Here is a 57671-nt window from a genome sequence, read left to right as displayed (position 1 = left end):
TGTGACGGGGTAGGGGGATCGGAGGGGGCTGAGGCCGCGGGTCGCTCCCGTTGCCGGCGGCGCCCTTGGTGCGCGGACTTGCGCTCCCCCGAAGCACCTCCGGTGGCTTGGCGTTGAGGATTGGCGATAAGGCTGCTGGCGCGGGGCTTGACTGCAACTGCGGCTGGCGGGTCTGCATTTCGGCCGACCCGTCCGCCCGCCTCTTGGCGTGTGTGAAGTGATGGACGGCGCTGGGCCTGTCCGAATTTCCGTGTGTAAGGCACATTGAGCCTTCACTGAATTCGTGAAGCGCATCGAGATCTTACGGGTCTATCTCGTGAATCGATCTTCGTAGAGGATCGCGAACTGGTTCATCGCCGATTTCCAGTTGTGGGCCGCCCGCCCCCAGTCTTCGGTGATGTTTCGCAGCGCCAGCCAGATGAGCTTGGTGGCGGCATCGTCACTGGGGAAGTGGCCCCGGGTCTTGATGATCTTGCGCAGTCGCGCATTGATGCTCTCGATGGCGTTGGTCGTGTAGATCACCCGCCTGACCTCCGGCGGGAACGCGAAAAACGGGATGACTTTGTCCCAGGCCCGCCGCCAGGCGCTGACGACGGTGGGGAACTTGCGCCCCCAGTCGCCAGCTTCAAACTCGTCCAGCGCGGCCTGGGCCGCCTCGGCACTCACGGCCTGGTAAATCGGCTTGATCGCTGTGGCCAGCGCCTTGCGATCCTTCCAGCTGGCAAAGTCCAGACTGTTGCGGATCAAGTGGACGATGCAGGTCTGCAAGGTCGTGGCCGGGCACACCGCGCCCAGCGCCTCAGGCATGCCCTTGAGCCCGTCGGTGACCGCAATCAGGATGTCGTTGACCCCGCGCGTCTTCAGGTCGTTGAAGACCTTCATCCAGAACTTGGCGCCCTCGGTGTTCTCGATCCAGATGCCCAGGATGTCGCGCGTGCCGTCCGGCAGCACCCCCAGCGCCAAGTACACAGCCTTGGAGCGCACGACCGCGTCCTCCCGGATCTTCACGCGCAGCGCGTCGAAGAACACCACCGGGTACATCGATTCCAGCGGCCGGGTCTGCCAGGCCGTGACCTCGCTGATCACCTCGTCCGTGACCCGGCTGATGAGGTCCGGGGAGACATCCACCGAGTACATCTCGGCGAGATAGCCCTGAATCTCGCGCACCGTCATTCCGCGCGCGTACATCGCAATGATCTTGTCGTCGAACCCGGTGAAGCGGCGCTCGTGCTTGCCAATGATCTGCGGCTCAAAGCTGCCTTCCCGGTCGCGCGGCACGTCGATGCGCAGCGCGCCGACATCCGTCACGACCGTCTTGGACCCCTTGCCGTTGCGGTGATTGTCATTGGATTGACTGGAGGTACGGTGCTGGGTGCATTGCTCCACTCGGCGTCCAAATCAGACGGAGATAAGAGTGATGCTGATGGTGGAAAGGGTAGCCAGGGTGAAGGGAAGTCAGGGCCGAAAATTGAAGAAGGAAAGCAGGGGAAACATGTGCCGGGGCACAATAATTTCCAGCCAGGGAAAAGTGAGCTTACGCACCCAGACCCTCAGGGCCTTGTAGATAAGGGGGCAGGGACGGGGCGGCAAGTTGGCGCAACGCCTGTCGGGCAACCTGGGTCTAAAGAAGTCGTTGACTTCGGCGAGGTGATCGGTAATCACGTAGATGGCGCGACCGGTGTCAAGAGTCCGACCACCAATGGGACGATTCATCAAAGCGGTAAAGGAGTTCACATTGTTCCCGCACGGCCAAATAAATCAAATGAATGAAATAAGTTTGCGAGTCAGTGTTCTACTCTCGGTTCAGCGAGCCCTTTTGGGGGCTATTTCTCCGAGAGTTCGAGCTGTGCTGTGCAGTTGGGAGGCTGCAGCTATCAAGGTTCGTGCTGTTTTCGATGGGCCTGTGGCTGACTCAGACGTAGAGTCAATGAGCATTGTTGAGACGGAGCTTGTTTCTGATTTTCCAGATTTTGATGTTGGTGTACTGTGCGTGCGCATTGATGGGGGTGGCTCTATTTGTTTGGAACTTGGTGAGGTTTTTGTGTTTCGACGAAAGGAGGATTAAATATTTGGATGGAATTCGTGAAATTCGGGGTCAGGTCTTGAATCTGAACCCCTGATACCCGTCCTCATCTTGTTCAAGGCGAACAAGTACCTTTGACTTCACGGCGTTAGGGTTGGCTTCCATCTGTCTTCTCTCGAGGATGTGGCTTTGGAGGTGCGTCAAGAATTCTGTGTTTGAGCCGCCTCTACTAGGCTACGAGGCCATCCATGCGGAACAGATAACCACGTAACGCGCCGGAGAGCACTGCCCCGACGCAGTCGATTCGCACCAGCGCTCAGGGGCTGCGAAATCCATCGACAGGTCGGTGGGTGATCTGGTCCAGCGAGTCCTTCCCACCTCACCCACCCGTAACTCTCCGGTCCCAATCGTTTCTTTCGTAACATATTGATCGTTAAATCAAGTCGGGAGACTTGATCGCGAGCAGCCGCATCTTCGCCGATCAGCGCTCATCGACCGCCCTCTGCCGCGTTTTCGGTCCTGCATCCAGGAAGTCGATGACAGCCCAGCCCCCCGTGTCCCTCCTTTGACCCATTGAAACCCTTTCGATTTGGTTCAGACCGAAAGTTGTCTGCAATCGATTGAACGGATAGAACCCGTCCCGCGCAATGCAGTGCATGGATTGAGCTCAATACCGCGCCCAGCGATTCCGGCTCAATTCATTGTTCTGTCATTTCCTTGGGAGTCATAAAACAAAAGCCATCATGAAGAACAAAGCCAGGACGTCAGGGTTGGGTCGTGCGGCGAGAGACAGTGCAGTGGTGCTCACCACCGCGCTGCTGCTCGGCGCCTGTGGCGGCGGTAAGACCTCCGCGGGTGATGGGACGACGCTCCCACCCGTCGCGGTCACCCCGCCTGACAGCGGCGCCTCGGCGCAGACGCCAGGTCGGCTGGATGCCGATGTGCCCGATGTGGTGCCGCTCTTCGCCAGCAACACGCCGGTGACCGAGCAGATCCAGTACACCGAAGCCGACGGCACCTTGGTGACGCTCATCGGCTTCCGCCCCACCGCCCGCCATGCGCGTGAAGGCGGGGAAGAGTGGACCGATCCGGTCGATCGCGGCCCCGGCAACTACCTGGCGTTTCCCCCGTTCTATTTCCAGAACCGCACCTTCGGTCTGGTCATTCGCGATGAAGTGCCCGCAGGCCGTCAACGCATCACCGCGTATCTGAAGCCGAACAATGGCACCCTGATCGACAACAGCTTCAATGCATTCCGTCGATTGGACCCTGGCGTCATTGAATACGGCTGGAAGCTCGGCGTGGGGTTCGACCATCCAAAGGATGGGACACGGCGTTGCAATCCGTCGGAGAAGATCGAAGAGCTGTGCATTGCCACGCAGATCATCACCGACTACTGGCGATTCGATGACGACCGGCAGTACCAAGGCATCACCACGCGGCTCGATAACAAGCTGCGCATCGGCGACAAGGTCGAAATGACCGCGGGCGTGTTCCTGGACCACCTGCCCGGTACCGCCATCGCCCTGATCGACGGCGGTCAGTCGCGGGACTATTCGCTCGAGCAGATGTATGTGGTGGGGAAGGGCGTCGTGCCCTGGTATGGCATCGCGCCCAAGCTCGACACCACACCGCTGCCCGACGACGCCTTGCTCGGCGGCCTGGCCAGCGTGTCCTACAACTACTCGGAGGAGCCGCATCGGCTGTTCCAGCAGTCGGTGGGCAACATCGGTATCGCCAACATGCAGCGCTTCGTGGAGGGCCGTCGCCTGTTCCACACCTCCTTCCAGGACGGGCGTCATTCGGAGAACGCCGACGTCAATCCGACGTTCACGGCCCATGCCGGCCAGCAAGGCCCGCGCTACAACGAAGTGCGCTGCTTCGCTTGCCATCAGATGAATGGGCGCAGTCCGGCGGCCGAGATCGGCGCGCGCCTGAATCGCTTTGCCGTGCTGACCGCAGCCGCCAGCACCTCGGCCGGCATCACGCCGGATGCGACCTATGGGCTGAATGTGCAGCAGATCGCGTCGTCGGCGGACGAGCCCGATCGTGCGGTGAGCATCAGCGGTTACGAGACCACCGTCCGGACTTTGCCGGATGGCGAAAAGATCGAACTGCGCAAGCCGGTCTATGCCTTCAAGGGCCCCACGCCGGCTCAATACTCGGTGCGGCAGGCCATGCAGGTGATGGGCGTCGGGCTGCTGGAAGCGATCGACGAAAACACCATCCTGGCGTTCGCGGATCCGGATGATCGGGATGCCGACGGCGTGCGCGGCGTGCCGAACTGGGCGGTGGATCCCGAAACGGGCAAGCGCCATCTGGGCCGCTTTGGCTGGAAGGCGGGCAAGGCGTCGGTGCGCCATCAGGCGGCCGAGGCCTTCCTGCTCGACATGGCGGTGACCACGCCCGCGTTTCGCAACTTGAGCTGCCAACGCGGCGCGACTGATTGCAAGACGGCGACGGCAACGCCTGCGGTGTCGGCCGCCGAGCTCGATCGCATTGCCAGCTACCTGCGACTGCTGGGCGTGCCCGCGCAGCGCAAGTACGCCAGCGGCTATACCGACGGCACGGTGACGCCGCCGGAGCATCGCATCACCGAGACCGATCGGACAGCGATTCAGCGCGGCAGCGAGCTGTTTGCGCAGGCGCGCTGCACCGCCTGCCATCGTGCGGAACTCAAGACCGGTGGCAGCCATCCGTTCCAGGAATTGCGCCACCAAACGATCCGCCCGTTCACCGACCTGCTGCTGCACGACATGGGCGCCGAGATGGCCGATGGCCTCACCGAAGGCCAGGCGAGTCCGAGCCAATGGCGAACCCAGCCGCTGTGGGGCTTGGGATCGCTCAAGTATGTGCAGAAGGGCACCGGCTTCGCGGATGCCTCGACCGTGCGCTATCTGCATGACGGCCGCGCCCGCAGCCTGGCAGAGGCCGTCGCCTGGCACGGCGGCGAGGCGGCGAAGAGCCGCAGCTTGTTCGAGTCGATGTCCAAGGCCGATCGCGACGCCGTGTTCACCTTCCTCGAGTCGCTTTGACGCCATCGCGGCGCCGTCCCTCCGAGACGGCGCCGTGCGGACCCCGTTCAGAGAAGGCGAGTCCTCATCCCCCGCACTGCTGCGGGGTGGGGCTGCGCTGATGTGGTGAGCCGCTGATCGGCTCGCCGGGGAATCTCCGAGCCGCGTCTCGGACCGTTCGGCGCAGTGGCGCCGTGATCGCTCAACCTCATCAGGACCACCATGGCCCATATCGTTGTTGCCGCCACGCCGTTTCAAGGCCACGTCGGCCCCTTGCTGGCCATTTCCGCCGATCTGGTGCGGCGAGGCCATCAGGTCGTGTTTTCAACCGGAGAGCGCTTTGTCCAGCAGGTGTCGGCCACCGGCGTACGCTATGACCGATTGCCCGCCGCCTGCGATTTCGATGACCGTCACATGGAGGCGGTCTTCCCGGAGAGCGCCCTGGTGCGCATCGGGCCGGAGATGCACAAGTTCTTCTGGCACCGGGTGTTCGTGGATGCCGTGCCGGCGCAGTACCGGCATCTGCTCGCGCTGGTCCGCGATCACGGCGCGGATCTGATCATTCATGACACCGTTTTCCTCGGCGCCTTGCCCTTCGCGATGGACACAGCGGCGGGTGGCCCCAAGACCGTCGGCATCGGCGTGCTACCGCCTACGCTGCTGAGCGACGACACGCCGCCATTCGGCCCCGGCATTCCGTACACGCCCGGCGAAGCGGGGCGGGCGCGTCATCGCGCCTTGAATGACGAAACGCTGGAAATCTATGCCGACCTGCAGGCCCATGCGGCGGCGGTCTTCGAATCCATCGGTTTCACGCTGCCGGATTTCGTCTTCACCTCAGCCGTCACCGTGCCGGACCACTACCTGCAGCTGACGATTCCCGGCTTCGAATATCCGCGGCCGACGGCGCCAGCGTCGTTCCGCATGGTCGGCGCATTGCGGCAGTTGGAGTCGCCCATGCCTCACCGGCCGGACTGGTGGGATGAGCTCTCGCAGCGTCCCGTGGTGGTGGTGACGCAGGGCACCCTGGCCAATGAGCATCTGACCGATCTGATCCTGCCCACGGTGCTGGCGCTGGCCGATCTGGACGTCACCGTGATCGCCGTCACCGCGCGCGCCGACGGGCCCGACGAGCTGCGGGAGCTGCTCGGCAATCAGGTGCCGGCCAATGCCCGGTTGGAAGGCTATGTGCCGTTCAACGAGCTGTTGCCGCATGCCGCGGTGATGGTCACCAACGGCGGCTATGGCGGCGTCAATACGGCCTTGCGCAATGGCATTCCGCTGGTCGTGGCCGGAGACTCGGAGGACAAGCCCGAGGTGGCCGCGCGCGTTCAATGGACCGGCACCGGCATTGACCTGCGCACCGGCACGCCCGATGCGCCCGCCGTGCGCGAGGCCGTGGTGGCCGTGCTGGCGGATTCGCGCTACCGCGAGCGGGCCCGGCAACTCAGCGAAGAATATGGCCGCTACGACCCGTTCGACGCGCTGGCCACGCTGGTCGATGAGATCGCCGAAGCGAGGCGGTCGTGACGGGCGCCGGCACGCGCGTCCTCGGGCCGGCGCTCGACAGGGCGGGGCATGCCCTCTCACAACCCAGTGCGCCAGCGCCGGTGCCGTCTCGTCCGCAGTTTGATAGACCGTCTCACACGCCGTCTCACGCGTCGTCTGAGGCGCCGTCTGATGAGCTGTCTGATGAGCTGTCTGATACGCCGTCTCGCGCGCAGTTCGCCGCACAGGCCTCCTTGACTGCCGCTGCGGCCGGCGATTGGCTGACCGCGCTCAATGAACGGCTCGATCGGCTCCGGGCGGCAGAGCCGTTCAAGCTGGGCTATCCCGGCTGGTCGGCGGCCTTTCCGCCCGAGCTGATGGCGTTCTTCTCGCATGAGCTCAACAACTACGGCGATCCGGAGGAGGATCCCGTCTTCGATTGGCACACCAAGGACCTGGAGCGAGAGCTGGTCGATGCATTCGCCACGCTCTTCGCCGCCACGCCGTCGCAGCGTTGGGGCTATGTGACCTCCGGCGGCAGCGAGGGCATCATGGTCGGCTTGTGGTGCGCGCGCACCCGGCTGCCGCGAGCGCGGGTCTACCACTCGACCGCCGCGCATTCCTGCGTCGCCCGGACCGCCCGCCTGCTAGGGTTGCAGCCCGTCGCCATCGCCACCGATGCGCGGGGCGAAATGGATGACTTCGCGCTGGAGCGGCAGTTGCGGGCCGATGGCGCGTCGGCCGCGATCGTCGTGGCCACCATCGGCACCACGCTCACCGAAGCGGTGGACGATGTGCCGAAGATTCGCCGCGCGCTGCAGCGGGCGGGCGTCGATGCCGCCTATCTGCATGCCGACGCCGCCTTCGCCGGCATTCCGCTGGCGCTGAATGCGGGCGGCGAGGTGCCCTTCGGCTTGAATCATTGCGGCGTGGACAGCCTCTCATTCAGCGGACACAAGTTTCTCGGGGTGCCGTTCCCGTGCGGTCTGGTGATGGCGCGCGATCCACAGGCCACCGTGGGGGTCGCGCACGAGGCGAGACCCCTGACGGACGACGCCACCCACGCTCCCCACGCCGCCCACGTCACCCACCCGCACGCTTCGGCCGAGGACGAACCCGTGCGCATGTGCGGCGCGCCCGACCTGGTCAGCAGTTCCCGCAGCGGTCATGCCGCATTGGCGCTGTGGTTCCAGTGGCGTCGATTCGGCATGGGTGGGCTGCGCGACCTGGCGCAGCGGTGCCGCCAACTGGCTGAGCGGGCCGAGCAGCAATTGAATCGCGCCGGCTGGGAGGCCTGGCGCAGTCATCCGGACGCCTTGACCGTGGTGTTCCGGACGCCGCCGGCCGAGGTGCTTCGTCGATGGCCGATGCCGGCCGTGGGTGGCCTGAGCCACATCGTGTGCACGCCCGGGGTGACCGCCGAGCGCGTGAATCAGTTTGTCGCGGCCTTGTCTGCCGCTGTCCAACGAAAGGATGAGCGCTGTGAACAGCCCTGAAACCTGCAGTGTGGTGATTCCGACCTACAACCGAGCCCGTCTGCTCAAGCACACGCTCGATTCCCTGGTCGCCCAGCGGCTGGACCGGTCGCGCTTCGAGGTGCTGGTGGTCGACGATGGCTCCAGCGACGACACCGCCGCGGTGGTCGACGCTTTCCGTGATCGCCTGACCGTGTCCTACTTCTTCCAGGAGGACCTGGGCTTTCGGGTGGCCAAGGCGCGCAACCTCGGCATTGCCCATGCCACCGGCGACATCTGCGTCTTCGTCGATTCCAGCGTGCTGCTGCATCCGGACTGCCTGAGCGCGCACTTGGCCACGCATGCCAGCTCGTCGACACCGGCTGCGGTGGTCGGCTATGTCTACGGCTTCACCTTGGACGACAGCTCGTCCGACGAGATCGTCGCCGCCGTCGATTTCAACGATCTGGGTGGCAGCGTCGACAGGCTGCATCAGGCCGGTCTACTGGATTTCCGCGAGGCCTTCTACGACAAGTACGGGGACCACTTCGGCGACCTGCCGGCCCCCTGGGTGATCTACTGGACCTGCAACGTGTCCGCCCGCACTGAACAGATCCGGGCCGTCGGCGGCTTCGATGAACAGCTGCAGTCCTGGGGCGGCGAGGACATCGATCTGGGCTACCGCCTGCATCAGGACGGCGCGCGCTTCCTGCTCAGCCGGCAGGCCAGCACCATCCACTATCCGCATCCGAAGAGCCAGGGCGGCAACATGAAGTCGTCCTACCTCAACTACCGCACGATCGCAGAGAAATACGACACGCCGATCACCCAGCTGCTGCTGCCGCTGCCCACGATCAATCCGTTCAATATGAACGACGTGATCCGGCTGCTGCAACTGCCTTCGTGCGCTGAGTTCAAGGCCAGTCAGGCGGGGGGCGTGTTCGGTACGCCGTGATCCGGTGATCGGCGCGGCGCGGTCGGTGCAACGCACTCCGCGTGAGCCGAGCGCATGGCCGCGCGGGCAAGAGGCTCAGCTCGCGTTGCCGTGCCAGCGTCGCAACACGCGCTGGAAGAACAGGCTGTTGGGCAGTTGCAGGCTGGTGCCGTGCTGGGTATCACCGGTCTCTTGCAGCGTGGTGTAGACCAGGTTGATCTCCGCCACACGGCCCTTGATGCCGGGCTTGTCGCCGCTCTCCAGCAGCTCCACCACATCACCGACCCGGAAGGCCCGGGTGGTGAAGATCAGCAGCGCGCAGAACAGGTTGGACAGCACGCTCCAGGCCGCGAAGAAGGCGACCGCACCCACGGTGGCAAAGCCGGTGAAGGCGGTCCACAGCACGGCGCCGGAGACGCCCAGCCGCTCCAGCGCCCAAAGCAGGGCACCGCCGTACACGACAAATCCGATCACCCGCAGCGACAGGTCCACCATCCGCATCGGCAGCGCGTAGGTGCGGCTGAGTTTGCGCAGCGCCTTGCGGGCCAGGCGCATGCTGAGCCAGGCGCCCAGGATGATCAGCACCACTTGCGCGGTCGGGATCAGGATGTCGAGCCATTCGGCGGCCCAGTCGGGCAGGTAATCGTGGAATGACTGGATGACTTTTTTCATGGTGCGAGGTGGAGGCACGCGATCGTCGCGCCCTGGGATCGCCGCCACTTTACCAACGCTCTGGTGACTGGCCTGGGAGGGGGCGGCGAGTGTGCGGTGAGTGGCCTCGGGCGGCGACCTCTGACGCCATGCAGTCGAGGCTCGAGGGTGCGGTAACCTGCGCCGCGTGCCCATGTCCCACGACGGAGTTCCCTTGATCCACGAGACCCTGGTCCAGACACTGTCCCGATTGGAGGCGGATCTCCATCGCCCCGAGCTGCGTGGCGATGCGGTGCGACTGAATGCGCTGCTGCATCCAGACTTCGAGGAAGTCGGCCGGTCCGGTCGCCATTGGTCGCGTGCGGACATCCTGGCGATGATGCTGAGCGAGACCGTGCCCGTGGAGGTGGTCGCAGACGGCTACGCGGCGGTGGTGCTGCAGCCCGGCGCTGCGTTGCTGACTTATCGAGCGGCGCATCGCCTGGCCGACGGCAGCCTGGCGCGCCACACGCTGCGCGCCTCGGTCTGGTTGCAGACGCAAGGCCGATGGCAGATGCGCTATCACCAGGGCACGGCCGCGGCCAACCCTTGGTGAACCGGACACAGGCTGTTTCCTAAACAGCACTAAACACGCGATGAAAATGGCGCAACTGGGTTGACCCCATCCGGGGCCACTTGAAGAATCGCCCCACCCATGAGCACCGTCACCATTCGCGACATTGCCAAGGCCTCGGGCCTGTCCATCGGCACCGTGTCCCGCGGCCTGCGCAACCAGACCGGCCTGTCCGACGACACGCGCCAGATCGTGCGCGAGCTGGCCCTGCGCATGGGTTATGACTTCGGCCAACTGCGCACCCACAAGATCCGCCGGATCGGCTTCCTGCTGCACAGCCAGCACAACACCTTGCCGTCGAGCCCGTTCTTCTCGTCGGTGCTGCATGGCGCCGAGCAGATGTGCCGTCGCGACGGCCTGACGCTGTCGTTCATCGTCGCCGGACCGGCCGAACCCGTGGTGGACCAGCGTCGCGTCCATCAACTGGACGCCTTTCTCTGCGCTGGCTATTTCGAGCCCGAGATCCTCGATGCCCTGCGGCAGACCGGCAAGCCCATGGTGCTGGTGGACATGCACCGCCGGGGCATCACCTCGGTGAACCCGGACCATCAACGCGGCAGCTTCCTGGCCACCAGCCATCTGCTGCGTAGCGGACGCCGACGCATCGCATTGATCTCCGGCTCGCCGGCGCATTACAGCCTGGAACAGCGGGCGCGGGGCTACCGCCGTGCCCTGTTCGAAGCCCAGATCCAGGCCGATCCCGACCTGGAAGTCATCGCGCCCCAATTGGGCGACGGCGACGCCGGCGTGGCCGCCGCCATGCGCAGCCTGCTCGGCATGAAGAAGCGGCCCGATGCGGTGGTCTGCTTCAACGACAGCGCCGCCCTGGTCGCCATGCAGCTCTGCCTGAGCGAGGGCTTCCGGATCCCGCAGGACATCGCCGTCATCGGCTTCGACGATATCACCGGCGCCTCGGTCGCCCATCCACCGCTGAGCACCGTGCGGGTGGACAAGGAAGCGCTGGGCGCCCGCGGCGTGGAGCTGTTGCTCCATCCGCCCGGCCAGGAACCGCAGGAGCTGATCATGCCGGTCGATCTGATCGTGCGCGACAGCACCAGCAGCAACGATTGAGATCCGCGATCTCACCCACCGCCTTCCGGCACCCTTGCACCACCGTCGACTCATGCCCCATCTGCCCGACTTCCGCTCCCCGGCCGTGCTGCTGGCCCACGCCAAGCACACGATGGATTTCTACCATCCGCGCAGCATCGACCCCAGCGGTGGCTTCTTCCATTTCTTCAAGGACGATGGCACGGTCTATGACGCGCAGCAGCGGCATCTGGTCAGCAGCACGCGATTCGTCTTCACCTATGCGATGGCCTTCCGCCGCTTCGGTGATCCGGCCTATCAGGCGGGCGTGCGCCACGGGGTGCGCTTTCTGCGCGAGGCCCATTTCGACCGCACCCACGGCGGCTATGCCTGGCTGCTGCGCTGGCGCAACGGCCAGGCCGAGGTGATCGACGGCACCCGCCACGCCTACGGCCTGGCCTTCGTGCTACTGGCCTATGCCCATGCGGTGATGGCCGGCGTGGAGGAGGCACGGCCCTGGATGGCCGAGACCTTTGCGCTGATGGAGCAGCGCTTCTGGAGCGAATCCGCCGGCCTGTATGCCGATGAGGCCAGCGCCGACTGGCAGGTGCTCTCGCCGTATCGCGGCCAGAACGCCAACATGCATGCCTGCGAGGCGCTGCTGGCAGCCTTCCAGGCCTCCGGCGAGACACACTACCTGGAACGGGCGGCGCTGCTGGCCCGGCACATCACCGTGCGGCAGGCCCAGCGCTGCGACGGGCTGATCTGGGAACACTACGACGCGCACTGGCAGCCGGACTGGCTGTTCAACCGCCACGACCCGGCCAACCTCTTCCGACCCTGGGGCTACCAGCCCGGCCACTTCACCGAATGGTCCAAGCTGCTGCTGCAGCTCGAAGCGCAAAGCCATCACCTGGATCAGGATCTGAGCTGGACCCTGCCGACCGCGGCGCAGCTCTTCCGCGTGGCGGTGCGGCGTGGCTGGGATGCCGAGCATGGCGGCCTGTGCTATTCGCTGGCGCCCGACCTGACCGTCTGCGACGCGGACAAGTACTTCTGGGTGCAGGCCGAAAGCGCCGTCGCGGCCGCGCTGCTGGCCCGCCGTACCGGAGACAAGCTCTACTGGGATTGGTACGAGCGCCTGTGGGCCTACAGCTGGACCCATTTCGTCGATCACGAGCACGGCGCCTGGTACCGCATCCTCGACCATCAGAACCGCAAGCTCAGTGACGAGAAGAGCCCGGCCGGCAAGGTCGACTATCACACCATGGGCGCGGCCTACGACATCGTCGACGTGCTGAAGGACGTCCCCGCCGCCTGACGGGCGACCCATCCGCCTCGCGCGCGGACCTTGAAACGGCGCCATGCCCCCGGCGCCATCAGCCTGGCCTGGGACCTTGCCGTCCCGGGCGGGCGAGGGGGCACGCAAGCGCATCACTACAGCCACCTCAGGTGGCATGACCCACGGAGACAAACCATGAACACGACAATCCGAAGCCGCCGCCACCTGCTGGGCTGTGCGGTGATCACGATGCTGCTGGGCAGCGCCGGTGCGGCCCAGGCCGGTGATCTGGAAGTGCTGCACTGGTGGACCAGCGGCGGCGAGGCCAAGGCCATCTCGGGCCTGAAGGACACGCTGCAGGCCAAGGGCCATCGCTGGAAGGACTTCGCCGTGGCCGGCGGAGCGGGCGATGCGGCGATGACGGTGCTCAAGACGCGGGCCATGTCCGGCAATGCACCCACGGCCGCGCAGATCAAGGGACCGCTGCTGCAGGACTGGGCCCGCGAAGGCATGCTCTCCAACATCGACGACGTGGCCAAGGCCGAGCGCTGGGATGAGCAGCTGCAACCGGTCATCAGCAACATCGTCAAGTATCAGGGGCACTACATTGCCGCGCCGGTGAATGTGCACCGCGTGAACTGGCTCTGGATCAATCCGGAAGTGATGCGCAAGGCCGGCGTGAAGACGCCGACCACCTGGGATGAATTCTTTGCCGCCGCCGAGACGCTGAAGAAGGCGGGCGTGATTCCGCTGGCGCATGGTGGTCAATCCTGGCAGGACTTCACCACCTTCGAGACGGTGGTGTTGGGCACCGGCGGCCCCGACTTCTACCGCAAGGCGCTGGTGCAACTGGATCCGGCCAGTCTGAAGAGCCCGACGATGGAAAAGTCCCTGCAGACCTTCCGCCGGCTCAAGGCCTACACCGACCGCAACGCAGGCGGCCGCGACTGGAACCTGGCCACCGCCATGGTCATGAAGGGCGAGGCGGCCATGCAACTCATGGGCGACTGGGCCAAGGGTGAGTTCCTGAACGCCGGCAAGGTCGCGGGCAAGGACTTCCTGTGCGTGCCGGCGCCCGGCACCAGCAAGGGCTACACCTTCAACGTCGACTCCTTCGCGATGTTCAAGGTCAAGGGCGAGGCCAACCAGCAGGCCCAGCGCGACCTGGCCACCGCCATCATGTCGCCGGCGGTGCAGGAGTCGTTCAACCTGGAAAAGGGCTCGATCCCGGTGCGCAAGGGCGTGAACCTGTCGCGCTATGACGATTGCGCCAAGGCCTCCGCCACCGACTTCGCCGAAGCCGGCAAGTCCAACACGCTGCTGCCGTCAATTGCCCATGGCATGGCGGTCTCGGCGGCGGTGGAAGGCGCGATGAAGGACGTGGTCAGCCAGTACTGGAACAGCGACCAGATCACGCCTGCCCAGGCGATGGATCGACTGGTCGCGGCGGCCAAGGCGCAGTAAGAGGCTGGCGGCGGAAAGGGGGCGCGGGCGCAGGACCGACCCCCTTTTCAGTCACCCGTCCGGTCGCTTTTACGGTCGCGTTTGCGGTCGCTGTTGCGGTCGCTGTTGCGGTCGCCCTCGCGGCCATCTGTTCCGCAGCGTCGATGCCAGTTTGCGGGTGTTCAGTCTCACGAGCTTGTCATCAACGCCCGCGACACTCCCAAGCAAGGCGGTCATTCGGCCATGGCTTGATCCATCAGCCCATTGATCGCCTGATCCATCGACGCATCGATCCATCGATCGGTGCCATGTCGATAAGAGGTGTGGCCTCCTAAGGTCCACCGTGGTGTGTGCGTCCGCGCCACACCGGGCGCGCAGAATGCCCCAGAAAAAGGGCACACGGCGGTGCAGGCGGCCCGCCAGGGGCCGACCGTTCATCGGGCCATCGCCCGATGCCGCGCATCAACCCGCATCAATGCGGGCATTGCAGCCATCCGTGCGATAGGCATGCGCATCTCCACCATTTTCAGGGTTAGCCCGGATGTCAGGACTGACAGGGTGACCTGCGGTTCTCTCGGCCTACATTCGCGCCAATCCTCGGGTAGATGACCCACCGCCAGCCCGGCCCTCCGCGCCGACGACGGGTATCCGTGGATATAAAAAGGCGGCGTCTGCCTTAGCCGCACACATCTACAGCCCGCCCCCACCCGGACGGCAAGTAGGGTGGCCGGTCTTGTCTCCACACGAGCGGGGCCTGGTCAATTCTTCGGGAGATCACCGATCTATCACGAATGAAAGAGACCTCATGAAAATGGCATCCATCCAGACCGTCCTGCGCGCCACCCTCGTTGCCGCCGCAGCCACCGCCGCCTGCCAAGTCATGGCCGCGGAACGCATCGTCCTCGACGACACCGCACCGGTGAACACCCTGCAGCGCGCGGCCAGCGCCGTGCAGGGCGGTGCCGCCTCCGCCTTGGGACTCGCCGTCAGCGACCTCCAGGCCGTGCGCAGCCAGACCTATCCGAATGGCAAGGTCGTCACCCGTCACCAGCAGTTCTACCAGGGCGTCCCGATCTGGGGCGAGGCGGTCGTCGAGCACCTCGACACCACCGCCGCTTCGGCGCGCTACTCCGGCTCGCTGGTGGCCAACATCCAGCAGGATCTGTCCACCGCGCAGCCGGGCCTGAGCTCGCAAAGCGTCCTGACCATCGCCAAAAGCGCGGTCAATGCGGCGTTGACCGAGAACGAACAGGTCAAGCTCTACATCAAGCTCAATGAGCGCAATCAGGCCCAGCTGTTCTATCTGGTGTCCTTCGTTCGGCACGACAGCCGCACCCCGAGTCGCCCGCACTTCATGATCGACGCCAACACCGGCGCCGTGCTGCAGCGCTGGGAAGGACTGGCGCATCGTGACGCCACCGGCCCTGGCGGCAACACCAAGACCGGTCGTTATGAATACGGCACCAACTATCCGGCCCTGCAGGTCAACGATTCCTGCCAGATGAACTCCGGCAATGTGATCACGGTCAACCTCAATGGCGGCACCAGTGGATCAACGCCGTTTGCCTTCACTTGCCCGCGCAATGAGTTCAAGCAGATCAACGGCGCCTACTCGCCGCTCAACGATGCCCATTTCTTCGGCAACGTGATCTTCAACATGTACCGGGACTGGTTCAATGTGCGCCCGCTCACCGGCACGCTCTACATGAAGGTGCACTACAGCACCAACTATGAGAATGCTTTCTGGGATGGCACGGCGATGAGCTTCGGCGATGGTGCCAGCCGCTTCTATCCGCTGGTGTCGCTGGACGTGTCGGCGCACGAGGTGAGCCACGGCTTCACCGAGCAGAACTCCGGCCTGGTCTATTCCGGCCAGTCGGGCGGCATGAACGAAGCGTTCTCGGACATGGCCGGTGAAGCGGCTGAGTACTATGCGCGCGGCACCAACGACTGGCTGGTGGGCAGCGAGATCTTCAAGTCCACCGGGGCCTTGCGCTACTTCGCCGATCCGACGCGTGACGGGCGCTCGATCGGCAATGCCGCCAACTACACCAGCGGCATGGATGTCCACTACTCGAGCGGCGTCTTCAACAAGGCGTTCTATCTGCTGGCCACCTCGACCGGCTGGAACACCCGCAAGGCCTTCGAGGTGATGGTGGATGCCAACCGGCTGTACTGGACCCCCAGCAGCACCTTCGCGCAGGGTGCCTGCGGCGTCGAGCGGGCCGCCACCGACCGGGGCTATGCCGTGGCCGATGTGACCCGCGCCTTTGCCAGCGTGGGCGTGAGCTGCAGCACCACGCCGCCCCCGACCGGCACCGCCCTCACCAGCGGTGTGCCGGTGACCGGCATTGCGCTGACCCGGGGCGCGACCAAGCTCTACACCATTGCGGTGCCGTCGGGTCGCACCCAGTTGAGCGTGCGCTTGTCAGGTGGCACGGGTGACGGCGACATCTATGTCCGCCGCGGCTCTGCGCCGACCACCACGTCCTACGACCGCAAGTCCGATGGCAGCACCAATGCCGAGACCATCACCATCTCGGCACCGACCGCAGGCACCTACTACATCCTGCTGAATGCCTACGCCACCGTGAGCGGCGCTTCGCTGGTCGGCACCTACTGATCCCCGTCTGACCGCCACCCCGGCGCGCCGCTTGATCGCGGCGCGCCGGGCTTCGCCTATTTCCGGAGACCACTCTCATGCGTCAATTCTTTGCCTTGACCACGTTGTGCCTGAGCCTGAGCGCGCTCACACCCGCCGCCTTTGCCGGCGAGAAGGTCTGGATCAGCCTGGGCGATGCCGCCTATGCCAAGTTGCTCAAGCACCGTCCCGCCGTCCGCTCGGTGGCCAGCGTCCTGTCCGCCCCGAGCGAGGACCAAAGCCTGTCCACCGCAGTGGCCCCCGAGGGCATCCATCTGGTGCAGGTGGATGAAGAGGTGCTGGCTTCGCTCAGCCATTCCATCCATGAGGAATTGCGCCGCTGCGGCGGCTACATGTACCACTCGACCGAAGCCGCCGGCCGCGCCTCGCTGACCCGCCACAGCCTGCCGGCCTCGGCCCGGTCGGTGGCGGCCGCGGCGGTGGCGGTGACGCGTCCGAGCTATGTGATCGACCAGCAGGCGGTGGTCACACCCATCCTGTCGCAGATGCAGGCCAGCAACATCGGCCAGACCATCGTCGATCTGTCGGGCTACACCAACCGCTACTACACCAGCAGCAGCGGCGTGAATGCATCGAACTGGCTGCGCCAGCGCTGGCTCACCCTGGCGGGCGGACGCAGCGACATCACCGTCGAGCAGTTCACCCATGCGGGATGGGCGCAGAAGTCGGTGATCGCCACCATCAAGGGCACCGACAACGGCAGCGAAGTGATCGTGCTGGGGGCCCACCTGGATTCGATCAACCAGTCCGGCGGCTCGGCCGAAACCATGCGCGCGCCGGGTGCGGACGATGATGCCTCCGGCGTGGCCAGCCTGACCGAAGTGCTGCGGGCGCTGGTGTCGGCCAACTACAAGCCACGGCGCACCATCAAGCTGATGGCGTATGCGGCCGAGGAGGTCGGCCTGCGCGGCTCGCAGGAGATCGCGGCCAGCTATGCCGCGGCCAACACCAATGTGGTGGGCGTGATGCAGCTGGACATGACCAACTACAAGGGCGCGGCCAACGACATCTACATCTTCACCGACTACACCGACAGCCTGCAGAACCAGTTCCTGACCAGCCTGATCCAGACCTACCTGCCCACGTTGAAGATTGGCTCCGATCGCTGCGGCTACGGCTGCTCCGACCATGCCTCCTGGAATGCACAAGGCTATTACGCCAGCCTGCCGTTCGAGGCGAGCTTCAGTGCGGACAACCCCTACATCCACACGGCCAACGACACCTACGCCAACATGGGCAGCCAGGCGGATCATTCGCTCAAGTTCGCCCGTCTGGCGGCCGCCTATGCGGTGGAGCTGGGCAGTGACGGACCGGGCACCGCGCCCGCGGACCGCACCGAAAACTTCAGCGGCAGCCTGACGCGCAATCAGACGCGCAGCTTCGGTCCGTTCAAGGTTGCTGCGGGCGGCAGCCTCACGGCGAGCACCACCGGCACCGGCGACATCGACCTCTATGCCCGCAGGAGCGCGGTGCCCACGACGACCACCTACACCTGCAAGTCGGACGGTTCGAGCTCGACCGAGGCCTGCACCGTCAGCATGACCACGGCGGGCGACGTGTATGTGCTGCTGTCCGGTTATGCGGCCGGCAACTATCAGCTGAAGGTCGTCTACAAGCCGCAGTGACCTGTGACAAGCGGCCGATGACCAGCGACGAGTGACGATGGGCACGCGCCGCCGTGGCGGCGTGCCCGTCGCCCTTGTCGCCTTTGGCCCTTGACGCCCAGCGCGAAGCCGACCTCGCACCGCGGTGCGGGGTCGGCTCGTTGTTGTTCGTGGCTGGGTGTGGTTTGGCTTTGGCTTGGTCTTGGTCTTCGTCTTGGTCTTGGCCGTGACGCTGCATGGCGTGGATCCGCGCGTGAGAACATCCGCCGGTTCGACTCACCGGTCCGTTCTCGCATGCCCATCAGCCGCCGTGTTTCTCCCCCGCCCCAGAGCCAGCTCGCGGCCAGCGTGGCCAGCGCGCATCTGGCCGATGCCTTCGCGATCACCCTGGCCGATCACGCACCCTCCGATGCGATGACGCTGGCCCGCGCCGCCTTGTCCGATCCGCCGCGCTGGTTTCGAGTGCTGCTGGGCCTCCGCGACGCACTGGTCCGACCCTTCGGGCTGAAGACCACTGCCGCCATGCGCGATCACCTCGCGCGCAGCGGTGTCGCGCATGTGGACATCTTTCGGGTGTTGTCGAGCACGCCGGACGAAGTGGTGTTCGGCGAGCAGGACCGGCACCTGGACTTCAAGCTCTCCATCCTGGTGCGGCCGATCGACGGCGGCGGCCGGGAGGCGGTCGCCACGACCGTGGTGCACTGCCACAACGCGCTGGGCAAGGTCTACCTCGGCCTGATCCTGCCGGGGCATGTGGTGGTGGTGCGGTCCCACCTGGCCGCAGCGGCCAAGCGGTATGGGGTGACGGCCTGACGGGGCGCGGTCTTCGTGGTCTTCATGGGTGTCGTGATCGTCCAGGCGCCTTGAGCGCGTCGACGGCGTCCGGCGTTTCAGGCTTCTCTGACGTCTGTGGCGTCTGTGGCGTCTCTGGCGTCTGTGCGGTTCCAGGCGCCTCGGACGTCTCAGGCGTTCCGCATCTCGTCCAGCTGCTGCATCGCTTCATGCAGCAGGTCGTCCACCTGCGCGAGCAGCCGATGCCGTTCGGTGTGGAGGTCGGCGTCGTGCCCCGCCGCCAGCGCGTCACCTGCACGGGGGAGCTTGAGCAGCAGGTGGAACGGCAGCGTGATCGGCAGGCCGGCCATGGCGCCTCGCGGTCCATGGGACAGGCCTTCGCGCGGGGTGGCCGGACGGTCTGTCAGGTCGATCATGACGCCGACGGCCCGCTGTGCCCGGCCTTGCGCGTCGCGCTCGACGATGCGGCCCCGGGAGTGAACGAGGCGATAGCCCGACCCGTTGCTGCGCAGCCGGAACCGGGCCTCGTAATGCGGATGCCGGTCGTTCGCATGGGCCCGCATGGCCTCCACCATGGCGGTGAGGTCATCCGGATGCACCCGGCATTGCCAGAAATGGGTGCTGTCGGCACTGTCCGGTTCGGGGAAGCCGAATCGCAGCTTCCACTGCGGCGAGTAGTGAACCGTCTCGAGCTCATGCCGGAGATCCCAGATCCCGAGCTGGCCCGCTTCGATGGCCGCGTGCAGGCGCAGGTCAACCGGGTGTCGCTGCGTGGGGAGTGTCTCGCTCGTCATGGGGGCAGGGGAGGCTGGAATTCCTTCACGTTGATGATCGCCTTGATCACCCGTGGGCTGTCCATGTGCTTGCAGTTCCGATACGGTCGGAATCTAACGGTTCGGAATGCCCTGCGCGTGGAAGGTGACGTGGCAAGGGCATTCTGAATGAGAAGAACGCCCGAATTCAAGCGATGGTGTGGCGGGACCGGTTCGCAACGGCGGATCCGCCCGCAGCCCACCGCCCGAAATCGGCGCCGACGCGTGCAGGCGCGCGATCGGCACCGGGCGACGACAAGAGGAGCGAGACGATGCCTGCAGTCCGCAGTGAGCGTCGCACCTGGTGGCGCGACCACGCCGCCTTGCGCCTGAGCGTGTTGCTCTGGGTTGGCCTGCTCGCCCTGGGCGGGCTGGCGGCCTTCGATCTCTGGCAAAGCCGGGCGTCCGCCATCCGCGCGGCAGAAGCGCAGGTCTCCAGTCTGGCGCTGGCCCTGGAGAGCTCCTTGCGCGTGCAGTTCCAGACCGCCGATCGCACCCTGACGCGGGCGGCCGAACTGTTTGCCGAAACCGACGTCCGCGGCGGTGAGGTCGCCGCCTTCTCGGCTCGCCTCGGCGACCTGGAACGGCTGGTCCCGGGGACCTCCGGCCTGCGGGGCAGCGACGAAGCCGGGCGGGTCGTCTACGGCGTCAGCGTGCCCAGCGGGGCTGCATTGAACGTGGCCGGCCGGGCCTTTTACGACGAGGCGCGCCGGGCGCCGGGTACCGTCTATGGCCTGCCGCTGCAGTCGCGCGTCACCAACAGCTGGGTCATGCCGGTCGCTCGGGCCCTGCGCCATCGCGACCAGACGTTCGGCGGCGTCGTCTACCTGAACTTCAGCATGGACGACATCGCCCAGATGTTCCGCGGGCTGCACACCGGGGCGCATGGCGCCGTCGCGCTGTTCGACAGCGATCGCCGGATCTACTGGCGCGAGCCGGCGCTGCCGCGCAAGGATGAGGAAGTGCGGCGCTTCGAAGCGCCGCAGACCCGTCAGGCGCTGGCCGAAGGGCGGCGCGAGGCCCTCTATCACACGGTCAGTTCGATCGACGGCCAGCAGCGGGTGGTGGCCATTCGCCGCATCGCGGGCAGTCCGCTGTATGTGCTGGTGAGCGCTGCCCATGACGATGCGCTGGCGGAGTGGCGCGCCCACGCGATTCAGGTGGTGGCCTATGTCATTGCCGCCATGGTGCTCACCGCCGGGCTCCACCGAATGCTGCTGCGCGCATGGCGCGCGCGGGAGGACGCCCTGCAGGCGGTCACGGCCAAGGAGTCGGAACTGGCGCAAACGGTGCAGGCCCTGGCGCAGTCCAACGTGGCGGTGGAGGCGGCGAGTCGGGCCAAGAGCACCTTCCTGGCCAACATGAGCCATGAGATCCGTACGCCGATGAATGCCATCCTCGGTTTGGCCCATCTGATGCAGCGCGATGCCACCGAGCCCCGCCAGCAGGAGCGACTGACGCAATTGCAGGCGGCGGCCGGCCACCTGCTGCAGCTGCTGAACGACATCCTCGACCTGTCCAAGGTCGAGGCCGGCAAGCTGATGCTGGAGGACATCCCGTTCGAGCGGGATGCGCTGCTCGGCGGCGCCCTGGAAATCGTGCGCCCCGCTGCGCAGGCCAAGGGGCTGGAGCTGGTGCTGGATGCCGACCACCTGCCGGCCCGGCTGCGGGGCGATCCGAAGCGGCTGTCCCAGGCCTTGATCAACCTGCTGTCCAACGCGGTGAAGTTCACCGAGCAGGGCTGGGTCTCGCTCAAGGCGCAGTTGCTGGCCGAAGACGGCGATCGGCTGCATCTGCGCTTCGAGGTCAGCGACACCGGTCCCGGGATTCCCGCCGCACAGCAGGCGGCCTTGTTCCACGCCTTCCACCAGGCCGACAGCAGCACCGCCCGGCGCTACGGTGGGACCGGCTTGGGACTGGCGCTGACCCGCAGCCTGGCGGAGCAGATGGGCGGCCAAGTGGATCTGATCAGCGCGCCGGGGCAGGGCAGCAGTTTCTCGTTCACCGCGTGGCTGCATCGCGGTGATCCGGGGCCGGCGGCGTCGTCCTCGGTGGCATTGCCTGGGCGGCGGGTGCTGGTGGTCGACGATCTGGCTGAATCGCGCGAGGCCCTGGCCGATGCCATCGGCGTGCTGGGCATGCAGGCGGACACCGCGTCCTGCGGACCCACCGCGATCGAGCGCCTGCGCAGCGAGCAGGCCGCCGGCCGCGCCTATGACCTGATCCTGCTGGACTGGCGCATGGCGCCGCTGGACGGCGCGGCGACGCTGATGGAGATGCAGCGGCAACGGCTCCTGCCCGCCACCCGCCACATCCTGATCAGCGCCCATGATGAGGCGGCCATGTGGATGGCGGCGCAGGAGGCCGGCTTCGATGCGGTGCTGGTCAAGCCGATCACACCCTCCGCCTTGTACGACGCCATGGTGCGGGTGCTGGGGCCGACGACCGGCCGGCCGTCGCCCGCCGGCGGGGCGCCTTTGGACGAGGGCCAGTGCGCCATGGCGCTGCGTGCGGACCATGCCGGCCGGCGCGTGCTGCTGGCCGAGGACAACCCGGTCAATCAGTTGGTGGCGCAGGAACTGCTGACCGATGTCGGACTGGTGGTGGACCTGGCGGCCGACGGGGCCGAGGCGGTGCGTCGTGTGGCCCAGGCGCGCTATGACCTGGTGCTGATGGACATGCAGATGCCGGGCGTCGACGGGCTGGAAGCGACCCGGCGCATCCGTGCCGCGCACGGGTCCGCATTGCCCATCCTGGCCATGACGGCGAACGCCTTCGGTGAGGACCGCCAAGCCTGCCTGGACGCCGGCATGAACGACCATGTGGCGAAGCCGGTCCATCCCGCTGTGCTGTATGCCGCGCTGTTGCGCTGGCTGCCCGCACGCGGCGCGTCGACCGGGCCCGCACCCGGCCCGTCGGTGCCGTGGACGCCCGAGCTGGCCGCAGAGCCAGCCGCAGCACCGGGCATGCGCTGGCCCCTCACGCTGGCGGAGGTGCCCGGCCTGGACCTGCCCCAGGCGCTGAGCGCGGCGGGCGGTCGGGGCGATGTCCTGCGCCGCATCGTGCAGACCTTTGTCGACACCTACCGCCATGGGTTGGCGGATCTGCCGCTGCGGCCCGATATCGACTGGGCCTCGCGCTGGCCGGCGATGGGGCATTCCCTGCATGGGGCCTGCGCGGCGATCGGCGCCGTGGAGCTGGATCGCGCCACGCTGGCCCTGCAGCACGCCGTGACCGAGTCACACGAGGCCGATCGGCTGCTGAGGCAGGCCCGCGAGCTGGACGGGGCGCTTCGGGCGCTGTGCGATCGGCTGGAACTGGCGCTGGAGGCGGTCTGAATCCGGACGTCCGGTTCAGCCTGTCGTGCCCAGCCATTCCCGGCGCCGTGTCGTTTTTCGCGGCGAGAATGTCCCCCATGGCACAAGGCAAACGGATCTCGGTGGAGATCGACGACAGGGCGCTTCAAGCGATCAAGGACCTCGGCGCGGCCGCCCGTTCGGCGCGAACCGCCGCAGGGCAGAGCCAATCGGCGGCCGGCGAGCGACTGGGCGTGCATGTCCAGACCATTGCCCGGATCGAAACCGGCGAGCCAGGCGTGGCCATCGGCCATGTGTTCGGACTGCTGGCGCTCTACGGAATTACCCCGGTGCTGCCCTCGGCCCCGGATACGCCGACGGTCTGAACGCCGGTCGAAACGCTGACCAAAACGCCGGTCACAGCGCCGGTCACAACGCCGGTCACAACGCCAGTCACAACGCCGTCCGCCGTGCCACCCGGAGGACGGCCGTCCGCCCCTTCGACATGACGCAGCGGCCGCCTTCCGCGTCAGTCGTTCAAAGCGCCGGTGTGCGCGGCGCCGGACCGGTGTAGTTCCAGAGGTAATCGCGCGGGATCGGCCCCTTGTTGCGGCCGCCTTGCTGCATCTGCTCCCAGGCATGGGCCAGCAATCCCACCGACCGTGACAGGCAGAACAGGCCGCGGGCCAGGGGCGCAGGGAAACCCAGTTCCGCATAGATGACGGCGGTGGCACCGTCGATGTTCAGCGGAATGCGTCGGCCGTTCTTGCGATAGGCCAGTTCGTCTTCCACCGCCCGGGCGATCCCGGCGAATCGGCCGCTGACGATGCCGTCCTTGGCCGCCTGGTCCACCAGCGCCAGCAGCCGTGGCGCGCGCGGATCAATCGGATGGAAACGGTGGCCGTAGCCTGCGATGTAGGGACCGTACAAGGCTTTCGCATCGTCCAGCCCCTGGCGCAGGGCGATCTCCGGTGCCACACCGCCGTCCTCCTGGCGGGCGATGTCGTTGAACAGGGCCACTGCCTGTTCGCCGGCCCCGCCATGCACATCCCCCAGCACATTCAGGCCGGACGCCATCGCATTGTTCAGGCCGACGCCGCAGGTCGCCGCCATCCGCGCGATCGCGATGCTGGGCGCCTGCGGGCCGTGGTCCACCGCGGCCATCAACGCGGCCTCCAGCAAGGCCGCCTGCGGGGCCTGCGGCAGCTCGCCCCGGGTGAGCAGCCACACCATGTGCGCAAAGCCCACCTGGCCGATCAACTGCTCGATGGGATAGCCGCTGTAGCGGATCTCTCCGGGCTTCATGTCGATGATGCGGGTCGACCACCATTGGCTGACGCGGGGATCCTGCGCCGCCGCCGAGGCATCATGCGGGCTCTGCGGGCTCTGCGGGCTCTGCGGGGGTGTTGGGTCGGTCACCCCGGCAGTCGACGCGGGAGTATGGGGGGCGCTCATGTCACATGGTCCTGATGGAGTCGATCGATCTCCGCCTCGCTCAGGCCCAGTTCGGCCAGCAGTTCGCGGGTGTGTTCGCCGAGCTGCGGCGGCGGGGTGGGGACGCTGGGCGGTTCGCCGTCCAACTGGAAGCCGGGTCGCAGCACCCGGATGTCGCGACCCACGCCCGGCACCTGCGCGAAGGGGGCCACCAGACCGCGCGCCGCCACCTGCGGATGGGCCAGCGCCTGCGGCACGCTGACCACCGGACCGGCCGGTATGCCGGCGGCGGTGAGCCGCGGCCACCAGTGGTCGGCGCTGTGCTGCGACAGCACCTGTTCGATCAGGTCGCTCAGCTCGCGCCGATGCCGCAGCCGCGCCTGCCGCTCACTGAAGCGGACATCCTCACACCATTCCTCATGGCCCAGCACCCGGCACAGCGCCTCGAACTGCGCCTGCTTGTTGGCGGCGATGTTGAGCAGGCCGTCGCCGGTGCGAAAGGTGCCGGAGGGGCTGGCGGTGACGTTGTCGTTGCCCATCGGCGTCGGCGGGCGATCCGCGATCAGGTGGTTCGAGACCGCCCATCCCATCGTGGCCATCACCGCATCCAGCATCGACACATCGATGAAGCGCCCGCCGTGCTGCTCACGCTGCGGATCGGCCAGCGCGGCGGCGACGGCGAAGGCCGCCGTCAGCCCGCCGACGGTGTCGGCCATCGGATAGCCCACCCGCAGCGGCGCGGACGCCGCATCGCCGGTGATGCTCATCACGCCGGACATGCCCTGGATGATCTGGTCGTAGGCGGGCAGGTCCCGCAACGGGCCGGTCTGGCCGAAGCCGGAAATGGCGCAATAGACCAGCCCGGGCCGGTGCGCCTTGAGGGCCTCATGGCCCAGGCCCAGGCGGTCCATCACGCCAGGACGGAAGTTTTCGATCAGCACGTCGGCGGTGCGCACGAGCGCGAGAAAGACCTCCCGGCCGCGCGGCTGTTTGAGGTCGAGGGTGATCGATCGCTTGCCGGCGTTCTGGGCCAGGAAAGAAACGCCCATCAGCTTGGCATTGAGGTCCGGATCGGCGCCCAGTTGGCGCGCCAGGTCGCCGCCCTCACGAGACTCCACCTTGATGACGTCGGCGCCCAGGTGCGCGAGCTGATGGCCACAGAACGGACCGGCCAACACATTGGTCAAGTCCAGCACGCGGAAACCTTGCAGGGGAGGGCGAATCATGGGATCCCGATCGATCGTGCACTGGATCTGGCGGTGCGAGGGGCGAGGCCAGGTCGTGACTGGAGGGCTGTTCTGGCCTGACGCGCGTTTGTCCCGGGATTTCTGTCGTTCTGTCCCCAAGGCTGAGGAGGGCGGGAAACGTTCTGCCAGATAGAATGGCGTTCTATTTGTTCGCCAATTATTCGTGCCGCCGACCGGTCCTGTCAAACCGGAGGGCGTTCGCCTTGGGTGCCTAGGGTTGTCCCTGAGTCAGAGGGAGTATGGGCGGCCGGAGCGGATTCGGCGCATCACTCGGGCACGATGCATCCTCACGGTGAGGGATGCCGCGCGGCATGAGGCGGGAATTCCCAAAGGATGTCGTGATGGTGAAACGGGCCATGAAGCCCTCGGTGCCACCCGCACGGGCCACGCGAACGGTCGCGAAGGCCACGTCGGCCAGGGCGGCCACCTTGGCCGGTGCGGCTTCGAAGGCCAAAGCGGCGACTTCGGAAGGCATTTCTTCCTCCAAATCGGCTCCCGCTTCGGCCCCCGGTGCTGCCCCCGGTGCTGCCTCCGATTCTTCCCCCGATTCGGCGTCGGAGACCTCGATCGCGCCGGGTGGCGTGGCGGCAGTGGATCGGGCGCTCTCGCTGCTGTCCGCGTTCCGGTCAGGCGACCGCGCCTTGAGCCTGGCGGAGCTGTCAGCCCGCACCGGTCTTTACAAGAGCACCGCGCTGCGGCTGCTGGCATCGCTGGCGCATGCCCGCTGGGTGAGTCGACAGCCCGACGGCAGCTATGCGCTGGGCCACGAAGTCGCGCGGCTGCATGGGATTTTCGCGGCCTCCTTCTCCCTGGAGGCGGCGGTGTTGCCGGTGCTGCAATCGCTGGTGGACCTCACCCTCGAAAGCGCGGCCTTCCATGTGCGGCGGGGCGACGAGCGGGTCTGCCTGTACCGTGTGGATTCCCCCCAGCTGCTGCGCGATCACATCCGCGCCGGGGATGTGCTGCCCTTGGATCGCGGTGCCGGCGGGCGGGTGCTGATGGCCTTCTCCGGGGCACGCGGCAAGCTGTATCAACAGATCCGGCGGGACCGCGTGGTGGTGCTGGATGGCGACCGCGTCCCCGGATTGATGGGCATCTCCGCGCCGGTGTTCGATGCCAATGGATTGCTGGGGGCGCTGACCCTGACCGTGCCTTCCTCGCGTCAGAAACCGAGTTTCGAAGCCACGGTCCGTCAGGCGGCAGAAGCGCTCAGCGCGCAGTTGGGCGGGGTGTCGCCCTCGGTCTGATCGCGTTCGACTCAGGCCGCACAGGGGCCGGCTCTGCGGCAGTTGCCGATGCGGGCGGCGGGTCGCGGGAGCGAGCGCCCCTCAGCGGCGGCTGCGCGCTTCCAGCATGAAGTAGGCGACGGTGGCGAGTGCCAGCGGCAGCAGGTAGTACAGCGCGCGGTAGGCGATGAGCGCCGCCAGCACCTGACCGTGGCCCAGCGATGGCCCCAGCAGCGCCACGAACACGCCCTCCAGCACACCGAGTCCGGCCGGCACATGGGCGATGACGCCCGCGACCGCGGCCACCAGCAACACCGCCAGCGTGGTGCCGTAGGGCACGCCCTGCTGCAGCAGCACGTAGAGGATCACGCCCATCGTGAGCCAGTTGGCCGAGGACACCAGCAACTGCATCAGCGCCAGCCGCAGGCCCGGCAGCACCATCGCATGTCCGCGCAGCCGAAGCTCCCGGCGAGGCGAGAACGCGCACAGGGCGAGATAGGTGGCCACCACTCCCAGCATCAGCGCGCCCAGCCCGCGCAAGGCGGAGGCGCTCACCGGCCACTCCGGTGGCGGTGCCAGCCAGCCCATCAGGAAGAGCAACCCCGCCAGCAAACCGTAGCCCAGCCAGTTGGTGGTCAGGCTGAGGGCCAGCACCTGCGTGGGGACCGGATGTTTCAGGCCCTCCCGCGCATACAGCCGCAGCCGCATCGCAATGCCGCCGACCAGCGAGCCCAGGTTGAGGTTGAAGGCGTAGCTGATGAAGGTGATGAGCATCACCCGGCGCACCGGCAGCGTGTGACCGGTCCAGGCGCGTCCCACCAGGTCGTAGCTGCTGTAGATCAGGTGGCTGAGCACGCACAGCAACCCGGCAGCCACCAGCGCCGTCGCCGGCACTTGCTTCAGCGCGTCCAGGACCTCCTGCCAGTCGATCTTTCGCGCGGCCCACACCAGCAGGGCCATCACCGCGAGACCGAAGGCGGCGCTCAGCCAGCGGCCCCAGTGCACGCGCGCCTGGGCAGGGATCGGGTCCCGTGCGGTGAGCGGGCCATGGGAAGCGCCTCGATGGCGGACGTCCTCAACCGGATGGGGTGGCATGGGCGAGCGCGTCAATCCGCCGCGTCCTTGCTCAGTTGCTTCATGCCGGGATCCCATTGCCAAGCCTCCGTGGCCGCCGACTTGGCGACGGTCACGACCACCGGTGTCTGCTCGGCGGGAACCACCGGTTGGGGCTGTCGCGGCAGCCGTGCCAGCCAGCGCGGAAAGTGCCGCATCACATGGAAGACCAGGGTGCTCACGCCCAATCGCCACCACCAGCGTCGCGAGGCGGTCTGGGCCATTTCCAGCTTGACACAGCTGTCGCGCATCAGCGGCAGCAGCTTGTCACGCAGGGCGACGTTGAAGTCGCGGTCCTGGATGACCAGATTGGATTCCAGGTTCAGCGACAGGCTGAGCGGGTCCAGGTTGCTGCTGCCCACCGTGGCCCATTCGCGGTCCACCAGCGCCACCTTGCCGTGCATCGGTCGCTCACAGTATTCGTGGATGTGCACGCCAGCGCTCATCAGCCGGTCATAGACCATGTGCGCCGCCCAACGGGCCCAGGCGATGTCGGGTTGCCCTTGCAGGATCAGATGCACCGCCACACCGCGCTTGGCCGCCAGCTGCATGCTCCGCAGCAATCGGAAGCCGGGAAAGAAATACGCGTTGGCGATGATCACTTCGTGCCGGGCCGAATGCAGGGCCAGGCGGTAGATGCGTTCGATGTCATCCCGATGGCGATGGTTGTCCCGGATCACCACCAGCGCCTTGGCCTCGCCGGCGCGGGGCGGCAGGGCGGCGGGATCATTGGCATCGGCGCCGGCATGGCGCTGCGGCCACCAGCGGCGGCGCGCCATGGCGGGGGCCAGGATCTCGCGGGTGATGCGGCGCAACTGGGCCACCACGGGGCCCTCCACCCGCACCGCATAGTCCTGCTTGGCCTCGGGGCCGAAATCGATCAGGTGATCCGCCGAGAAATTGATGCCGCCGATGAAGCCCACCCGGCCATCGACCACCACGATCTTGCGGTGCAGCCGCCGAAACGGTTTGAGCCGGCGGGACAGTCGAGGCGGTGGATCGAACACATGCAGCCGCACGCCGGCCTCGGTGAGGCCGCGCACGAACGATTCCGACAGCTCGGGCGAGCCGAAGCCGTCGACCGTCATGTCCACCCGCACCCCGCGCCGGGCGGCTGCGACCAGCACCGCATGGAGCGCCAGGCCGACCTTGTCCTCGAACAGGATGAAGGTCTCCACCAGGATTTCGCGTTCGGCGGCTTCGATGGCGGAGAACACGGCGGGGAAATACTCCTCGCCGTTTTCCAGCAGCTCGAGGCGGTTGCCTTCGGTCCAGTCGGGCAGTTTCACAGGCTGATCTCCGCCGCCAGCGGCGCATGGTCGGACAGGTGCGACCACGGCTTGCGCGGCAGCACGATGGGATGCTGGACCGAGGCGCCCCGCACATAGATGCGGTCCAGCGGCAGCAAGGGCCAACGGGCCGGGAAGGTGCGGGCGGCCGCACCGGTGGACTTCACGAACACCTCGGCCAGCCCGGCGCAGCGGCTCAGCATGCGGTGGGCGCGCTGGCGCCAGTCGTTGAAGTCGCCCGCGACGATCACCGGTGCATCCGGCGGCAGGCTGTTGATCAGCAGGCACAGGCGCTCGACCTGCCGCTGGCGATGGGATTCGCGCAGGCCCAGGTGCACGCAGATGGCATGCAGCTCACGACCGTCTGCGAGCTTGAGCACGCTGTGCAGCAGACCGCGGCGCTCGGGGCCGGCGATCGACACATCATGGTTGGTGTGATGGACGATGGCGAACTTCGACAACAGCGCATTGCCGTGATGGCCCTGCGGATAGACCGCATTGCGGCCGTAGGCGAAGTCGCTCCAGAGGCTGTCGGCCAGGAATTCGTAATGCGGGGTCTGTGGCCAGGTCGGTACACGGGCGGCATGGAGGTCATGCTCGCCGAGGACTTCCTGCAGGAAGACCACGTCGGCCGACACTGCCCGCACGGCCTCCCGCAATTCATGCAGGATGAAGCGGCGGTTGAAGAAGCCGAAGCCCTTGTGGAGGTTGACGGTCAGGACGGTGAATTTCATGACCTGCCTGGGAGGCAAGCCATGTGCCCGGTGCGGTGAGCGAGGCGGCCCGCAGGCCGCCTCGCTCACCCGGGGCTCATTTGTCTTCGGACTTGAGCATCATGGGTCCTACGCACAGGACCACGAAGGTGAGGGCAAAGGCCCCGACGAGGATGGCGCCGATCACTTCAATCATTGTGCTGCTCCTGACTGCCGGATGGCTGAGTTGCGGCGGCGGCCAGGTCGTTCCTTGCGCAGGGGCGGCAGCGAAATCGACCAGGCCGGAGCGATCAATACTAGACCTGGATCGAGGTGGACATCAATCGCACAACCGGGTGACCCAACGCCGAGATGGGGGATTCGGTGTCCCTGTTTGAAGGGATCGTGAAAAGCTGGCGGCGAGGCACCGCCGCGGTGCGCGCCGGCCGGCGGGCGGCTTGCACGGGGCGCCGTCAGAAGCTGGCAGGATGGTGGGGGCCTGCCACAGCGCAACACTGCTGCCAGTTCCCGCCATTCCGATCTGTTCGACTGTCTCTGATCCTTGTTCATTGGAGTTGTTCATGCGTTGCCGACATCCGAAACATTCCGCTCATCGCCATTCCATCTTTTGCATCCTTCCGCCTTACTTGCTGGACAAGATTGCCCAGAACGGCACCCCGCAGCAGCGGGACATGGCGCTCCGGACCAAGGGGCTGGACGGCACCTTGCGGTCGCTGCGGCTGGCGGGGCAGGCTGCGAGCAATGTGCAGCCGCATCTGTCGGCATTGGCCGCGCCAGTGCCGCCCACCCAGCGCCGCAGCATCTACAGCGCCAAGCAGACCGAGACCCTGCCGGGCACGCTGATGCGGGCCGAGGGGCAGCCACCATCGGGTGATGTGGCGGTGGACGAGGCCTACGACGGCCTGGGCGCCACCTTCGAGTTCTTTGCCGAGGCCTACGACCGCAACTCGATTGACGACGCCGGCCTGCCACTGGAGGCGACGGTGCATTTCGGCGTGGATTACAACAACGCGTTCTGGAATTCGGTGCAGATGGTGTTTGGCGATGGGGACGGTGATCTGTTCAACCGCTTCACCGTGTCGCTGGACGTGATCGGTCATGAGCTGGCCCATGGCGTCACCGAGGACGAAGCCAAGCTGCAGTACTTCAACCAGGCGGGCGCGCTGAATGAATCGATGTCCGATGTCTTCGGCTCGCTGATCAAGCAGTACAAGCTCCAGCAGAAGGCCGATGCGGCCGACTGGCTGATCGGCGCCGGGCTGCTCACGGCGAAGGTCAAGGGTGTGGCGCTGCGATCGATGAAGGATCCCGGCTCCGCATTTGATGATCCGGTGCTGGGCAAGGATCCGCAGCCCAAGCACATGGACCAGTTCGTGAACACCTTCGAGGACAACGGCGGCGTGCACATCAATTCCGGTATTCCGAACCATGCGTTCTATCAGGCGGCGGTGAAGATCGGCGGCTTTGCCTGGGAGCAGGCTGGGCGCATCTGGTACGAGGCGCTGCGGGATGCCCGGGTCAAACCCAACACCGGCTTCAAGCGCTTTGCGTCGGTGACGGTCGATGTGGCGCGACGCCTGTACGGGGCCGCGAGCCCGCAGCGCCAGGCGGTGGTGGACGGCTGGGCGGCGGTCGGGATCAAGGTGTAGGGCTGGCGCAGGGCGTGGGACATCCGCCACACGGCGTCCCTCCCACGCGAAACGCCCTCCGAGCGACAAGAACAAAGCGACAAGAAACGATCGACGAGAAACAATCGACGAAAAACGATCGACGAAAAACGAGACCCGTCATGCGGATTCGATTCCAGACCAGCGGTGGGTTGGCCTATCTGCCGGGCCTGCAAAGGCCGATCGAGATCGATGTCGACGCGTTCGAGGCGTCGGTGCAGGCCGAGTGGCATCGCCTGGTGCTGGCAGCGCGTTTCTTCGAGCTGCCCGCCACGGTCGGCCGACTGGCCAAAGGGGCCGCAGATCAAACCACCGACACCCTGACGGTCGAACAGGACGGTCGCACCCATGTCGTGCGGGTGGTGGCGTCCGGGGGCGATGAGGCGCTCCAGGCCTTGTTGCGCGCGGTGAGGGCCGAGGTGAAGCGGGTGCGACCGTTGCCGCTGCCCCCAGCAAAGCCACCGCTGCCTTAGTCGATGGTTTGGTGATCCGTGGGCTCAATGCCGCGAACCATGCGCCCGATCCATCACCTCCAGGCCATGCTCGTCATCCACTGCCGCCGCGGGTGGGCGAATCGGAATCCGTACCCGGAACGTGGTGCCGCGCCCCGGCACGCTGTCCACCTCGATCCGGCCCGCATGCTTTTGGATGATGGAGTAGGACAGCGACAGGCCCAGCCCGGTGCCTTTGCCCACCGGCTTGGTGGTGAAGAAGGGCTCGAAGATGCGCCGCTTGACCTCGTCCGGCATGCCGATGCCGGTGTCCTCCACCTCGATGCAGACCCAATCGCCATCGGCCCGCGTGCGAAGTCGGATTTCGCCGCGGTCCGGAATCGCATGGGCCGCATTGACGATCAGGTTCATGAACACCTGATTGAGCTGCGCCGCAATGCACCGCACCGGCGGCAGCACGCCGAATTCCTTGCGGACATCGGCCTTGTACTTGACCTCGTTCATGACCACGTTGAGCGTGGATTCCAGCCCCGCATTGAGGTCGGCATCCTGCCACTCGGCATGGTCCACCCGTGAGAAGTCCTTCAGGTCCTGCACGATCTTCTTGACCCGGTCCAGGCCATCGGCGCTTTCGTCGAGCAACTGCGGCAGGTCCTCTTTCACGAAGGCCAGGTCGATCCGCTTGTCCAAGGCCTTCAGCGCCTGCGACACCGGAGGGGACAGGGCCGTGGGCGGCTCGTGGACCATGAGATCCAGCAGGCCGAACATCGGCTCCACATAGGTGCGCAGCGTGACCAGGTTGGAGCTGACAAAGCCGATCGGATTGTTGATCTCGTGCGCCACACCGGCGGCGAGCTGGCCGATGGACGCCATCTTCTCCGCCTGCAGCAGCTGGTTCTGCGCTTCCTCAAGCCGGGTGTTGGTCAGCTTGATGCGCGCATAGTTGTCCTCCAGTTCCTTCTGCACCCGGCGGACCTCGGTGCGGTCCTGCAGCAGCCACCAGGTCTGCGCCGACTCGGACTGCGGATCAGCCACATAGGCGATCAACTGCACCCAGAGTCGCCGCCCATGCGCGGTGATCATCTCCATCTCATGCAGCAGCGATTCGCCCCGCGACAGCACCGGATAGGTGACATCAAGCAGCGCCTGGAAGTCCTCGTCGCTGGCAAAGAAGCGCCGCGTGGGCATGCCGCTGGCGGGCAGGTCGTCCAGTTCAAACAGATCGGAGAACTTGCGATTGCCTCGGGTGATGCTCTGGTTCTGAGTGGCGATGATGCCGACCGAGGCGTTCTCCAGGAACGCGTCCAGCTCGTGATGGGTCAGCAGCAGCTCGGCAGTGCGCTCGCCGATGAGCTCTTCCAGCTCGGCCCGATGCCGGCGCAGCTCTTCCTCGTCGCGGCGCCGATGGGTGACGTCCTGTAGCGTCTCGATCGCGCCGATGACCGCCCCCTGGGCGTCCTTCAGCGGGGCCGCAGTGAAGAACAGCCAGCGACCACCGTCATGCATGATGGGGAAGAAGGCTTCGACCTCATAGGCATCGTCCACCGTCTTGGAGCGCCGGCAGCGCCCGGCGTACAGGCCGTCGCCCTCGACCTCGACCGAGCCGTCGATGATGAGGTCGGCCAGCGTCGGTCGTTGATGGGCGTAGAACGCCTTCCAGGCATCGCGGGTGCCCATCATGTCGAAGCCCTCATGCCCGGTGAGCTGCACGCAGGCGGCATTCCAATGGGTGACGCGGTGGTCGGCATCCAGCACGAAGCTCGGCACCGGGTTGTTCTCGATGATCTGATGCAGCACGCGGCCGACATCCAACAGCATGGTCTGCACATGCTGCATGTCGCTGAGGTCCTGCAACGTCAGCACATTCAGGCGCAGGCCGTTGACGGTCAAGGGGCGGGCGGTGAGCTCGATCGATCGCACCGACCCGCTGGCGGTCAGCGCCTCGATCGCGATGGCCGGCGGCGGCCCCTCCTGTTGCAGTGCGTCCAGACCGTAGCGGCGCAGCGCCTCCCGGTGCGTGGGCGCGGCCCAGCCGTCGAACGGCATCGCGGCCAGGTCGGCGGCGCTGTAGCCCAGCAGCCGCTGCATGGCCGCATTGGCATACACGGTGGCCTCGGACGAATGAACCAGCAAGGCCGCACTCACCGCTTCCCATGCGGCTTCCAACGCCATCGAGGCACTGCCTACTGGCGAGTTCAGCGCCATGGCGTCCCGCGCCGGGGGGACCGGCACGAGCGCGGTGGTGGAGGGATCTGCGCGGTCGTTCATAGCTTCACCTCGCCCGGGTCTTCCAGGATGAACGAGCCATCATCGGCCCAGGTGACCTGGGTGATGCCGGGTTCGAGCTGTTCCAGTCGCCGCAGTTCGGCGTCCTGCACGCTGATCAAGCCCTGCTGTTGCCGCACCAGATCGGCCAGCCGCAGGTTCTCGCGGGTCAGCCCCCGCACATGCAGCACCTCGCGCACAGCGCTGAGCAGCTCATAGTCGGCCCAGGGCTTGGAGATGAAGCGGGCAATGGCGGCGTCGTTGACCGCGCGCACCAGGGCATTCAGGTCGGCATAACCCGAGACGATGATGCGACCGCATTCCGGCTGCAGCGTGCGCAGCTGGGTGAGAAAGTCCACGCCGCTCATCACCGGCATCCGGTAGTCGGAGATCGCCAGGGCATAGACCCGGCGATGCGCCATCTCCAGCGCCTGCGCGCCATCGCTGCATTCATCCACCAGATAGCGGTGACCGTCGGCCGAGGTCAGGCCGTGGTGCAGCAGCCGCTGCAACGCATGCAGGATGCCGGGTTCGTCGTCGACGATCAGGATGCGCTCAGCCATGCGAGGCTCCTTGCGGTGTCGGTGTCGGTGTCGGTGTCGGTGTCGATGTCGATGTCGGCCCGCTTGCCGCGGCGGCGGCCCGCTCGGCGGGTGGCTGTGCCGGCGGGGGTGTCGGCGTGCGTTTGATGAAGAGCGAGAGCCGCAGTCCCTCCCGTCCGGCGAATTCGCGGATCTGCCGCACCAGCCGCGCATCGAAAACATGCCCGGCCGCCAGCAGCAGCGTGCCCTTCGGGGTGAGCAGATCGCGCGCCAGGACCATGCCCGGCTCGATGTCATGGGGGCTGATGGCGCGGTCCTGCGGCACGTCCAGGGGTTCGTCGGTCAGCGCCTGAGCGAGTGCTTCGACCACGGCGGCCTCGTACCGAGCGCCCGCGCCGCCGCGCACCAGCGACAGGGCCTGGGCGGCGGTGTAGCGCTGCTCCGAGAGCCGGCCGGTCTGCGCCGCGTAGAAGTCGCTCACCGCCCCCAGGATCTGTGCGGCGGGGGAGAGGGCCTCGCCGTTGAGGCCGTCCGGGAAGCCCTTGCCGTCGATGCGCTCATGCTGGCTGCGCACCAGCCGGGCCACCTGCTGCAACTGCGCCAGCGGCAGCAGCGCGGCTTCGCCGTGCAGGGTGTGGCGGCGGTATTGCGCCTGTTCATCGGCCGTCATCGTCGACAGCGGCTTGTGCAGCATCGCATCCGGGAATCCGATCTTGCCAATCTCATGCAGCAGGCCGGCGATGTGGAGGTCTTCCTCCACCCTCGGTCCCAGGCCCATGCGCCGGGCGGTGCGCCGCGCCAGATCGGCCACCTGTCGCGAATAGCCAGCCAATCCGCCGTCGCGCAGTTCCAGCAGCCCGGAGAAGACCTGGATCGAGAGCAGGAAGTTGTCCTTGAGCTGGTGGAAGGACTTCTCCAGCATGCCGTTGACCTGCTCCAGCTCCTGGGTGCGCGCCTGGACACGGCGGGAGAGCTCGTTGTTGAGGGTCTGCAGCTCGGCGTTCTGGGCCTTGGTCAGGCTCATCAGCGCGCGATTTTCGAGTTCGAGTTGCCGGCGCGACAGCGCATCCTGGATCGCCATCAGCAGGTCGCGATCGTCCCAGGGCTTGGCGATGTGGCGCTGGATCTGGCCGCGATTGACGGCATCCACCGTGGACTGGATGTCCGCATAGCCGGTGAGCAGGATGCGGCCGATCAAGGGCCATCGCTCGCGCACCTGCTCCAGGAAGGCCACGCCGTCCATTTCCGGCATGCGCATGTCCGACACCACCACGTCCACCGGTTCCTGCGTCAGGATCTCCAGGCCGGCGGCGCCCCCGGAGGCCACCAGCACCCGATAGCCTTGCGGCCGCACCAGGCGTCTCAGCGAACTCAGGATGGAAGGCTCGTCATCGACGAACAGAACGACCGGAGGATCGACGGCGGGATCGACCCGGGGATCGACGGAGGGATCGACGGAGGTCATGGACAGACTCCCTGAAACTCACAGACCGCGAGGACGTGAATGCAGCCTACCTGAGCTGCAGCACCTGTGCGCATGCGGTGCCGGCGCGGCCGGCCCGAACTTGCGAAATTGCCGCTGCCTGCTGAAATTGTGGCGAGGCGGCGGGTGCTCATGAGGGCGACGGGTCAGAGCAGGCCGAAGCCGCTGTCGGCGGCGGGCCGCAGCGGCAGGTGAAGATGGAACACCGCACCGCCGCCGGGTCGGTTCCCGGCATGGATGCGGCCATCGAGCATGGTCATGATCTTGCGGCTGATGGCCAGGCCCAGCCCCGTGCCGCCGGAGCCGTCCTTGGTGGCGCTGGACTGCACGAAGGCCTCGAAGATGGTTTCCAGCTCCGGCTCGGGAATGCCGGGGCCGCGATCGAGCACCGCCACATGGGCCTCGCCTTGCGGCGTGGCCTCGGTCCGGAGATCGATGAGGCTGCCCGCGGGAGAGAACCGGATCGCATTGGCCAGCACATTGCGCACCACCTGCTGGAAACGCAGCGGGTCCAGGCGCACGATCAGCGGAACAATCGACTGATCCAGGTCGACCCGCAGGCCGCGCGCCTGCAGCAGCGGATCCAGTTCCCGCACGACGCTGGTGACCTGGGCCCTCAGGTCGCAGCGTTCCATGTCGAAGGTGCCGACGGCGCTTTCAAACTTCGCCACATCCAGCAGGTCGTTGACCAGGGTCAGCATGCGCTGGCCGGAGCCGTGGATGGCCTCGAACATCGAATGCAGCTTCGGCGCGACCGCCTGCCCCCGCGACATGCCCAGCTCCGAATAACCGATGATGGACTGCAGCGGGGTGCGCAGTTCATGGCTGATGTTGGCGATGAATTCAGACTTCACCCGGGACGCTTCTTCCGCGGCTTCCTTGGCCTCCAGGATGGCGCGCTCGGCGCGGCGGAACTCGGAGACATCGGTCAGGGTGAACAGCACGCCCGCGGGCTGGCGGTGCTCGTCCGGGACGACGACCTTGCTGACCACCACATCCCGGCAGTCCCGGTCGCGGTCGCGCAACTGGGTTTCGTAGCGCAGCAGGCTGCGGCCGCGGACCTCGGCCAGCGGCACCCAGTCCGAGCTCTCGGGCGCGTCGTCCGCTTCCGGCATGGGCGGCTGGACCTGGTGGCCGATGACGTCATGGCGTGAGCGCCCGGTGAATTGCTCCCAGGCGCGGTTGACGCGGACATAACGGCCCTCGCGGTCCACCATCGAGGTGGGCTGCGGGCTGAGCTCCAGCAGCAGGGCGACCAGGTCGAGCTGATGCTGCAGCCGGGACTCGGCGGCGAATCGCTCGGTCACGTCCACGGCGGACCCCGCATAGCCGGTCACCTGATCGCCGGACGAGAGCGGGACGACCGCCACCGCGAAGCGGCGCGGCTCGGCATTCGGGGTTAGGAAGGTGGCTTCAGTGGATCGGATGCCGGATCGCTCGCCCGGCGCAAACAGCGCGGCCACGCGTTCGCGGTCGGGCTCGGCGGTGAGCTCGGCCACGGTGCGGCCCATGACCTGCTCCGGTGCGGCGGTGGTGACCAGGGCCCATCGCGCATTGACGAAGCTCAGTCGGCCTTGTGCATCGGTGCGGAAGATCAGTTCCTGGACGCTGCGCAGCACCACCGCCATTTCACGTTCGCTGGCGGCGATGCGGTGGTGGGCCTCATCCAGCTTGCGGCGCGCGCGGGCCCGGGCATGCAGGCTGCGCAGCGTGACCAGGGTCGCGCTGATGATCAGTGTTTCCAGCACCACGGCAGCCAGCAGATCCCACCACAGACCGTCGCGCCAGCCGGCGAGCGCCTCGCGCTCCGATTGCTCGACGACCACGACCAGCGGCCGACTGCGCGAGACGCGGTAAGCCACCAACTGCGGCCCGGGGGTGAAGCCGATGCCGCGCCAGTCGCCGTGGTCCTGGGCGGGCAGGGCGTTGCGGAACAGGTGGTGCTCGCGGTGCCAACTGCCGGGCGCCAGCGACAGGCCCGACGTGGCCGTCAGCAGTTGGCCCGCATAGCTGAACAGCGCCGCCTGGCCGTGGCCCTCGATGGTGCTTTGCTGGTAGTTGGCGAAGGCGTCCGGATTGATCAGCGCGACCAGCATCAACGGTCGCGATCCGACATTCAATCGCAGCACCAAGGGGAGGAAGGCGATGTCTCGGATCTGGGCGGCCTGAGGGATGGCAGCGCCATCCGACAGACCGCGTCCCGGTTGCAGCAGCATCAGGGTTGGCGTGCCCATCGGCGGCACCGGGCCCCAGCGATCGAACGCGATCTGGCGTCCGACGTCGCGCGCCGTGGAGCTGGCCAGCACCCGGCCCTGGTCGTCCAGCAGCGCGACCGTGCGCAGGTAGGGCTGGGCGGCCGCGGTCTGACTGAGCGTGGCGGCCAGCCGGCCGGGGTCGTCGCCGCGTTGCGCCTGCAGGGTTTCGGCCACGGTGCTCAGCGCCAGAGAGGCGGAATCCACCGTTCGGGTGGCCTGATCTTCCAGCACCCGGGCCAGGAGGCGAGTGCGCTCGGCACCGGATTCGAGGGCTGCCCGCCGGCTCTGCCAGGCCACCAGCAACACGCCGACCAGGGCGGCCAAGGCCAGCAACACGCCGGCCAGCACGGCCGAGCGCGCCAGTCGGTTGGACATGAGCTGGCTCAGCGGCATGGGGTCAATGCACCACGATGGCGGAGAGCCCGTGGCGGCTGGCAGCCGCCTCCAGCCGGCCGTCGCGCTGGATGGCGGCCACGAACTCGTTCACGCGCGCCAGCCAGGCGGCGTCGCCGGGCCGCACCGCATACCCATAGGGCAGCACGTGGAACGGTGCGGGCGGGCTCACCAGGCGCATCCAGTCGGCGTTGTCGAGCAGGCGACGGCTGTAGGGATAGTCGGTCATGAAGACGTCCACGCGGCCGGCCTCGAGCTCCGCTTCCCTCGTGGCGGGCGGGCGCACTACCTGCAGGGTGGCCTGCTTCAGGCGGTCCGCCATCACCGGTTCCATGAAGGTGCCGGCCTGCACGGCAACGACCACGCCCGGCCGATCGATGTCCTCCCAGCGCTTGACGACCCGGTTGGCGCGGGTGGTGACCGCATAGATGTCGCTCTGCAGATAGGGAGCGCTGAAGGCCAGGCGTTCTCGGCGCTGCGGCGTGATGCCGACGGCGAACATGGCAATGTCGCAGCGGCTGCCGGTCAGGTCGTCCGCCAGTGTGCCGAAGGAGGATTCGACATAGTGCAGCTGGGCGCCGAGGTCCTTGGCCAAGGCGGCGGACAGGTCGATGTCGATGCCGCCGAGCTGGCCGTTGCGCGGATTGCGGAAGGTGATGCCGTAGTAGTCGGGCCAGATGCAGACGCGGAGCTCACCGCTGCGTTTGATCCGGGCCAGCGTGGGCGAGGCGGCCGTGGGCGACGGTGCCTTGGCCGTTGTGGCGTCGCGGGCCGCATGCGCCGACGGCAGGGCATGGAGACCGATCGCCGCACCCATCAGCGCCAGCGTGGCCCACTGGCGGAGGCGATCAGCGGCGCGAGGCAGTCGGAGGGTGGGTTCGGTGTTCATGGCGGTTCTCGCTCGTGACGTCGTCGTTGGGGCAGTGGGGGCGGCCTGGGGCGGCAACGGGAGTCGGTGTCAGTCGATGGCCGCATTCAGCCGGAGGCCACCAGTTCGTCGTAGTCGGGCGGTTCGGCGTCGATCCGGTCCCGCAGCGCGAAGAGTTCGTCCGCATGGGCCACGAACGTGTCGACGATGCGGGGATCGAAGGCCAGGCCGCGCTGGGCGGTCAACATGGACAGGGCTTCCTGCGCCGCAAAGGCCGGCCGGTAGCAGCGGTTCATGGTCAGGGCATCGATGAAGTCGACCACGGCGACGACGCGGGCCGACATCGGAATCGCCTCGCCGGACAGTCCGCGCGGATAGCCGGATCCGTCCCATCGCTCGTGATGGCACAAGGCGACCTCGGCCGCCAGTTGGAAGAGCGGAATGCGGGAGCGGCCCAGGATTTCCGCGCCGATTTCGGGGTGGCGGTTCATCACCACGCGTTCTTCGGGCGTGAGCGGCCCGGGCTTTTTCAGCACATGGTCCGGAATGCCGATCTTGCCGACGTCATGCATCGGTGCGGCGCTGCGCAGCATGCGGGCAAAGGTCGGGCCTTCACCCAGCCGAAGCGCCAGCGCTTCGGAGAGGCAGCCGATGCGCACGATGTGCACGCCGGTGTCGTCATCGCGGTATTCGGCGGCGCGGGAGAGGCGCAGCAGGGCGTCGTGGTGGGCGCGGGTCACCTCGCGCAGCGCCTCGTTGCGCTCTCGGTACATCACCCGCAGGTCCAGCACGATGCGCTCCATCTGCGCGATCGCATCCACGTCGTAAGAATTGGTCGCCGGCGGCGACCCGACCTCGGTCATGCCGAGGCTCCCACGCCGGCGCGGTCCAGTTCCTGGATCAGTTGCAGCGGGCTGAAGGGTTTGACGAGGTAGGCATTGGCGCCGGCCTGCAGACCGGCTTCGCGGTCCTTGGCCTGGCCGCGTGCGGTGAGGAAGAGCACCGGGATGTTGGCGGTCAGCGGATTGGCGCGCACGGTGCGGCACAGCGTCAGGCCGTCCATGCCCGGCATCATCATGTCCATCAGCATGGCGTCGGGCAGCCAGTGGTCCAGGATCTGTAAGGCCTCTGGGCCTGTGCCGGCTTCCCGCACCTCGACTTCCTCGAACTCCAACGTCAACCGGACGAGCCGCCGAATGTCGGCATGGTCGTCCACGATGAGCACCTTCTTCATTGCCACCTCCGGATGAGGCGAATGTAGGTGTTTCATATTTATCAATCAATGTCGCATTGATCAATCAGAAATGAAGTGATCAAAACTGCACGGATTGAAGCGGGGACACATTGTGGCACCGCGCGCTCACACTGTTTTCGCAGGGTGATCCAACGCATCCAAGGGACTGATCGACGGAACGGACAGCATCAGGCGTGACCTTTGATGCGCTGTCATATTTATCAGATTGGTGTTTTGTTCTCCAGCGGCTGCAACTTCTGCGCGCGTTCGCGTCGTCAGACCTCGGCGTCCAAGGGCGGTTCAAGCCGCAGCAGATGGCGCTTCTGCTTGATCGTTGCCCAGTGGGCATGGTCGCCGGGCGGTGGCTGACGGGAATGGATGGGACGTGAGGCGGGCGCTCGCGCCAGCGCGGCATTCACCGCCACGAACGGGCGCTGCCGGGCCGAGATCTCGTCGAGATGCACGATGGCGTCCACCGGGCATTCGGGCACGCACATGGCGCATTCGATGCAGTCCGAGGGATCGATGACCAGCATGTTTCCGGCATCGAGGAAACACTGCATCGGGCAGACCTCGACGCAATCGGTGTACTTGCACCGGATACAGGCTTCAGTGACGACGTAGGTCATGGGGCATGGGGAAGCGGGAGCGACGCGTCGCGGACGGTCCGCGCCGCGTCATGCAGGCGACCCGGCCCGCGAGGTGTCGGGCCATGGCCTGATCGGCTTACCAGGGCAGGGTCTTGCCCATGTGGGTGAAGGTGCCGGAGGGGCCGGACTCGTCCAGCAGCGCCATCTGCACGCTGCTCTTGGCACCGGCGGGCACATCCAGCTCGCCGTGGCCGCCATTCATGTCGGTCATCACATAGCCCGGGTGGATGGCATTGACCTTCACCGAGGAGCCCTGCAGCTCGTAGGCCAGGTGGACGGTCCAGGCGTTCACCACGCTCTTGGAGGCGTCGTAGGCGGGGATCTTGAAGCCGTAGATGGGTGAGGCGGGATCGACGTGAAGAGCAAAGGAGCCCAACTGGCTGGAGACGTTGACGATGCGACCGGACTGCGCGGCCTTGAGCAGCGGCAGGAAGGCCTGGGTGACTTCGACAACGGCGAAGACGTTGGTGTCGAAGGTGTCACGCCAGACCTGGAGTGTCTGCTCGGAGGGCTTGCGGTCCATCGCGTCCAGCAGCACGCCGGCGTTGTTGACCAGGATGTCCAGTCGGCCGTAGGTGGCCTTCACCTGGGCGGCGGCAGCGGCAATGGCGGCGCTGTCCGTCACGTCCAGCGCCAGGGGTTCGACGGCCAGGCCGTCCGCTTGAAGGGCCGCAGCGGCTTGCGTGGCCGACGCCAGATTGCGGCCGGCCAACAGCACGCGCACACCGGCTTGCGCGAGCTGGCGGCTGGTTTCAAGGCCGATGCCGCGGGTGGCACCGGTGACGAGGGCGATTTTTTGGTAGGGGGTCATGAGGATGGTTCGTCGTGGTGGAGGGAGCGTGGAAGGGATGGATTGACGAGTGTGGGTGTTCGGATTCAGACGTGACGCACGTGCGCACGGCCCAGTTTGGAGACGGCGTTCACGCCGCAATGCAGGGTGGTGTCAACGGTCTCACGCCGGAAGTAGGCCAGCACGCTGTCCACGCCGCTCGCGCCGCCAAGGTTCAGACCGTACATGATGGGCCGGCCGATGGCCACTGCGGTGGCGCCCATGGCCAGGGCCTTGACCACGTCGGTGCCGCGCCGGATGCCGCTGTCGAGGATGATCGGCACGTGGCCCTGGATGGCATCGGCGATCGCGGGCAGGGCGGAGATGGACGCGGGGGTGCCGTCCAGCGCTCGACCGCCGTGGTTGGAGACCTGCACCGCCGCCGCGCCCGCCTTGACGGCGGCCACGGCGTCTTCTGCACGGGTGATGCCCTTGACGATGACGGGCAGGCCGGTCACCTTGCGGATCATCTCCACATCCTTCCACGACAGGTCGGTCTTGAAGGTGGGCGATTCGCCGGCGGCGTAGTTGCCGTAAGGCAGCCACGGGCGCGGATGACCGAGCCGCACGTATTCATCCGACGAGCCCTGGCCGATGGCGTCCACCGTGAGGATGATGGCCTTGAAGCCCGCCGACCGCGCGCGCTGCAGCATCTCCCGGCTGCGTCCTTCGTCGATGTCCAGGTAGATCTGGAACAACTTGGGGGTGTCCGAGGCCTTCATGATGTCTTCCATCGAGGCGGTGGAGGCGCTCGACACGCAGGCCAGCCCCCCACTCTTGCTGGCGCCGCGAACGGTGGCGATCTCCGCCAGTGGATGGTGCAACCCGTGGCTGCCGAAGGGCGTGATGATGAATGGATGCGGCAGCCTCATTCCAAGCAGATCGACCGACAGATCGATCTTGTCGCGCACGATGCCGTTCATCCGATGGGGCGTGAAGACATAGTCGCCCCAGGCCCGCTGGTTTTCGTGCAGCGTCCACTGCCGGCCGGAACCATTGCGCACGAAGGCCTGCACGCCTTCCGAATAGTTCTTGCAGGCGGCTTCCTCCAGCAGGTCGATGTTGACCACCTTCAGGGCTTTGTCGATGCCCTTGCGGCTCAACGTCAGCACCGGGGTGTTCGCTTCCTCGGCCACCTGCGCACCGGCCTTGGAGGCCAGCGCCACGGCGGCGACGCCCGCGCCAGCATATTTGAGAAGGCCTCGGCGGGACGCGAAGGTGACGTCGTCGTGCTGATCTTGGCTCATGGGGGTACTCCTTGTTGATTGATGGTGGGATGGAGAAAGGGATGCCTGCGCACGGCAGCGTGTGGCGGCTTCGGTGTGGCGGCCTCAGGGCGCGGCAAGGTAGTTGCGCAGCGTGTTCACCACGCGCTCGTCGATCGCATGGGCGAGGTCGGAGAAGACGTCCAGGGTGACGGGCAGTCCCAACTGCTTGCGCTGCGCGGAAGCGTCGATCGAATGCGCCACCGGCATGATGGGATCGCGGTCGCCATGCAGCAGATGCACCTGCTGCTGGGGGTGGCCGCGGGTCGGCAGGGTGGCATAGCGGCCGGCGATGGCGATGACCTTGCTGGCCAGCATCTCGGGTTCCTGCGTGCAGGCCAGTGCCATGTTGGCGCCTTGCGAGAAGCCCAGCAGCGCGGTGCGTTCGGGCGGCACACCGGCACGGGCCTGCCAGCGGGCGAGGGTCTGCTTGAACAGTGGCATGGCCGCGGCGATGCGGGCGGGGCGGTTCTCCTCGGTGATGCCGAGCACCGAGAACCATTGCCAGCCGCGTCCCAGGTCGCTGACCTGCGGCGAACGGATGCTGACGATCCAGGCCTGGGGAAGGGCGGTGGCCAGCTGCTCTCCCAGCCCGACCAGGCCCTGCGGATCGGCACCAACGCCGTGGAACATCAACAGCAGCTGCGTGCCGGGATGGCCCTGCGTGGGGGTCGAAGGTTGTTGGATCAGAAGGTCGTTGTTCATGGCGAAACTCCGCGGCTCGTGCGGCTTGTGTGATTCATGCGGCCGGTGGGGCGTGGAACACGAAACCGTCCATCGACAGCACGCCGTGCGTGATGCCGCCGTCGATCACGCGCACATCGTGGGACGCCTGCGAGGCGGCGGCGGCAATCAGCAACGGCAGAAAGTGTTCGTCGGTGGGATGGGCGCGCCGCGCATGCGGTGCCTCCGTCAGGGTGCGGCGCAGGCGGGCATGGTCTCCACGCAGGACGGCGTCCCGGACCCAGTCGGTGAACTGTCGGACGTAGGGCTCGTCTTCCACGGCGCGATGCATGAACTCGAACAGGTTGTGGGTGAGGCTGCCTGAGCCGATGACCATCACGCCCTCGTCGGCCAGCGGCGCGAGCGCGGTGCCGAAGGCCCAGGCGCGTTCGGCGTCGAGCTTCGTGGGCAGCGACACCTGGAACACCGGCACGTCGGCCTGCGGAAACAGGTGAAGCATCGGCACCCAGGCGCCGTGATCAAGACCGCGATCGTCGTAGCCGCGCGGGGCCCAGCCCGCCTGGCGAAGCACGTCGATCGTCCGGGCTGCGAGGGCGGGATGGCCAGGGGCGGGATAGTGGACGCGTCGCAGCGCCGGGCTGAAGCCGCCGAAGTCGTGAATGGTTTCCGGCCGGCTCGCCAGGCCGACGCCCGGCTGCGGCGTCATCCAATGCGGCGAGACGATCAGCACCGCCTCCGGGCGAGGCAAGGTCTTCCCCAGTGCGCCGAGGTGTGCCCCAGCGACACCAGGCTCCAGCGCAAAGGACGGGGCGCCGTGCGACAGGAAGGCGGTGGGCATGCGGGACATGGCGTCGTGTGGCGATCAGGCGCGATCACGGCGGGCCGGGGGCGATGACGTCCGGACCGTGTCGTGAGCGCGTGGGAGGTGGCTGTGGGCCGCCGGCCAGGCCGGCGGCGGGTGCGGGGCGGGTCTGACGACGAGGGTCAGGCCTTGTGGATCCACACCGGTGCGATGGCGGTGCCCAAGCCGGCGCCGTAGCCCAGGTAGATGTTGAAGCCGGCCACCGGCTCCAGGTAGCGGGCGTTCTTCAGGCCGCCGGCATCGACGACATGGAAGCCCATGCTTTCGGCGAGGCTGCGAGCGGTCTGCTTTGCAGCGGCACTGTCGCTGGCCAGGAAAACATCGACCTTGCGGCCGTTGCCGAAATCGGCGCCCTCGGCCAACACCTGGGCGAAGACGGTGTTGAAGCCCTTGACGATCTCGGCGCCAGGCACGGCCTTGGCAATTTCTTCCGCGGCTGAGGTGGTGTGACCCAGGGTCAGACCCATGAAGTCGGCGGTGAGCGGGTTGGTGATGTCGATGACGGGCTTGCCTTGCAGCGCCCCCACGCCTCGCAGTGCCTCGACCGCATCGGCGTAGCCGGTGGCCAGCACGACGGCATCCGCGCCGTCGGCAGCGCCTTGGAGCGCGACCGCAGTGGCGCCCGGATGGGCCGCGGCGACTTGCTCCGCCTTGACCGCACTGCGCGCGGTCACCTTGACTTGATGGCCTGCCCGGACGAGTTGCTTGACGAAGGCTCCGCCCATGTTGCCGGCGCCGATCACAGTGATTTGCATGATTTGACCTTGGAAGTTCGCAGCCCGTTGCTGCGATGGATGAACTCTAGAAGTTGCGGATTTCGAGATAAACCGCTGGTTCGTGGATAGACTGTCTCGATATTCGGGAGAATCGAATGGACAAGTTCCAGGAAATGCGCGCGTTCGCGGCGGTCGTGGACAGTGGCAGCTTTGTGAAGGCGGCGCAGGCGCTGGAGACCTCCAAGACAGCGGTGTCGCGGCTGGTGGGGGAGTTGGAAGAGCGACTGGGCGTGCGGCTGCTGCACCGCACGACGCGCCGGCTGTCGCTGACCGAAGAGGGTGAGGTGTTTCTGGAGCGGTGCAAGGAGTTGCTGGAGGGCCTGGAGGCGGCCGAGGCGGAAATCACTGCCCATGCGGGCGAGGCGATCGGCCTGTTGCGAGCGAATGTGCCGGTGAGCTTTGGCATGGCCTACCTGGCGGCGTTGTGGCCGGCCTTCATGCAACTGCATCCCAAGGTGGCGCTGGAGATCTCCCTGTCCGAACGGGTGGTAGATCTGGTGGAGGAGGGCTACGACCTGGCCGTGCGGATTGCCCAGTTGCCCAGTTCTTCGCTGGTCTCGCGCAAGCTGGCCAGCACCCGCCTGGTGCTGTGCGCGTCGCCGGAGTATCTGGCGCGCCGGGGCACGCCGACCCATCCGGCCGAGCTGTCCGCCCATGAGGTGCTCGCCTACAACCTGCTGGCCACTGGCGACCAATGGCAGTTCGATGGCCCCAACGGACCGGTGACGGTGAAGGTCTCGCCCCGGATGCGCACCAACAGCGGCGTCACCTGCTGCGCCGCTGCGCGCCAAGGGCGTGGTCTGGTGCTGCAGCCGACCTTCCTCGTCGGCGAAGACCTGCTCTCCGGCGCGCTGGTGGAGGTGCTGCCGGAGTACCGCTCCATCGAACTGGGCGTGTATGTCGTGTATCCCAGTCGCAAGCACCTCTCGCCGAAGGTGCGCGCCGCGATCGATTTTCTCGCCGAGGCCTTTCGGCAACCGGCCTGGCCGGCTTGAACGGTCGAGTGAGGATGAGGGCGTCGCGAAGCCGCTGGCGCGGCGAACAGAGCGCACCGCGCCACGCACAACGGGGCGATCGGCGGGCAACGTGGCGGCGAAGGTCATGGTTTCGTCACTGCGCATCGACAGACTCGCGGGCTCCTCCCTGACCCGCAGCGCATCCGCTGCGCCTGACCCGTGACGAACGTCCGCATTGACTCCAAGGCCCGGCGTGGCCGTTTCCTTTCTCCGTTGCCCCTGACCGGCCTGCTGGGGCTGCTCGGCCTGGCGACACTGGCCGCCTGCGGCGGCGGCGGCGGCAGCAGCGGCACCGAGCCTGAAGCCGGCGCCTGGACGACCGGCGATCTGCATGTCCACACCGTGCAATCGGATGACTCGCGCACCACGCAGACCTTGGACTTCGTGCTGGGCAAGGCCTTCGCGACCCACGGCCTGGACTGGATGGCGGTGACCAATCACCTGCGTTCGTCCAAGTACGACAACAACGGCACTCTGCTGGCTGCGCCGGTGGCCTTTGGCTACGGCATGGATGCCTACGAGCTGCCCCGCGTCAAGGCGCTGCAAAGTGCCGGCACCTATGACAAGAAGCTGATCTTCTCCGGCTTCGAGTGGGACACGCCCACCCATGACCACATGGGCATCGGCATCTTCGACGGCAGCGCCACGCTGACCAGCTCGGCCCGCGCCGCCCAGGAATTCCAGTACGTCTTCACCACCGGTGACGAGTCTCTGTTCAAGGCAGAGGACGTGGCCCGCTGGAAGGCCAAATACAGCCAGCGCACCAACACCACGGCGGCGGATGCGCTCAAGGGCATCGCCTGGCTCAAGGAGAACTATCCGGACAGCAGCTATGCGTTGATCAATCATCCGTCGCGCAATCCCGGCAAATACACCATTGCCGACTTCCGGCAGATGAATGACCTGGCCCCGAAGATCGTGTTCGCGATTGAAGGCATGGTCGGCAATCAAATGGAGCCAGACCGCGGCGGCTATACCTCCGCCTACATTGATGCCAACAAACCCAATCGCACCTACGGCGGCACCGACTACGTGGTGGCGCAGCTCGGCGGCGTGTGGGACGCGTTGCTGGGCGAGGGACGCCGCATCTGGAACGTCGCCAACTCGGACTCGCACTTCGAGATCGATGCCGCCGGCAACAGCAGCGGCTACTACCCCGGCGAGTATGCGAAGAACTACGTCTGGCAGTCCAAGGACAGTGTGGGCATGGCCGGCCTGCTGAACAGCCTGCGCGCGGGTCGCAGCTTCGGCGTCTTCGGCGACCTGATCAATGCGCTGGACTTCACCGCGAGCGGCAGCGCCGGCACGGCCGCCATGGGGCAGGAGCTGGTGGCGAACGCGGGCCAGACCGTCACGGTCAAGATCCGTTTCAAGAGCCCGCCGGTCAACAACTACCAGCGTCCGGTGAACAGCGGCAATACCGGCAACATGGTGCCGAAGGTGCATCACGTCGATCTGATCGTGGGCGATGTGGGCGCCAAGGCCGTACCCGGCACGCCGGCCTATGACGTGGCGACGAATCCGTCGACCCGCGTCCTGAAGCGCTTCACCAGTGCGGACTGGACCTTGGGATCGGACGGCTACTACAGCATCACCACCACGCTGACGGCGAGCAAGAGCCAGTACTTCCGGCTGCGTGGCACCAACCTGGCCGAGGATGTGGCCGGCCTGAGCGCTGGCGGCGAGCCGCTGGCCGACCCGCGGGTGAGCACCACCGACAACGCGACGCGGCATGACCAGATCAATGACCGCAACTATGGCAGCCTGTGGTTCTATTCGAACCCGATCTTTGTGAGCGTGAAGTAGCGCGTCGTGTCGCGGTGCTGACCGACAGCGCGTCAGCCCGGTGAACGCAAGCGCCGAGAAGGCCGGGGTCTTTGCAAGAGGCCCCGGCCTTCATTTCTACAATGGTCCGACTCGGTGAGTGCGGTGCGCGGTGCGCTGCTGCCGGGCGGTGTCAAGGCCAGACGGTGAGACTCGATGAGCTGTATTCCGGCCCCGGCGTGGGCTTTGAGGCGCCGATGGCGATGCTGGCGGCCTGCCACGACCGCGTGCGTCGCACCTTGGACCTGATCGTCCGCCTGCAGTCGCACCTCGCCGCGCAAGGCGTGACCGATCAGGCCCGCAGTGCCGCCACCGACATCCTTCGCTACTTCGACATCGCCGGCCCCTCGCATCACGAGGATGAAGCGCGCCACGTGCTGCCGCGCCTGCGTGAAAGCGGCCTGCCAGACCTGCAGGCACTGGCTGATCGGCTGCATGACGACCACGACGCGATGCAGCAGGATTGGCAGCTGCTGCGGAACACGCTGATCGCGATCCGCGACGGCGGGACCCCGGTGTGGCCGACCGATCTGGCGCATCGGTATGTGTCGCGATACCGCGCGCACTTGGCGCTGGAAGAGCAGGTGGCCTTTCCCGCAGCGAGCCATGGCCTGGACGCCGCTGATGAGGCGGCGATGGGCCGGGAGATGGCCCAGCGGCGCCTGGGCTGATTCGCCGCATCGGTGCTGTGTCGCTGGCGGTGACAGCGGACGGCGGGCAGGCTCATGCGGCGATCTGATCCGTCGACGCAGCGCCTAGTCGCGGCACCGCCTTGTTGGCCAGAAAGCCCGCATGGCTGATGCTCAGCAGCGCCACGGCGCTGGCATCGATCGGCGGCAGTTGGTGCAGGCCACCGGCCGGCGGCGTGACCAGCAGCTGGCACAGGACGCTGGCATAGGCCATGGCGATGGCCAAGGTGAAAAAGAACATCTGCAACTGCGCCATGTCGACATGAAACCAGTTGCCGGCTTCTTCGCCGGTGAACATGTCGGTCCATTGCGCCTGCTGGGGGCGGGCGTTGGTCATCAACTGGCCCTGGGCCACCACATCGCGCCGGTCCCCACCGTCGGCGACCACCTGCTGCTTCACCTGTTCGACATGCGCGGCGACGGTGTCTTTCTGCGCTTTCTGTCCCAGCAGCAACGGACTGCCGACCATCGAGGTGGTGCTCACGCCCATCAGCATCCAGAGCTCCGTGGGGATGGCCACCGCCAACGGGTCGTCGCTGCCGATGAAGACGTTGTAGAGCGTGGCCGCCAGGAAGCCGGACAAGATGAGCACGCTCCACAGCAGCAACTGGAACCGTGAGAGGCTCATCAGGTTGCGCTCATCGATCAGCACGCCGCGCCACAGACCCAGCGTACCGCGGCCGACCAGCGCAGCCACGGCCACGAGCAGCGCCATGGCGCCGATCCAGGCCAGGGCGTGGTGTCCCGCCGCCATGGCGCGATAGCAGGCGACCGGCATGGCGAGCACCATCAACAGCACCAACACCCCGGCCCAGGATCTGAAGGCGTCGGAGCCCGGGTGCAGCGGGCTGGAGGCATCGACTTGCCGTGCAGGGCTGGCGGAGGGCGGGCTCATGTCCATGACCTTCTTCCTGGTGGGACCGATGAAGCGCGGCGGCGCAAGAACCCCGATGGGACGGGGCCTCGAGGCAGATCGTAGGGCGCCGGGGAGGGCGGCGATCGGTGAGGTCGATGGCGGATGCGGCGGGGTCGGGGGAGGATGCGGCGGATCTGATGGCGTGGGGTGTGGTCGGTGATGAGCCGCTATGGCTCGCGCCCCCTCAGGGATGATCGCTGACGCCTCAAAGCGTGATTGCCGCAGCGCCGAAGCGGCGCTGTCAACGGCGGTGGCTGCGTCAGGACGACGCCTGGCCTGGCGCGGTCATGGCCATCAGGTGCCCCGCTCGATGTGCTGAAAATAATCCGCGATGAAACGGTCCAGCTCAGCCTCGGGAAGCCTGTCGATGCCGGCAGCACCCGCGCGACCGTTGCCGCCGGCATAGCGCCGGCACAGCACGTCGGCGCCAATGCCGCCATGGGTACGTACGCTCACCAGGTAGCCGCCTTCCGGTCGACCGGTCAGCATGGCGACGCAGGCAGTGGGACATTGCGCCGCCAGCGCATTGGCCAGCGTGCCGCAAAGCCGGCGTGCCCAGGCAGCCGCCGGGAGCAGATAAAGCGCGCCATCGGGCGTCGAGCGATGCGGCCGTAGCGCGCTCGCCTGCTGCTGGTCTTCACGGTATCCCTGGTCCAGCGCCACGTAGTGCGCCGCGCCGTCGATGAAATCGAAGGGACTTTCAAAGCCCTGCAGCGCCTCATACAACGCCAGGGGCGGGATGTGCAGGTCCTGCACCGTCTCGCCGTAGGCGTTGTAGTTGAGCAGCAGACCCAGGTGACGCAGGCGATGCGTCGCCTCATCGCCGTGCCCCTGCGCTTGCGCGAGTCGCTGAGCCACAGGGATCAGGTTGTCGCCGAAGGCCGCCGTGATGGCCCAATCGCGATAGCGGCCGTCGAGGCGCCGGTCCACCAGCAAGGCGGTGCAGACATCGGGCGACGGGTCGATGCACGCCTTGAGGCGAGGATGGTCGAAGCGAAGGGTGGCCGCATGATGGTCGACATACTGCACCTCGCCCCCCGTCTCCAGGACTCGCCGCACATGGTCGACATTGCGATCGAAGCAGAGATCCAGCGCAGTGACGTCCAATGCGGGCTCGTCCGGTAGATGGCGGAGCAGGTCGATATCGCGTTTCACGCCGGTGATGAGGCAGGCGCTTCGCGGTTCGGCCATGCGCAATTGATGAAGCGCGCAGAGGCCATCGGCATCGCCATTGAAGAGGTCAAAGCTGCGCAAGACACGGTCTCCAAGTCGTGGTCTCGTGCCGCGAAACCGTCGGGCCGCGAGGGCGGGACACCCGGACGGCAGGGCTCGCCGCTCCGCGGATGGGCCACGGGTTTCAGCGGCCGAGGGTCATGTTTTCGAAGCCAATACCTGTCGTACCAGGTTGGTCATGTCGCGGAAGGTGTCTTCCTTTTCGAGTACCGCGCAGATGCCCGCCTCCGCGGCCCGCTCCCGCAGGTCATCGGTGATCATGCCGGAGCTGATCACGATGGGCAGTGCAGGACGGATCAAGGCAACCTCGCGCGCAACGTCCAGACCGGTGCGCCCGGGCATGTTGTAGTCCGTCACGAACAGGTCCACGGCATCCGGTGACGCGGCAATGGCGGCGACCGCTGCAGCAGAGTCGGTGAAGCTGCTGCAGCGGTAGCCGGCGCGTTCAAGCAGGCCGACGACCACCAGCGACACCGTCTCATCATCGTCCAGGTAGATCACATGCTCGCTGTTCCCGCGAATGAGCTCGTCATGGCTGGGATGAACGTAGGCGGTCGGCGCTGGTGATTGAACGATCGGCAGGTAGAGATGGAAGGTGCTGCCCTGTCCAGGCGTGCTGTCCACCGCGATGCTGCCCTGGTGCGCGACCACGATGCCATGCACGACGGACAGCCCCAGCCCGGTTCCCTTGCCGGTGGGTTTGGTCGTGAAGAAGGGTTCGAAGATCCGCTTGCGTGTCGCTTCGTCCATGCCGATGCCGGTGTCGCTGACCCACAGGTGCGCATGGGGCCCAGCAAGCAAGCCCGACAGCCCCCGGGCCGTGGCCGCGTCGAGCTCCACCTCATCGAGACCGATCACGATCTTGCCCACCTCGCCCGGCAGGGCATGCCAGGCATTGGTGCTCAGGTTCATCAGCACCTGCTGGAGTTGGGTGGCGTCGCCGTTGACGTGCAGGGGCTCCTCACTCAGGCTCAATTCGAGGTCGACGCCGGCGGGCAGCGTCACCCGCAGCAGCCCGTGTGTCTCATTGATGATGGGATGCAGGGCCACATGGCGCAATTGCTGGGACTCGCGACGGCTGAAGGTCAGGATCTGACGGACCATGTCGCGCGCCCGAAGGCTGGACTTCTGGATCTCGCCCAGCAGCGTCAGCACCGGGTGACCCGGGCCGAGGTGGCCGCGAGCCAATTCGACATTGCCAAGAATGGCGCTGAGGATGTTGTTGAAGTCGTGGGCGATGCCGCCGGCGAGGGTGCCGAGGGACTCCATCTTCTGCGCTTCGGCCAGTTGCTGCTCAAAGCGTCTCAGCTCGGCCTCTGCCTCGCGATGGGCCGCGCGGCGGGCGGACTGAACCAGTTCGCGCTCCAGCACGGGTGCCAGCCGGCTCATGTTGTCCTTCATCACGTAATCGCTGGCGCCGGCCTTCATTGCCAGGACCGCCGTCTCCTCGCCGATCGTGCCGGAGACGAAGATGAAGGGAATGTCCAGCCCTGTCGTCTGGAAGGCATTGAGCGCCTCCAGCCCGCTGAAGCCGGGCATGCTGAAGTCGGAAATCACTGCGTCCCAGGGGCCTTCGACCAGCGCCGACTGCAGTGCGGGCAGATCCTGGACCCGCTGCACCTCCGGCTCGAATCCGGCCCGACGCAACAGTCTCATGGCCAGGCGGACATCGTTCTCCGAGTCCTCGATGGCCAGCACCCGGATCCGCTGTGCTTCATTCATGGCGAGGTGGGCCACGGTGGCATTTGATTGAGCGCCAGCCAATAGATGCCGAGCACCTTGACTGCCTCGACAAACTCGGCGAAGTCCACGGGCTTGCGCACATAGCTGTTGGCACCGAGCTTGTAGCCCGACACGACGTCCTGTTCTTCCTTCGACGAGGTCAGGATGACCGTCGGCAGCAGGGCAGTGCGAGGGTCCGCACGAAGTGCCTTGAGGACGCCCAGCCCGTCGAGCCGGGGCAGCTTCAGATCGAGGATGGCCAACGTGGGCAGGGCCGACCCGGCTCGACCAGCGTGCGCGCCCCGGGCGAAGAGGTAATCCAGCGCCTCCACGCCATCGCGGGCCACGACCACCGGGTTCATCAGATGGCTGCGCTTGAAGGCCCGCATCGTCAGCGCGACGTCGTCCGGGTTGTCTTCAACCAGCAGGATGACTTTGCTCTCGTCGTTCATCAATGTGCTCCTGGATACGGAAGAAGAAACTGGCCCCGGTGCCGAGGGCCGCCTTGGCCCAGAGCGGCCAGCCATGACGGCGCAGCACCCGCTGCACGATCGCCAGGCCCACCCCGGTGCCCGGAAAATCGCTTTCGTGGTGGAGGCGTTGGAAGGCACCAAACAATCGATCGGCATAGGCCATGTCAAAGCCTGCACCGTTGTCGGAGACGAAGCAGATTCGGTCGCCGCCCTCGACGCGCTGACCCACGCGGATGACGGCGTCGGCGGTCTTTCCGGTGAATTTCCAGGCGTTGTCGAGCAGGTTCTGCAAGGCGATGTGGATCAGTTCCCGGTCCGCCTGGACCCGGATGCCATCCTCAATCTCCCAGCGCACCTGACGCTGTGGCTGTGTGCGGGTCAGATCGGCCGCGATGTCGCGCGCCATGGCGCTGATGTCCACGTCCTGGATTCGCAACTCGGCCCGGGTCACCCGAGCCAGGCCGAGCAATTCGTCGATCAATCGCCCCATGCGCTGGCTGGCCCCCCGGATGCGCTGCAGACTGTCACGCGCTTCGTCGTCGAGCTTGTCGCCGTAGTCCTCGAGCAAGGCCAGCGAGAAGCCGTCCATGCTCCGCAGCGGGCTGCGGAGATCGTGCGACACCGAGTAGCTGAATGATTCAAGCTCGCTGTTCAGTGAGACGAGTTCGCGGTTGCTGAGCTCGATCCGGCTGAATGACTCCCGCAGCGCACGGGTCATCGCATCGAAGCGACGTGCCATCTCGCCGAGTTCATCGGCCGTGGTGACATTCAGCTCGAAGGACCAGTTGCCGGCGGCCAGCTCTCGGGTGGCGTGCTCCAGTTGGGCGATCGGGTTGAGCACATCGCGCCGGAAAATCCAGACCGCTGCCGCTGTGATCAGCGCCATCAAGATCAGCCCCGACGCCGTGACGATGACCACGCGCCGTTGGGTGTCGTCGATCCGGACGCCCGCGTCCTCGATCATCTGGGCCGCATCCACGAGACTGCGCTGCTGAATGATCAGCAGCCGATTGGACAATTGCGTTTCGAAGCGCCGCTGGATGTCGTTATTCGGGGTGCCGGCGGCCTGGGTCGCATCGACTTCAACGAAGAGGTTGTGGCTGGCCTCGACGTTGGCCCGCAGCGATGCCAGTGTCTTCGCGGTGGTGTCGTCGCCATCGATCGCCTGCGACAGCAGGCCCTCCAGGCGCTGCCAGACGGCCTTCTCCTGCAATCGGGCCCGCTCTCGACGGTTGAGCAGGTATTCGAAGGAGACCATGCGCATGTCGTTGAGCGCGCTGGCGATCTCGGCGCTGTGGCGACGCTGCTCGACCGCCATGCTCACCTGCGCATTGGCCCAGGCAATGCTGGCGGCGATCAGCAGCATGGCACCGAACATGAGCACCGCGGCGATGCGAGCCTTGTGGCTGATCTTCATCTCACCACCGTCACCCGCCCCGGTCGCACCGCCTGGAGCGCGTCGAGGTTGAGGTGAGCCAGGAAGTTCGGCATGGGCTGGGCGGGCACGTAGCCGCGGGCCATGGCCCAGGTCGCCACGTCTTCGAGCGTGATCAGTTGATCCTGTTGCTGGTCCACCCCCAGATCCAAGGCCTGCCAGGCGGGCTCCAGGGCGTCGGGACTCAATTTCAGGCGGCTGGCCAGCAAGCGCTTCGCCTCCAGGGGTTCGGTCTCTGCAAAGTGCTCGGCCTCCAGCAGGGCCCGCATCAATCGGCGCAAGGCCTCGCCACGGCTGGTGAGGAAGTCGCTGCGACCCACGACGGCATATTTCTGGGCGTAGGCATCCGGCGCGGTGAACGAGGCGATGACGCTCGACAAGGCCTGCTCCGCTTCGTGCCGCACAGGCTGCCAGGCCGCGATGGCATCCACGCTGCCGTCACGCAAGGCAGCGACCAGGCGACCCGGCGGCAGGTCGACGAGCACCAGCGACTGCGGCGCCAGGCGATGGCGCACCATGAAGGCCCAGAGGAAGTATTCACCGCTGGTGCCCAGCGTGACGCCCACCCGTCGCTGCTGCAGGTCTGCGGGCGAGTTGATCGCGCGGTCGCGGCGGGCGAGCACCGCCAGCTCATTGGAGGCGGTGGCTACCGTCGTCACGATGCTCAGCGGCGCATCTTTGAGCACCTCGATGACCAGGGGAACGTCGGCCGAGGCTGCAAGATCGGCGCCGCCACGCAGCACTTCTGCCAGCGCGGCTTTGCCATGAATTTGCGGCAGCACGGTCACCGACAGACCGTACGCCTGAAACAGCCCTTTGGCATCCGCAAGGTGGATGAGTCCGGCGTGCGGCGCCTGTGGCAGCGCGATCGAGAGCTGTTCGGTGACGGGGGGTGGGGCGGCGGAGCGGCGGCTCAGGCCGAACCAGGCAGCGAGCATGGCTAGCGCGGCAACGCCTGTCACGTGACGGCGATTCAGGCTCCGGCCCGTGAGGGGTGGCGCACTCAATTTCGGTCCTCCCGCACCCAACGTATCGGGGTCGTTCGACCCTCTTCTCACGATTGATGTGTGTTGACTAGATCCGCTCCAATGGATGGTACGGGTGCCGCAGGGGTCTTGCAAGGACCGTGATGCCGCGTGGCAGCGGATGCCATCGCGATGAAGCCTGGATCAGCGTCGAAGGGCGACGCCCACCGTCTGCGAGTCTGTGAACAAATTGGCGCGCCAGACCTTGCCAGTTCCATCCAAACCGGCAATGCTCGATGCCAAAGCGCCTCCGGCGAGGAGGACGCGCGAAGGCGCGAAGGGCGCGTGAATGGCGCGTGAATGACGCGCAAAGGGTCAGGGTGCACGGCGGTCATCAAGGAGGTAGCCGATGGACTTGAGTCGCTTTACCGATGAGTGGCAGATGCAGCGACAGCAACTGTTCAAATCCGTGCAGCCTGAAGGCCGGACGGTCCGTTATCTGGACAAGGAGTTCCTGGTCTTTCCCGAGACCTTCTGGCCGTTTGCCGACAGCCTGCCGCTGGTCAGGAACTTCCGTGTGGCGCCGGGCGAGCAGGTGCTCGACGTGGGCACCGGCTCAGGCGTGATCGGCATCTTTGCGTGCTACCGGGGCGCGGGTCGGGTGGTCGCTCTGGACATCAATCCAGCCGCGGTGCAGAGCGCCACCCACAACGCCCGCATGCATGGCTTTGCGGACACGATGCAGGTGTTGCAGTCCGACCTGTTCGACGCGTTGGGGGATGAGCAGTTCGACGTCATCACGGCCAACCTGCCATTCCGGAACAAGCCGGCCCATGATGTGGTGGCCATGTCCCAATGGGACACCGGATTCAAGACCAACACCCGATTCTTCGAAGGTGTGGGGCGGCATCTGAAGCCGGGAGGCCGCATCTATTTCGTGCAATCCAACTTTGGCGAGATCGAGCCTATGAGGCGTCTGGCTCAGGCCGCGGGGCTGAGTGTGACGGAGTTGGCCTGCGAGGCCACCGATGACTCACGTCGTCAGGAGTTCTTC

The 57671-nt window shown here is 66.6% G+C and carries 50 protein-coding genes (2 of these 50 cut by a window edge); 23 read left to right on the top strand and 27 right to left on the bottom strand.

The window, feature by feature from the left end; all coding sequences use genetic code 11:
* Positions 1-5, top strand: the end of a protein-coding gene (locus N4261_RS15940) for an ATP-binding cassette domain-containing protein (protein WP_435531935.1). It extends 892 nt beyond the left edge of the window; only the last 5 of its 897 coding nucleotides appear in the window; its start codon lies beyond the left edge, outside the window; it ends in the stop codon at positions 3-5.
* Positions 6-309: 304 nt separating this feature from the next.
* Here the strand turns inward: N4261_RS15940 and N4261_RS15935 are convergent, their stop codons facing one another.
* Positions 310-1386, bottom strand: coding sequence for an IS256 family transposase (locus tag N4261_RS15935; RefSeq protein WP_261756270.1), 1077 nt, complete (start codon positions 1384-1386; stop codon positions 310-312).
* On the opposite strand from N4261_RS15935, the gene N4261_RS26150 reads away from it, so the two are divergent.
* The 6 genes from N4261_RS26150 (at position 1336) to N4261_RS15910 (ending at position 8934) form a co-directional block, all read left to right on the top strand.
* Positions 1336-1770: a polymorphic toxin type 50 domain-containing protein gene (locus N4261_RS26150; protein WP_354005370.1), complete on the top strand. Its 435-nt coding sequence runs from the start codon at positions 1336-1338 to the stop codon at positions 1768-1770. The genes N4261_RS15935 and N4261_RS26150 overlap by 51 nt on opposite strands.
* Complete coding sequence (locus N4261_RS15930) at positions 1700-2065, top strand: MafI2 family immunity protein (protein ID WP_261756269.1); 366 nt, start codon at positions 1700-1702, stop codon at positions 2063-2065. Before N4261_RS26150 ends, N4261_RS15930 begins: the two co-directional genes overlap by 71 nt.
* 701 nt (positions 2066-2766) lie before the next feature.
* Positions 2767-5058 (top strand): di-heme oxidoreductase family protein, encoded by a 2292-nt coding sequence (locus tag N4261_RS15925; RefSeq protein WP_261756268.1) that lies wholly within the window; start codon positions 2767-2769, stop codon positions 5056-5058.
* Between the two features lie 201 nt (positions 5059-5259).
* Complete coding sequence (locus N4261_RS15920) at positions 5260-6567, top strand: glycosyltransferase (protein ID WP_261756267.1); 1308 nt, start codon at positions 5260-5262, stop codon at positions 6565-6567.
* Positions 6568-6779: 212 nt separating this feature from the next.
* A complete protein-coding gene (locus N4261_RS15915) occupies positions 6780-8021 on the top strand; it encodes an aminotransferase class V-fold PLP-dependent enzyme (protein ID WP_261756266.1) in 1242 nt (413 codons plus the stop codon).
* A complete protein-coding gene (locus tag N4261_RS15910) occupies positions 8008-8934 on the top strand; it encodes a glycosyltransferase (protein WP_261756265.1) in 927 nt (308 codons plus the stop codon). The genes N4261_RS15915 and N4261_RS15910 overlap by 14 nt, the downstream gene beginning before the upstream one ends.
* Positions 8935-9009: 75 nt before the next feature.
* Here N4261_RS15910 and N4261_RS15905 read toward each other — a convergent pair whose 3' ends face one another.
* Complete coding sequence (locus N4261_RS15905) at positions 9010-9585, bottom strand: mechanosensitive ion channel family protein (protein WP_261756264.1); 576 nt, start codon at positions 9583-9585, stop codon at positions 9010-9012.
* Positions 9586-9778: 193 nt separating this feature from the next.
* Between N4261_RS15905 and N4261_RS15900 the strand changes: the two genes are divergently transcribed.
* The 7 genes from N4261_RS15900 to N4261_RS15870 all read left to right on the top strand — a co-directional run bounded on the left by N4261_RS15900 (position 9779) and on the right by N4261_RS15870 (position 19010).
* Positions 9779-10159: a nuclear transport factor 2 family protein gene (locus N4261_RS15900; RefSeq protein WP_261756263.1), complete on the top strand. Its 381-nt coding sequence runs from the start codon at positions 9779-9781 to the stop codon at positions 10157-10159.
* A gap of 99 nt (positions 10160-10258) precedes the next feature.
* Positions 10259-11248, top strand: coding sequence for a LacI family DNA-binding transcriptional regulator (locus tag N4261_RS15895; RefSeq protein ID WP_261756262.1), 990 nt, complete (start codon positions 10259-10261; stop codon positions 11246-11248).
* A gap of 52 nt (positions 11249-11300) precedes the next feature.
* The gene (locus N4261_RS15890; protein ID WP_261756261.1) at positions 11301-12527 is read left to right on the top strand and encodes an AGE family epimerase/isomerase; all 1227 of its coding nucleotides are present in this window, start codon (positions 11301-11303) and stop codon (positions 12525-12527) included.
* A 156-nt stretch (positions 12528-12683) separates the two neighbouring features.
* Positions 12684-13952, top strand: a complete 1269-nt coding sequence (locus N4261_RS15885) for an ABC transporter substrate-binding protein (protein WP_435531934.1) — start codon at positions 12684-12686, stop codon at positions 13950-13952.
* A 784-nt stretch (positions 13953-14736) separates the two neighbouring features.
* Complete coding sequence (locus tag N4261_RS15880; protein ID WP_290428824.1) at positions 14737-16554, top strand: M4 family metallopeptidase; 1818 nt, start codon at positions 14737-14739, stop codon at positions 16552-16554.
* Positions 16555-16631: 77 nt separating this feature from the next.
* Positions 16632-18218 (top strand): M20/M25/M40 family metallo-hydrolase, encoded by a 1587-nt coding sequence (locus N4261_RS15875; RefSeq protein WP_261756260.1) that lies wholly within the window; start codon positions 16632-16634, stop codon positions 18216-18218.
* A gap of 273 nt (positions 18219-18491) precedes the next feature.
* Complete coding sequence (locus tag N4261_RS15870) at positions 18492-19010, top strand: DUF2867 domain-containing protein (protein WP_261756259.1); 519 nt, start codon at positions 18492-18494, stop codon at positions 19008-19010.
* A 149-nt stretch (positions 19011-19159) separates the two neighbouring features.
* Here the strand turns inward: N4261_RS15870 and N4261_RS15865 are convergent, their stop codons facing one another.
* Positions 19160-19783 (bottom strand): PAS domain-containing protein, encoded by a 624-nt coding sequence (locus N4261_RS15865; RefSeq protein WP_261756258.1) that lies wholly within the window; start codon positions 19781-19783, stop codon positions 19160-19162.
* A gap of 290 nt (positions 19784-20073) precedes the next feature.
* Here N4261_RS15865 and N4261_RS15860 point away from each other — a divergent pair, with 290 nt between their 5' ends.
* Positions 20074-23139, top strand: coding sequence for a hybrid sensor histidine kinase/response regulator (locus tag N4261_RS15860; protein WP_261756257.1), 3066 nt, complete (start codon positions 20074-20076; stop codon positions 23137-23139).
* 77 nt (positions 23140-23216) lie between these two features.
* A complete protein-coding gene (locus N4261_RS15855; protein ID WP_261756256.1) occupies positions 23217-23483 on the top strand; it encodes a helix-turn-helix domain-containing protein in 267 nt (88 codons plus the stop codon).
* Between the two features lie 151 nt (positions 23484-23634).
* Here the strand turns inward: N4261_RS15855 and N4261_RS15850 are convergent, their stop codons facing one another.
* Both N4261_RS15850 and N4261_RS15845 read right to left on the bottom strand, forming a co-directional pair.
* Positions 23635-24402 carry a citryl-CoA lyase gene (locus tag N4261_RS15850; protein WP_435532068.1) on the bottom strand — a complete coding sequence of 256 codons (768 nt, stop codon included), beginning with the start codon at positions 24400-24402 and terminating at the stop codon, positions 23635-23637.
* Between the two features lie 146 nt (positions 24403-24548).
* Positions 24549-25757: a CaiB/BaiF CoA transferase family protein gene (locus N4261_RS15845; protein ID WP_261756254.1), complete on the bottom strand. Its 1209-nt coding sequence runs from the start codon at positions 25755-25757 to the stop codon at positions 24549-24551.
* A 362-nt stretch (positions 25758-26119) separates the two neighbouring features.
* Here N4261_RS15845 and N4261_RS15840 point away from each other — a divergent pair, with 362 nt between their 5' ends.
* On the top strand, positions 26120-27025 hold the full coding sequence (locus N4261_RS15840; protein WP_261756253.1) for an IclR family transcriptional regulator: 906 nt from the start codon (positions 26120-26122) through the stop codon (positions 27023-27025).
* Between the two features lie 81 nt (positions 27026-27106).
* On the opposite strand, the gene N4261_RS15835 is transcribed toward N4261_RS15840, so the two are convergent.
* From N4261_RS15835 to N4261_RS15825, 3 genes are read right to left on the bottom strand one after another with little or no spacing between them, the layout of a single operon-like run.
* Positions 27107-28099, bottom strand: coding sequence for a lysylphosphatidylglycerol synthase domain-containing protein (locus tag N4261_RS15835; RefSeq protein ID WP_261756252.1), 993 nt, complete (start codon positions 28097-28099; stop codon positions 27107-27109).
* Between the two features lie 11 nt (positions 28100-28110).
* A complete protein-coding gene (gene clsB, locus N4261_RS15830) occupies positions 28111-29406 on the bottom strand; it encodes a cardiolipin synthase ClsB (protein WP_261756251.1) in 1296 nt (431 codons plus the stop codon).
* Positions 29403-30140, bottom strand: coding sequence for an endonuclease/exonuclease/phosphatase family protein (locus tag N4261_RS15825; protein WP_261756250.1), 738 nt, complete (start codon positions 30138-30140; stop codon positions 29403-29405). Before N4261_RS15825 ends, clsB begins: the two co-directional genes overlap by 4 nt.
* A 539-nt stretch (positions 30141-30679) precedes the next feature.
* On the opposite strand from N4261_RS15825, the gene N4261_RS15820 reads away from it, so the two are divergent.
* Positions 30680-31768: a M4 family metallopeptidase gene (locus tag N4261_RS15820; protein ID WP_261756249.1), complete on the top strand. Its 1089-nt coding sequence runs from the start codon at positions 30680-30682 to the stop codon at positions 31766-31768.
* A 140-nt stretch (positions 31769-31908) separates the two neighbouring features.
* Positions 31909-32259, top strand: coding sequence for a protealysin inhibitor emfourin (locus N4261_RS15815; RefSeq protein WP_261756248.1), 351 nt, complete (start codon positions 31909-31911; stop codon positions 32257-32259).
* A 24-nt stretch (positions 32260-32283) separates the two neighbouring features.
* On the opposite strand, the gene N4261_RS15810 is transcribed toward N4261_RS15815, so the two are convergent.
* From N4261_RS15810 to N4261_RS15750, 13 genes are all read right to left on the bottom strand, one after another.
* Positions 32284-34506, bottom strand: a complete 2223-nt coding sequence (locus tag N4261_RS15810) for an ATP-binding protein (protein WP_261756247.1) — start codon at positions 34504-34506, stop codon at positions 32284-32286.
* Complete coding sequence (locus N4261_RS15805) at positions 34503-35066, bottom strand: response regulator (protein WP_261756246.1); 564 nt, start codon at positions 35064-35066, stop codon at positions 34503-34505. The genes N4261_RS15810 and N4261_RS15805 overlap by 4 nt, the downstream gene beginning before the upstream one ends.
* Positions 35059-36510, bottom strand: coding sequence for a response regulator c-di-GMP phosphodiesterase, NosR family (gene nosR, locus N4261_RS15800; RefSeq protein WP_261756245.1), 1452 nt, complete (start codon positions 36508-36510; stop codon positions 35059-35061). Before nosR ends, N4261_RS15805 begins: the two co-directional genes overlap by 8 nt.
* A 164-nt stretch (positions 36511-36674) precedes the next feature.
* The gene (locus N4261_RS15795; RefSeq protein ID WP_261756244.1) at positions 36675-39158 is read right to left on the bottom strand and encodes an ATP-binding protein; all 2484 of its coding nucleotides are present in this window, start codon (positions 39156-39158) and stop codon (positions 36675-36677) included.
* A 22-nt stretch (positions 39159-39180) separates the two neighbouring features.
* A complete protein-coding gene (locus tag N4261_RS15790) occupies positions 39181-40065 on the bottom strand; it encodes an ABC transporter substrate-binding protein (protein WP_261756243.1) in 885 nt (294 codons plus the stop codon).
* Between the two features lie 86 nt (positions 40066-40151).
* Positions 40152-40907 carry an HD-GYP domain-containing protein gene (locus tag N4261_RS15785; RefSeq protein ID WP_261756242.1) on the bottom strand — a complete coding sequence of 252 codons (756 nt, stop codon included), beginning with the start codon at positions 40905-40907 and terminating at the stop codon, positions 40152-40154.
* Positions 40904-41278 carry a response regulator transcription factor gene (locus tag N4261_RS15780; RefSeq protein WP_261756241.1) on the bottom strand — a complete coding sequence of 125 codons (375 nt, stop codon included), beginning with the start codon at positions 41276-41278 and terminating at the stop codon, positions 40904-40906. The genes N4261_RS15785 and N4261_RS15780 overlap by 4 nt, the downstream gene beginning before the upstream one ends.
* 275 nt (positions 41279-41553) lie before the next feature.
* Positions 41554-41907, bottom strand: a complete 354-nt coding sequence (locus tag N4261_RS15775; RefSeq protein ID WP_261756240.1) for a 4Fe-4S dicluster domain-containing protein — start codon at positions 41905-41907, stop codon at positions 41554-41556.
* A gap of 97 nt (positions 41908-42004) precedes the next feature.
* The gene (locus N4261_RS15770; protein WP_261756239.1) at positions 42005-42739 is read right to left on the bottom strand and encodes an SDR family oxidoreductase; all 735 of its coding nucleotides are present in this window, start codon (positions 42737-42739) and stop codon (positions 42005-42007) included.
* A gap of 65 nt (positions 42740-42804) precedes the next feature.
* A complete protein-coding gene (locus N4261_RS15765) occupies positions 42805-44004 on the bottom strand; it encodes an alpha-hydroxy-acid oxidizing protein (RefSeq protein ID WP_261756238.1) in 1200 nt (399 codons plus the stop codon).
* An 84-nt stretch (positions 44005-44088) separates the two neighbouring features.
* Positions 44089-44727: an esterase gene (gene ypfH, locus N4261_RS15760; protein WP_261756237.1), complete on the bottom strand. Its 639-nt coding sequence runs from the start codon at positions 44725-44727 to the stop codon at positions 44089-44091.
* Positions 44728-44761: 34 nt separating this feature from the next.
* The gene (locus tag N4261_RS15755) at positions 44762-45553 is read right to left on the bottom strand and encodes a dioxygenase family protein (protein ID WP_261756236.1); all 792 of its coding nucleotides are present in this window, start codon (positions 45551-45553) and stop codon (positions 44762-44764) included.
* Positions 45554-45690: 137 nt separating this feature from the next.
* Positions 45691-46323, bottom strand: coding sequence for an NADPH-dependent F420 reductase (locus tag N4261_RS15750; protein WP_261756235.1), 633 nt, complete (start codon positions 46321-46323; stop codon positions 45691-45693).
* Between the two features lie 116 nt (positions 46324-46439).
* Between N4261_RS15750 and N4261_RS15745 the strand changes: the two genes are divergently transcribed.
* The 3 genes from N4261_RS15745 to N4261_RS15735 all read left to right on the top strand — a co-directional run bounded on the left by N4261_RS15745 (position 46440) and on the right by N4261_RS15735 (position 49855).
* Entirely contained in the window at positions 46440-47339 is a 900-nt protein-coding gene (locus N4261_RS15745) for a LysR family transcriptional regulator (protein WP_261756234.1), read from the top strand.
* 180 nt (positions 47340-47519) lie between these two features.
* Positions 47520-49166: a CehA/McbA family metallohydrolase domain-containing protein gene (locus N4261_RS15740; RefSeq protein WP_261756233.1), complete on the top strand. Its 1647-nt coding sequence runs from the start codon at positions 47520-47522 to the stop codon at positions 49164-49166.
* Between the two features lie 164 nt (positions 49167-49330).
* Complete coding sequence (locus tag N4261_RS15735; protein ID WP_261756232.1) at positions 49331-49855, top strand: hemerythrin domain-containing protein; 525 nt, start codon at positions 49331-49333, stop codon at positions 49853-49855.
* Positions 49856-49907: 52 nt separating this feature from the next.
* Here N4261_RS15735 and N4261_RS15730 read toward each other — a convergent pair whose 3' ends face one another.
* The 6 genes from N4261_RS15730 to N4261_RS15705 all read right to left on the bottom strand — a co-directional run bounded on the left by N4261_RS15730 (position 49908) and on the right by N4261_RS15705 (position 56590).
* Positions 49908-50768, bottom strand: coding sequence for a hypothetical protein (locus N4261_RS15730; protein ID WP_261756231.1), 861 nt, complete (start codon positions 50766-50768; stop codon positions 49908-49910).
* Positions 50769-51083: 315 nt separating this feature from the next.
* A complete protein-coding gene (locus N4261_RS15725) occupies positions 51084-52043 on the bottom strand; it encodes a hypothetical protein (RefSeq protein WP_261756229.1) in 960 nt (319 codons plus the stop codon).
* 117 nt (positions 52044-52160) lie between these two features.
* Positions 52161-53744: a hybrid sensor histidine kinase/response regulator gene (locus N4261_RS15720; RefSeq protein WP_261756228.1), complete on the bottom strand. Its 1584-nt coding sequence runs from the start codon at positions 53742-53744 to the stop codon at positions 52161-52163.
* On the bottom strand, positions 53741-54196 hold the full coding sequence (locus tag N4261_RS15715; RefSeq protein ID WP_261756227.1) for a response regulator: 456 nt from the start codon (positions 54194-54196) through the stop codon (positions 53741-53743). Before N4261_RS15715 ends, N4261_RS15720 begins: the two co-directional genes overlap by 4 nt.
* Positions 54162-55634, bottom strand: coding sequence for a sensor histidine kinase (locus N4261_RS15710; RefSeq protein WP_261756226.1), 1473 nt, complete (start codon positions 55632-55634; stop codon positions 54162-54164). The genes N4261_RS15715 and N4261_RS15710 overlap by 35 nt, the downstream gene beginning before the upstream one ends.
* Entirely contained in the window at positions 55631-56590 is a 960-nt protein-coding gene (locus N4261_RS15705) for an ABC transporter substrate-binding protein (protein ID WP_261756225.1), read from the bottom strand. The genes N4261_RS15710 and N4261_RS15705 overlap by 4 nt, the downstream gene beginning before the upstream one ends.
* A gap of 436 nt (positions 56591-57026) precedes the next feature.
* On the opposite strand from N4261_RS15705, the gene N4261_RS15700 reads away from it, so the two are divergent.
* Positions 57027-57671, top strand: partial view of a methyltransferase gene (locus N4261_RS15700; protein WP_261756224.1) — the 5' portion only. It continues 24 nt past the right edge of the window; the window shows 645 of its 669 coding nt (coding positions 1-645); it begins with the start codon at positions 57027-57029; its stop codon lies beyond the right edge, outside the window.

Source organism: Roseateles amylovorans (assembly GCF_025398155.2).
Taxonomy (GTDB): domain Bacteria; phylum Pseudomonadota; class Gammaproteobacteria; order Burkholderiales; family Burkholderiaceae_C; genus Roseateles; species Roseateles amylovorans.
This window is presented reverse-complemented; position numbering and strand designations above follow the sequence as displayed.

Bases quoted from the DNA above. Each gene is read 5' to 3' on its own strand.
- N4261_RS15930 (WP_261756269.1), top strand. From the start codon at position 1,700: ATGGGACGATTCATCAAAGCGGTAAAGGAGTTCACATTGTTCCCGCAC.
- N4261_RS15925 (WP_261756268.1), top strand. From the start codon at position 2,767: ATGAAGAACAAAGCCAGGACGTCAGGGTTGGGTCGTGCGGCGAGAGAC.
- N4261_RS15920 (WP_261756267.1), top strand. From the start codon at position 5,260: ATGGCCCATATCGTTGTTGCCGCCACGCCGTTTCAAGGCCACGTCGGC.
- N4261_RS15905 (WP_261756264.1), bottom strand. From the start codon at position 9,585: ATGAAAAAAGTCATCCAGTCATTCCACGATTACCTGCCCGACTGGGCC.
- N4261_RS15895 (WP_261756262.1), top strand. From the start codon at position 10,259: ATGAGCACCGTCACCATTCGCGACATTGCCAAGGCCTCGGGCCTGTCC.
- N4261_RS15890 (WP_261756261.1), top strand. From the start codon at position 11,301: ATGCCCCATCTGCCCGACTTCCGCTCCCCGGCCGTGCTGCTGGCCCAC.
- N4261_RS15885 (WP_435531934.1), top strand. From the start codon at position 12,684: ATGAACACGACAATCCGAAGCCGCCGCCACCTGCTGGGCTGTGCGGTG.
- N4261_RS15880 (WP_290428824.1), top strand. From the start codon at position 14,737: ATGAAAATGGCATCCATCCAGACCGTCCTGCGCGCCACCCTCGTTGCC.
- N4261_RS15875 (WP_261756260.1), top strand. From the start codon at position 16,632: ATGCGTCAATTCTTTGCCTTGACCACGTTGTGCCTGAGCCTGAGCGCG.
- N4261_RS15870 (WP_261756259.1), top strand. From the start codon at position 18,492: ATGCCCATCAGCCGCCGTGTTTCTCCCCCGCCCCAGAGCCAGCTCGCG.
- N4261_RS15865 (WP_261756258.1), bottom strand. From the start codon at position 19,783: ATGACGAGCGAGACACTCCCCACGCAGCGACACCCGGTTGACCTGCGC.
- N4261_RS15860 (WP_261756257.1), top strand. From the start codon at position 20,074: ATGCCTGCAGTCCGCAGTGAGCGTCGCACCTGGTGGCGCGACCACGCC.
- N4261_RS15855 (WP_261756256.1), top strand. From the start codon at position 23,217: ATGGCACAAGGCAAACGGATCTCGGTGGAGATCGACGACAGGGCGCTT.
- N4261_RS15850 (WP_435532068.1), bottom strand. From the start codon at position 24,402: ATGAAGCCCGGAGAGATCCGCTACAGCGGCTATCCCATCGAGCAGTTG.
- N4261_RS15845 (WP_261756254.1), bottom strand. From the start codon at position 25,757: ATGATTCGCCCTCCCCTGCAAGGTTTCCGCGTGCTGGACTTGACCAAT.
- N4261_RS15840 (WP_261756253.1), top strand. From the start codon at position 26,120: ATGGTGAAACGGGCCATGAAGCCCTCGGTGCCACCCGCACGGGCCACG.
- N4261_RS15835 (WP_261756252.1), bottom strand. From the start codon at position 28,099: ATGCCACCCCATCCGGTTGAGGACGTCCGCCATCGAGGCGCTTCCCAT.
- N4261_RS15825 (WP_261756250.1), bottom strand. From the start codon at position 30,140: ATGAAATTCACCGTCCTGACCGTCAACCTCCACAAGGGCTTCGGCTTC.
- N4261_RS15820 (WP_261756249.1), top strand. From the start codon at position 30,680: ATGCGTTGCCGACATCCGAAACATTCCGCTCATCGCCATTCCATCTTT.
- N4261_RS15815 (WP_261756248.1), top strand. From the start codon at position 31,909: ATGCGGATTCGATTCCAGACCAGCGGTGGGTTGGCCTATCTGCCGGGC.
- N4261_RS15810 (WP_261756247.1), bottom strand. From the start codon at position 34,506: ATGAACGACCGCGCAGATCCCTCCACCACCGCGCTCGTGCCGGTCCCC.
- N4261_RS15805 (WP_261756246.1), bottom strand. From the start codon at position 35,066: ATGGCTGAGCGCATCCTGATCGTCGACGACGAACCCGGCATCCTGCAT.
- nosR (WP_261756245.1), bottom strand. From the start codon at position 36,510: ATGACCTCCGTCGATCCCTCCGTCGATCCCCGGGTCGATCCCGCCGTC.
- N4261_RS15795 (WP_261756244.1), bottom strand. From the start codon at position 39,158: ATGTCCAACCGACTGGCGCGCTCGGCCGTGCTGGCCGGCGTGTTGCTG.
- N4261_RS15790 (WP_261756243.1), bottom strand. From the start codon at position 40,065: ATGAACACCGAACCCACCCTCCGACTGCCTCGCGCCGCTGATCGCCTC.
- N4261_RS15785 (WP_261756242.1), bottom strand. From the start codon at position 40,907: ATGACCGAGGTCGGGTCGCCGCCGGCGACCAATTCTTACGACGTGGAT.
- N4261_RS15780 (WP_261756241.1), bottom strand. From the start codon at position 41,278: ATGAAGAAGGTGCTCATCGTGGACGACCATGCCGACATTCGGCGGCTC.
- N4261_RS15775 (WP_261756240.1), bottom strand. From the start codon at position 41,907: ATGACCTACGTCGTCACTGAAGCCTGTATCCGGTGCAAGTACACCGAT.
- N4261_RS15770 (WP_261756239.1), bottom strand. From the start codon at position 42,739: ATGACCCCCTACCAAAAAATCGCCCTCGTCACCGGTGCCACCCGCGGC.
- N4261_RS15765 (WP_261756238.1), bottom strand. From the start codon at position 44,004: ATGAGCCAAGATCAGCACGACGACGTCACCTTCGCGTCCCGCCGAGGC.
- ypfH (WP_261756237.1), bottom strand. From the start codon at position 44,727: ATGAACAACGACCTTCTGATCCAACAACCTTCGACCCCCACGCAGGGC.
- N4261_RS15755 (WP_261756236.1), bottom strand. From the start codon at position 45,553: ATGTCCCGCATGCCCACCGCCTTCCTGTCGCACGGCGCCCCGTCCTTT.
- N4261_RS15750 (WP_261756235.1), bottom strand. From the start codon at position 46,323: ATGCAAATCACTGTGATCGGCGCCGGCAACATGGGCGGAGCCTTCGTC.
- N4261_RS15745 (WP_261756234.1), top strand. From the start codon at position 46,440: ATGGACAAGTTCCAGGAAATGCGCGCGTTCGCGGCGGTCGTGGACAGT.
- N4261_RS15730 (WP_261756231.1), bottom strand. From the start codon at position 50,768: ATGAGCCCGCCCTCCGCCAGCCCTGCACGGCAAGTCGATGCCTCCAGC.
- N4261_RS15720 (WP_261756228.1), bottom strand. From the start codon at position 53,744: ATGAATGAAGCACAGCGGATCCGGGTGCTGGCCATCGAGGACTCGGAG.
- N4261_RS15715 (WP_261756227.1), bottom strand. From the start codon at position 54,196: ATGAACGACGAGAGCAAAGTCATCCTGCTGGTTGAAGACAACCCGGAC.
- N4261_RS15710 (WP_261756226.1), bottom strand. From the start codon at position 55,634: ATGAAGATCAGCCACAAGGCTCGCATCGCCGCGGTGCTCATGTTCGGT.
- N4261_RS15705 (WP_261756225.1), bottom strand. From the start codon at position 56,590: ATGCTCGCTGCCTGGTTCGGCCTGAGCCGCCGCTCCGCCGCCCCACCC.